The organism is Paraburkholderia sp. RL17-347-BIC-D (assembly GCF_046027915.1).
In the GTDB taxonomy this organism is placed as follows: domain Bacteria; phylum Pseudomonadota; class Gammaproteobacteria; order Burkholderiales; family Burkholderiaceae; genus Paraburkholderia.
The window spans coordinates 1-54,052 of sequence record NZ_JARESS010000051.1 but is presented as its reverse complement, the minus strand read 5'-3'; the positions used below and the strand labels follow the sequence as shown (position 1 = coordinate 54,052).

Annotated in this window: 62 protein-coding genes and 8 pseudogenes (1 of these 70 cut by a window edge); 21 read left to right on the top strand and 49 right to left on the bottom strand. The window is 61.3% G+C overall.

All coding sequences use genetic code 11. The features are described 5' to 3' along the window. Positions 1-439 carry the start of an FAD-dependent oxidoreductase gene (locus P0D96_RS39140; RefSeq protein WP_408292163.1) on the bottom strand. It extends 1,217 nt beyond the left edge of the window, so the window shows 439 of its 1,656 coding nt (coding positions 1-439); it begins with the start codon at positions 437-439; its stop codon lies beyond the left edge, outside the window. A 682-nt stretch (positions 440-1,121) separates the two neighbouring features. Here P0D96_RS39140 and P0D96_RS39135 point away from each other — a divergent pair. Further along, positions 1,122-1,616, top strand: coding sequence for a (2Fe-2S)-binding protein (locus P0D96_RS39135; RefSeq protein WP_408319166.1), 495 nt, complete (start codon positions 1,122-1,124; stop codon positions 1,614-1,616). Between the two features lie 15 nt (positions 1,617-1,631). Further along, a complete protein-coding gene (locus tag P0D96_RS39130; RefSeq protein ID WP_408319164.1) occupies positions 1,632-2,429 on the top strand; it encodes an FAD binding domain-containing protein in 798 nt (265 codons plus the stop codon). A 74-nt stretch (positions 2,430-2,503) separates the two neighbouring features. Here P0D96_RS39130 and P0D96_RS39125 read toward each other — a convergent pair whose 3' ends face one another. Together P0D96_RS39125 and P0D96_RS39120 are read right to left on the bottom strand one after the other, a co-directional pair. After that, positions 2,504-3,223: a dienelactone hydrolase family protein gene (locus P0D96_RS39125; protein WP_408319163.1), complete on the bottom strand. Its 720-nt coding sequence runs from the start codon at positions 3,221-3,223 to the stop codon at positions 2,504-2,506. A gap of 3 nt (positions 3,224-3,226) precedes the next feature. Next, positions 3,227-3,997: a class II aldolase/adducin family protein gene (locus P0D96_RS39120; protein ID WP_408292155.1), complete on the bottom strand. Its 771-nt coding sequence runs from the start codon at positions 3,995-3,997 to the stop codon at positions 3,227-3,229. Positions 3,998-4,313: 316 nt separating this feature from the next. Between P0D96_RS39120 and P0D96_RS39115 the strand changes: the two genes are divergently transcribed. Genes P0D96_RS39115 through P0D96_RS39100 form a run of 4 tightly spaced genes read left to right on the top strand, consistent with a single transcriptional unit; the run spans position 4,314 to position 10,390 of the window. Then, a complete protein-coding gene (locus P0D96_RS39115; RefSeq protein ID WP_408319161.1) occupies positions 4,314-5,690 on the top strand; it encodes an MFS transporter in 1,377 nt (458 codons plus the stop codon). Next, positions 5,687-8,062, top strand: a complete 2,376-nt coding sequence (locus P0D96_RS39110) for a xanthine dehydrogenase family protein molybdopterin-binding subunit (protein ID WP_408319159.1) — start codon at positions 5,687-5,689, stop codon at positions 8,060-8,062. The genes P0D96_RS39115 and P0D96_RS39110 overlap by 4 nt, the downstream gene beginning before the upstream one ends. Before the next feature lie 13 nt (positions 8,063-8,075). Then, a complete protein-coding gene (locus P0D96_RS39105) occupies positions 8,076-8,813 on the top strand; it encodes an enoyl-CoA hydratase/isomerase family protein (protein ID WP_408319157.1) in 738 nt (245 codons plus the stop codon). A 17-nt stretch (positions 8,814-8,830) separates the two neighbouring features. Further along, positions 8,831-10,390: a UbiD family decarboxylase domain-containing protein gene (locus P0D96_RS39100; RefSeq protein ID WP_408319155.1), complete on the top strand. Its 1,560-nt coding sequence runs from the start codon at positions 8,831-8,833 to the stop codon at positions 10,388-10,390. 16 nt (positions 10,391-10,406) lie between these two features. On the opposite strand, the pseudogene P0D96_RS39095 reads toward P0D96_RS39100, so the two are convergent. From P0D96_RS39095 to P0D96_RS38995, 21 genes and pseudogenes are all read right to left on the bottom strand, one after another. Then, positions 10,407-10,612: pseudogene (locus tag P0D96_RS39095) on the bottom strand (Tn3 family transposase); the annotation flags it as partial. Between the two features lie 244 nt (positions 10,613-10,856). Then, positions 10,857-11,300 (bottom strand): annotated as a pseudogene (locus P0D96_RS39090) (IS6 family transposase); the annotation flags it as partial. Between the two features lie 863 nt (positions 11,301-12,163). Then, a pseudogene (locus P0D96_RS39085) lies at positions 12,164-12,415 on the bottom strand (IS6 family transposase); the annotation flags it as partial. A gap of 286 nt (positions 12,416-12,701) precedes the next feature. Then, the gene (locus P0D96_RS39080; RefSeq protein WP_408319153.1) at positions 12,702-13,397 is read right to left on the bottom strand and encodes an NADPH-dependent F420 reductase; all 696 of its coding nucleotides are present in this window, start codon (positions 13,395-13,397) and stop codon (positions 12,702-12,704) included. A 480-nt stretch (positions 13,398-13,877) separates the two neighbouring features. Then, positions 13,878-14,600, bottom strand: a complete 723-nt coding sequence (locus tag P0D96_RS39075) for an IS6 family transposase (protein WP_408319151.1) — start codon at positions 14,598-14,600, stop codon at positions 13,878-13,880. A 629-nt stretch (positions 14,601-15,229) separates the two neighbouring features. After that, positions 15,230-15,648, bottom strand: a pseudogene (locus tag P0D96_RS39070) (alginate export family protein); the annotation flags it as partial. Positions 15,649-15,816: 168 nt separating this feature from the next. After that, positions 15,817-16,243 (bottom strand): annotated as a pseudogene (locus P0D96_RS39065) (Hsp20/alpha crystallin family protein). 56 nt (positions 16,244-16,299) lie between these two features. Further along, positions 16,300-17,340 (bottom strand): zinc-dependent alcohol dehydrogenase family protein, encoded by a 1,041-nt coding sequence (locus P0D96_RS39060; protein WP_408292488.1) that lies wholly within the window; start codon positions 17,338-17,340, stop codon positions 16,300-16,302. Between the two features lie 182 nt (positions 17,341-17,522). Beyond that, on the bottom strand, positions 17,523-17,981 hold the full coding sequence (locus P0D96_RS39055) for a universal stress protein (RefSeq protein ID WP_408292490.1): 459 nt from the start codon (positions 17,979-17,981) through the stop codon (positions 17,523-17,525). A 63-nt stretch (positions 17,982-18,044) separates the two neighbouring features. Beyond that, on the bottom strand, positions 18,045-18,380 hold the full coding sequence (locus P0D96_RS39050) for a hypothetical protein (RefSeq protein WP_408292492.1): 336 nt from the start codon (positions 18,378-18,380) through the stop codon (positions 18,045-18,047). A gap of 179 nt (positions 18,381-18,559) precedes the next feature. Beyond that, positions 18,560-19,405, bottom strand: coding sequence for a F0F1 ATP synthase subunit gamma (locus tag P0D96_RS39045; protein WP_408292494.1), 846 nt, complete (start codon positions 19,403-19,405; stop codon positions 18,560-18,562). After that, complete coding sequence (locus tag P0D96_RS39040) at positions 19,402-20,979, bottom strand: F0F1 ATP synthase subunit alpha (RefSeq protein ID WP_408292496.1); 1,578 nt, start codon at positions 20,977-20,979, stop codon at positions 19,402-19,404. The genes P0D96_RS39045 and P0D96_RS39040 overlap by 4 nt, the downstream gene beginning before the upstream one ends. Beyond that, a complete protein-coding gene (locus P0D96_RS39035; RefSeq protein ID WP_408319149.1) occupies positions 20,957-21,706 on the bottom strand; it encodes a F0F1 ATP synthase subunit delta in 750 nt (249 codons plus the stop codon). The genes P0D96_RS39040 and P0D96_RS39035 overlap by 23 nt, the downstream gene beginning before the upstream one ends. 9 nt (positions 21,707-21,715) lie before the next feature. Beyond that, on the bottom strand, positions 21,716-21,964 hold the full coding sequence (locus P0D96_RS39030; protein WP_054037454.1) for a F0F1 ATP synthase subunit C: 249 nt from the start codon (positions 21,962-21,964) through the stop codon (positions 21,716-21,718). Beyond that, a complete protein-coding gene (locus P0D96_RS39025) occupies positions 21,961-22,659 on the bottom strand; it encodes a F0F1 ATP synthase subunit A (protein ID WP_408319147.1) in 699 nt (232 codons plus the stop codon). The genes P0D96_RS39030 and P0D96_RS39025 overlap by 4 nt, the downstream gene beginning before the upstream one ends. Beyond that, positions 22,656-22,937, bottom strand: coding sequence for an N-ATPase subunit AtpR (locus P0D96_RS39020; RefSeq protein ID WP_408295683.1), 282 nt, complete (start codon positions 22,935-22,937; stop codon positions 22,656-22,658). Before P0D96_RS39020 ends, P0D96_RS39025 begins: the two co-directional genes overlap by 4 nt. Beyond that, positions 22,930-23,244, bottom strand: coding sequence for an AtpZ/AtpI family protein (locus P0D96_RS39015; RefSeq protein WP_408295680.1), 315 nt, complete (start codon positions 23,242-23,244; stop codon positions 22,930-22,932). Before P0D96_RS39015 ends, P0D96_RS39020 begins: the two co-directional genes overlap by 8 nt. Next, positions 23,241-23,699 carry a F0F1 ATP synthase subunit epsilon gene (locus P0D96_RS39010; RefSeq protein WP_408319145.1) on the bottom strand — a complete coding sequence of 153 codons (459 nt, stop codon included), beginning with the start codon at positions 23,697-23,699 and terminating at the stop codon, positions 23,241-23,243. Before P0D96_RS39010 ends, P0D96_RS39015 begins: the two co-directional genes overlap by 4 nt. Beyond that, on the bottom strand, positions 23,696-25,189 hold the full coding sequence (atpD, locus tag P0D96_RS39005) for a F0F1 ATP synthase subunit beta (protein ID WP_408319143.1): 1,494 nt from the start codon (positions 25,187-25,189) through the stop codon (positions 23,696-23,698). Before atpD ends, P0D96_RS39010 begins: the two co-directional genes overlap by 4 nt. 133 nt (positions 25,190-25,322) lie before the next feature. Then, the gene (locus tag P0D96_RS39000) at positions 25,323-25,760 is read right to left on the bottom strand and encodes a hypothetical protein (protein ID WP_408295671.1); all 438 of its coding nucleotides are present in this window, start codon (positions 25,758-25,760) and stop codon (positions 25,323-25,325) included. 22 nt (positions 25,761-25,782) lie between these two features. Beyond that, on the bottom strand, positions 25,783-26,295 hold the full coding sequence (locus P0D96_RS38995; protein ID WP_408319141.1) for a flavodoxin family protein: 513 nt from the start codon (positions 26,293-26,295) through the stop codon (positions 25,783-25,785). A 305-nt stretch (positions 26,296-26,600) separates the two neighbouring features. Here P0D96_RS38995 and P0D96_RS38990 point away from each other — a divergent pair, with 305 nt between their 5' ends. Both P0D96_RS38990 and P0D96_RS38985 read left to right on the top strand, forming a co-directional pair. Continuing rightward, on the top strand, positions 26,601-26,840 hold the full coding sequence (locus P0D96_RS38990; protein ID WP_408319139.1) for a hypothetical protein: 240 nt from the start codon (positions 26,601-26,603) through the stop codon (positions 26,838-26,840). A gap of 101 nt (positions 26,841-26,941) precedes the next feature. Continuing rightward, a pseudogene (locus P0D96_RS38985) lies at positions 26,942-27,316 on the top strand (universal stress protein); the annotation flags it as partial. Positions 27,317-27,406: 90 nt separating this feature from the next. Here P0D96_RS38985 and P0D96_RS38980 read toward each other — a convergent pair. Then, a complete protein-coding gene (locus P0D96_RS38980; protein WP_408319137.1) occupies positions 27,407-27,883 on the bottom strand; it encodes a universal stress protein in 477 nt (158 codons plus the stop codon). A 188-nt stretch (positions 27,884-28,071) separates the two neighbouring features. Next, on the bottom strand, positions 28,072-28,377 hold the full coding sequence (locus P0D96_RS38975; protein ID WP_408319135.1) for a hypothetical protein: 306 nt from the start codon (positions 28,375-28,377) through the stop codon (positions 28,072-28,074). 27 nt (positions 28,378-28,404) lie between these two features. Here P0D96_RS38975 and P0D96_RS38970 point away from each other — a divergent pair, with 27 nt between their 5' ends. Both P0D96_RS38970 and P0D96_RS38965 read left to right on the top strand, forming a co-directional pair. Then, complete coding sequence (locus P0D96_RS38970) at positions 28,405-29,187, top strand: helix-turn-helix domain-containing protein (RefSeq protein ID WP_408319133.1); 783 nt, start codon at positions 28,405-28,407, stop codon at positions 29,185-29,187. 92 nt (positions 29,188-29,279) lie between these two features. Then, positions 29,280-30,311, top strand: a complete 1,032-nt coding sequence (locus P0D96_RS38965; protein WP_408319131.1) for an Acg family FMN-binding oxidoreductase — start codon at positions 29,280-29,282, stop codon at positions 30,309-30,311. Between the two features lie 279 nt (positions 30,312-30,590). On the opposite strand, the gene P0D96_RS38960 is transcribed toward P0D96_RS38965, so the two are convergent. After that, on the bottom strand, positions 30,591-30,770 hold the full coding sequence (locus P0D96_RS38960; protein WP_408294512.1) for a DUF2964 family protein: 180 nt from the start codon (positions 30,768-30,770) through the stop codon (positions 30,591-30,593). Positions 30,771-31,123: 353 nt separating this feature from the next. Here P0D96_RS38960 and P0D96_RS38955 point away from each other — a divergent pair, with 353 nt between their 5' ends. After that, complete coding sequence (locus tag P0D96_RS38955; RefSeq protein ID WP_408319129.1) at positions 31,124-31,393, top strand: hypothetical protein; 270 nt, start codon at positions 31,124-31,126, stop codon at positions 31,391-31,393. Positions 31,394-31,398: 5 nt separating this feature from the next. Then, a complete protein-coding gene (locus P0D96_RS38950) occupies positions 31,399-32,067 on the top strand; it encodes a hypothetical protein (protein WP_408319175.1) in 669 nt (222 codons plus the stop codon). Positions 32,068-32,092: 25 nt separating this feature from the next. On the opposite strand, the gene P0D96_RS38945 is transcribed toward P0D96_RS38950, so the two are convergent. From P0D96_RS38945 to P0D96_RS38915, 7 genes are all read right to left on the bottom strand, one after another. Next, positions 32,093-32,368 carry a hypothetical protein gene (locus P0D96_RS38945; RefSeq protein WP_408294507.1) on the bottom strand — a complete coding sequence of 92 codons (276 nt, stop codon included), beginning with the start codon at positions 32,366-32,368 and terminating at the stop codon, positions 32,093-32,095. A 39-nt stretch (positions 32,369-32,407) separates the two neighbouring features. Then, positions 32,408-32,563 carry a hypothetical protein gene (locus tag P0D96_RS38940; RefSeq protein WP_408319127.1) on the bottom strand — a complete coding sequence of 52 codons (156 nt, stop codon included), beginning with the start codon at positions 32,561-32,563 and terminating at the stop codon, positions 32,408-32,410. A 41-nt stretch (positions 32,564-32,604) separates the two neighbouring features. Further along, a complete protein-coding gene (locus tag P0D96_RS38935) occupies positions 32,605-33,294 on the bottom strand; it encodes a CBS domain-containing protein (protein ID WP_408294501.1) in 690 nt (229 codons plus the stop codon). Positions 33,295-33,781: 487 nt separating this feature from the next. Then, positions 33,782-34,036 carry a UDP-glucose 4-epimerase gene (locus P0D96_RS38930; RefSeq protein WP_408294498.1) on the bottom strand — a complete coding sequence of 85 codons (255 nt, stop codon included), beginning with the start codon at positions 34,034-34,036 and terminating at the stop codon, positions 33,782-33,784. 57 nt (positions 34,037-34,093) lie between these two features. Beyond that, positions 34,094-34,744 (bottom strand): BON domain-containing protein, encoded by a 651-nt coding sequence (locus P0D96_RS38925; protein ID WP_408294495.1) that lies wholly within the window; start codon positions 34,742-34,744, stop codon positions 34,094-34,096. Between the two features lie 34 nt (positions 34,745-34,778). Next, entirely contained in the window at positions 34,779-35,135 is a 357-nt protein-coding gene (locus P0D96_RS38920) for an Hsp20/alpha crystallin family protein (protein WP_408319173.1), read from the bottom strand. 176 nt (positions 35,136-35,311) lie between these two features. Then, positions 35,312-35,464, bottom strand: coding sequence for a hypothetical protein (locus P0D96_RS38915; protein WP_408319125.1), 153 nt, complete (start codon positions 35,462-35,464; stop codon positions 35,312-35,314). Between the two features lie 295 nt (positions 35,465-35,759). On the opposite strand from P0D96_RS38915, the gene P0D96_RS38910 reads away from it, so the two are divergent. Next, positions 35,760-36,881 (top strand): PAS domain-containing sensor histidine kinase, encoded by a 1,122-nt coding sequence (locus P0D96_RS38910; RefSeq protein ID WP_408319123.1) that lies wholly within the window; start codon positions 35,760-35,762, stop codon positions 36,879-36,881. Here P0D96_RS38910 and P0D96_RS38905 read toward each other — a convergent pair. From P0D96_RS38905 to P0D96_RS38895, 3 genes and pseudogenes are all read right to left on the bottom strand, one after another. Further along, positions 36,844-37,686, bottom strand: coding sequence for a potassium channel family protein (locus P0D96_RS38905; protein ID WP_408319121.1), 843 nt, complete (start codon positions 37,684-37,686; stop codon positions 36,844-36,846). The genes P0D96_RS38910 and P0D96_RS38905 overlap by 38 nt on opposite strands. Before the next feature lie 430 nt (positions 37,687-38,116). Continuing rightward, a pseudogene (locus tag P0D96_RS38900) lies at positions 38,117-39,137 on the bottom strand (alcohol dehydrogenase catalytic domain-containing protein). Positions 39,138-39,232: 95 nt separating this feature from the next. Next, positions 39,233-39,508 carry a DUF1488 family protein gene (locus P0D96_RS38895; protein ID WP_408294477.1) on the bottom strand — a complete coding sequence of 92 codons (276 nt, stop codon included), beginning with the start codon at positions 39,506-39,508 and terminating at the stop codon, positions 39,233-39,235. A gap of 234 nt (positions 39,509-39,742) precedes the next feature. Here P0D96_RS38895 and P0D96_RS38890 point away from each other — a divergent pair, with 234 nt between their 5' ends. The 5 genes and pseudogenes from P0D96_RS38890 (at position 39,743) to P0D96_RS38870 (ending at position 43,252) form a co-directional block, all read left to right on the top strand. Then, positions 39,743-40,078, top strand: coding sequence for a c-type cytochrome (locus tag P0D96_RS38890; RefSeq protein ID WP_408294475.1), 336 nt, complete (start codon positions 39,743-39,745; stop codon positions 40,076-40,078). Between the two features lie 68 nt (positions 40,079-40,146). Then, positions 40,147-40,521, top strand: coding sequence for a DUF3564 domain-containing protein (locus P0D96_RS38885; RefSeq protein WP_408319119.1), 375 nt, complete (start codon positions 40,147-40,149; stop codon positions 40,519-40,521). Between the two features lie 37 nt (positions 40,522-40,558). Then, positions 40,559-41,035 (top strand): hypothetical protein, encoded by a 477-nt coding sequence (locus P0D96_RS38880; RefSeq protein ID WP_408294469.1) that lies wholly within the window; start codon positions 40,559-40,561, stop codon positions 41,033-41,035. 554 nt (positions 41,036-41,589) lie between these two features. Further along, positions 41,590-41,837 (top strand): annotated as a pseudogene (locus tag P0D96_RS38875) (transposase); the annotation flags it as partial. Positions 41,838-42,529: 692 nt separating this feature from the next. After that, positions 42,530-43,252 (top strand): IS6 family transposase, encoded by a 723-nt coding sequence (locus P0D96_RS38870; protein ID WP_408319117.1) that lies wholly within the window; start codon positions 42,530-42,532, stop codon positions 43,250-43,252. Positions 43,253-43,477: 225 nt separating this feature from the next. Here P0D96_RS38870 and P0D96_RS48775 read toward each other — a convergent pair whose 3' ends face one another. Beyond that, on the bottom strand, positions 43,478-43,663 hold the full coding sequence (locus P0D96_RS48775; protein ID WP_459252578.1) for a hypothetical protein: 186 nt from the start codon (positions 43,661-43,663) through the stop codon (positions 43,478-43,480). Positions 43,664-43,923: 260 nt separating this feature from the next. Between P0D96_RS48775 and P0D96_RS38860 the strand changes: the two genes are divergently transcribed. After that, complete coding sequence (locus tag P0D96_RS38860) at positions 43,924-44,109, top strand: hypothetical protein (RefSeq protein WP_408182695.1); 186 nt, start codon at positions 43,924-43,926, stop codon at positions 44,107-44,109. Between the two features lie 113 nt (positions 44,110-44,222). Here P0D96_RS38860 and P0D96_RS38855 read toward each other — a convergent pair whose 3' ends face one another. Together P0D96_RS38855 and P0D96_RS38850 are read right to left on the bottom strand one after the other, a co-directional pair. Then, positions 44,223-44,606, bottom strand: coding sequence for a response regulator (locus P0D96_RS38855; protein WP_408182697.1), 384 nt, complete (start codon positions 44,604-44,606; stop codon positions 44,223-44,225). A gap of 106 nt (positions 44,607-44,712) precedes the next feature. Further along, a complete protein-coding gene (locus P0D96_RS38850) occupies positions 44,713-45,375 on the bottom strand; it encodes a sensor histidine kinase (protein WP_408319114.1) in 663 nt (220 codons plus the stop codon). On the opposite strand from P0D96_RS38850, the gene P0D96_RS38845 reads away from it, so the two are divergent. After that, positions 45,370-45,615, top strand: a complete 246-nt coding sequence (locus P0D96_RS38845) for a hypothetical protein (protein WP_408319112.1) — start codon at positions 45,370-45,372, stop codon at positions 45,613-45,615. The genes P0D96_RS38850 and P0D96_RS38845 overlap by 6 nt on opposite strands. 244 nt (positions 45,616-45,859) lie before the next feature. Further along, the gene (locus P0D96_RS38840) at positions 45,860-46,078 is read left to right on the top strand and encodes a hypothetical protein (RefSeq protein WP_408319110.1); all 219 of its coding nucleotides are present in this window, start codon (positions 45,860-45,862) and stop codon (positions 46,076-46,078) included. Positions 46,079-46,734: 656 nt separating this feature from the next. Here the strand turns inward: P0D96_RS38840 and P0D96_RS38835 are convergent. The 9 genes from P0D96_RS38835 to P0D96_RS38795 form a co-directional block, all read right to left on the bottom strand. Further along, entirely contained in the window at positions 46,735-47,055 is a 321-nt protein-coding gene (locus P0D96_RS38835; protein ID WP_408182701.1) for a Rieske (2Fe-2S) protein, read from the bottom strand. A 1-nt stretch (position 47,056) separates the two neighbouring features. Beyond that, positions 47,057-47,425: an SUF system Fe-S cluster assembly protein gene (locus P0D96_RS38830; RefSeq protein WP_408294196.1), complete on the bottom strand. Its 369-nt coding sequence runs from the start codon at positions 47,423-47,425 to the stop codon at positions 47,057-47,059. 8 nt (positions 47,426-47,433) lie between these two features. Then, positions 47,434-47,889, bottom strand: coding sequence for a Fe-S cluster assembly sulfur transfer protein SufU (gene sufU / locus P0D96_RS38825; RefSeq protein ID WP_408294193.1), 456 nt, complete (start codon positions 47,887-47,889; stop codon positions 47,434-47,436). Beyond that, positions 47,886-49,139 (bottom strand): SufS family cysteine desulfurase, encoded by a 1,254-nt coding sequence (locus tag P0D96_RS38820; RefSeq protein ID WP_408319108.1) that lies wholly within the window; start codon positions 49,137-49,139, stop codon positions 47,886-47,888. Before P0D96_RS38820 ends, sufU begins: the two co-directional genes overlap by 4 nt. Next, on the bottom strand, positions 49,136-50,470 hold the full coding sequence (gene sufD / locus P0D96_RS38815; RefSeq protein WP_408319106.1) for a Fe-S cluster assembly protein SufD: 1,335 nt from the start codon (positions 50,468-50,470) through the stop codon (positions 49,136-49,138). Before sufD ends, P0D96_RS38820 begins: the two co-directional genes overlap by 4 nt. Continuing rightward, positions 50,467-51,258: a Fe-S cluster assembly ATPase SufC gene (gene sufC / locus P0D96_RS38810; RefSeq protein ID WP_408294184.1), complete on the bottom strand. Its 792-nt coding sequence runs from the start codon at positions 51,256-51,258 to the stop codon at positions 50,467-50,469. The genes sufD and sufC overlap by 4 nt, the downstream gene beginning before the upstream one ends. 43 nt (positions 51,259-51,301) lie before the next feature. Continuing rightward, positions 51,302-52,750: a Fe-S cluster assembly protein SufB gene (gene sufB, locus P0D96_RS38805; RefSeq protein WP_408319105.1), complete on the bottom strand. Its 1,449-nt coding sequence runs from the start codon at positions 52,748-52,750 to the stop codon at positions 51,302-51,304. Then, on the bottom strand, positions 52,747-53,253 hold the full coding sequence (locus P0D96_RS38800) for an SUF system Fe-S cluster assembly regulator (protein ID WP_408319171.1): 507 nt from the start codon (positions 53,251-53,253) through the stop codon (positions 52,747-52,749). Before P0D96_RS38800 ends, sufB begins: the two co-directional genes overlap by 4 nt. A gap of 194 nt (positions 53,254-53,447) precedes the next feature. Further along, positions 53,448-53,906, bottom strand: a complete 459-nt coding sequence (locus P0D96_RS38795) for a helix-turn-helix domain-containing protein (protein ID WP_408319169.1) — start codon at positions 53,904-53,906, stop codon at positions 53,448-53,450. Positions 53,907-54,052: the final 146 nt, after the last annotated feature.

Below are 54,052 nucleotides of genomic sequence, written 5' to 3'. Positions count from 1 at the left end.
AAACATATTCGTGCTGGTAGAGCAACCGTATGCCCGGCTGAGCCTCGGCGAAGTTCCGCAGGATCGGATCGAACATGTTCTGCGGGCAGCGCTCGCGTTTCTGCGGACTCTCGGGAGGCGGCAGCTCTGCCCGCATCGACGGCATCGCCTGGCGGCCCAGCTCGTAGCCATTGAGGGTCGTCAGATAGACGTTGTCCTGCGGATAGTCGCGATCGTAGGGGCTTGCCTCCACGTCGCCGACGATTCCCCAACGGCGGCAGAACTCCATCGTACGGATTCCGACGAGGTCCATCTTCGGCTGGAAGACCGAGCCGTCACCGCGATCGACGACGATGCATTGGCGGCCTCGCGAGCCGAGGTCGCCGGCCAGCGCCAGTCCGACCGGTCCGGCGCCAATCACCAAAATTTCGCATTCCAATAAGTCTGGTTTGGCTGTCATGTGTGTTTGATTTGTCATTGCGTCGGCTTCGCCTGTTGCCCGACTGGCGAATGCCGTTATCTGAGCCGGGGTTGTTTGCCTGCGCTAACCGCGTTTGCGGCCTGACAGGCGACGAACATCCTTCCTCTTAACTGGGCAATCGCACATACATTTCGCGATCCTTATCGTCACCGGTGATCCTCCTTAAAGATGGCGTGCATTAATTCATAAGCCGTGGTCGCGGCAGGGAGCAGCCGTGCCGCGTGCCGCTTTCAGCACGTAACGCCCCTTGTCGCCCCGGCTCATGACGTCGTTGATTTCGCTTACGTTTATTTGCTGTGCGAATATCTATTTGCAAATAGTCTATCGGTGACTCTTTACGCTGTCAACACGTCGCGGAGCGGTCTGGCAACGACCCATTATCTGGATGCAACGGAATTGGGATAGCGTCGCTCGCAATGCTCGCAATGCCGGACGCAGCGAGTCCGCGATGGCGACTCCACCTCCCATTGACAGTGCCGCCCCCTCGCCCGTACTATTTGCTATGCGTTTTGTTATCCGCTTTGCAAATTAACACGACGCGACAAGGCAACCTGAGACTTAACAGCGACGAACAATAGCGGCGGCCTTGGCGGAGCTTCAATCGTTCCGCTGCCAGTTGGGTTCTGGGTTATTCCAATGACGTCGCACTTCGGAGGAGCACATGCCTCGCATTACCCTAACGGTGAACGGACAGCCATCATCGGCTGAGGTCGAGGGCAGAACATTGCTGGTCGAGCTGCTGCGCGACAAGCTCGGTCTAACCGGCACGCATGTCGGATGCGATACCAGTCAATGTGGCTGCTGTGTCGTGCAGCTGGACGGCAAATCGATCAAGTCGTGCACGTTCCTGGCCGTTCAGGCCGATGGCGCCACGATTACGACCATCGAGGGGCTGAGCGCGCCGGACGGTACGCTGCATCCGATGCAGGAGATGTTTCGCAAGCACCACGCGTTGCAGTGTGGATTCTGTACGCCTGGCATGATGATGAGCGCGATCAACCTGGTGGAAACTCATCCGGATGGCCTCACGACGAAGCAGATCCGCCATGCGATGGAGGGCAATCTTTGCCGCTGTACCGGGTATCACAACATCGTCAGAGCGGTCGAGGCCGCGTGGCCGCTGATGCACGCTGACGCGGCGAAGGCCGCGAAATAGCCGGAGGCAGATGATATGTACGACTTCGAATATGTGAAGCCATCCGCGCTCGAAGAGGCGGTCAGAATTCTGTCGGAAGACGACGCGGCCAAGGCGATCGCCGGCGGCATGACCTTCATCCCCGTGCTGAAGCAGCGCTTCAGCCAACCCTCCGTCGTGGTGGATCTTAGCGGCCTTGGCCTGTCCTACATCCGCCGCGAAGATGACACGCTAGTAATCGGCGCGATGACGCCGCACGGCGTGGTGGCGGCCTCGCCGATCGTCCAGCAAGCCATTCCGGCCCTCGCTTATCTCGCCGGCCATATCGGCGATCGCCAGGTGCGATACCGCGGCACCATCAGCGGTTCTCTGGCCAACAACGATCCTTCTGCGTGCTACCCGTCCGCCGTGCTCGCGCTGGATGCCATTATCAAAACCGACCGGCGCGAGATTGCCGCCGACGATTATTTCCAGGGCATGTTCACCACCGCGCTCGAACCGGGCGAATTGATCACCGAGATCCGGTTACCGGTGGCGGAGTGCGCCGCGTATGTGAAATTCCCGAACCCGGCATCGCGCTACGCGACGGTCGGCGTATTCGTGGCGAAAATGGCGGCAGGTGTACGCGTTGCCGTGACCGGCGCCGGCCAGGATGGCGTCTTTCGCCATCGCGCCTTTGAGGAAGCGCTAGACAAATCGTTCAGCTCGTCATCCCTCGACGGGATCGAGACCCCGGTCGACATGATGAACAGCGACATTCACTCGGGCGCGGCCTATCGCGCGCATCTCGTTGGTGTGATTGCGAGACGCGCCGTCGATATCGCAAGCGCCTAAGGTGACTTCGTAGCGTCCTTGCGGTGGGCTTCACGAACGCCCTTAAGGGCCGCTCCGCGAGGCCGACCCACACGTCAGGATGCGCCCGTGAAACCCAGCGTTTTGCGCAGCATCGTCAGCGTTTCCGCGCCCGCCTCGACGGCAGCTTCCGGATGATGCCGGTCGGTTCGCGCCGGATTGAAGAAGCCATGCTTCGCCTCCGGATAGAGGCGCACATCCACCAGCGGGTTAGGCCTCGAAGCCGCTTCGATCCGGTCGACGAGCGTGATCGGTATTTGTGCGTCCTGCCCGCCGAAATGAAGCATGAGACGCGATTTAGCCGCCGCGATCTCGTCAACGTAATCGCTCAGTTGCACGCCGTAGAAGGAGACGCCGCCATCGATCTCGCCCCGCGCACCCAGCAGCGTTGCGAGCTTGCCGCCGATGCAGAAGCCGATGGCGCCGACCCGGTGCTGTTCGCCGGACCGCTGCTTCAACCTGGCGATCAGCCGGCCAATGTCGGCGAGACCCAGCTCAGTATCGAAATCGCGCATGATCTGTGCGGCCCGGCCGCGGTCCGGCTCGACATAGCCGAGCGAGATGCGCGGCTCGACGCGCCAGAACAGGTCTGGGATCAGCACCTCGAAACCTTCACGGGCAAGCATCCCGCCGACGTCGCGCATCGCCTCGTTCACGCCGAAAATTTCGTGCAGCACGATGACGGTCGGCGCCGCCGCCTCGCCCGCCGCCGCGATGCGGTAAGCCTGCATGCCGAAATCATCCGTGCCCGGCAGCGCAATCCATTCGCTCTGCACGATTTATTCTCCTTCCTTGTTTGCATCATGCTTGCCGCTGCAGCAGCTGCAGGTCGCCGCGCCGGCAAGCTTGACGCGATTGGTCCAGTATTCCCATGCCCGGGTATAGGCGGGAGAGTCGACGGGGGTCTTGAGGCGCACGGCGATTTCGCCCGGCGACAAAGGCTTTATCTCGCCGCCGAGGCTCAGTGCCGCCAGCATCACGCGAGCGTTGAGTGGAAGGTAGATAGCAGACTTCACCGCTTCGACCAGTGTGCGGCCGACGACAGTGAAGCCGTGCCCTCGCATCAGCGTGACGCTGTTATCGGCCAGCGTGCGCGCAAGGTCGTTCGCCTGCGCGATGCTTTCGACCAGAATGTTCGTGTCGCCGAAGTTGTCGCGGATGTCCCAGACTGGCACGTGCTCACCGATACCCGACGCGGTGTTGAGCACTGGCTGCAACGGCCGGGTGCTGATAGTGAAAGGCAGCACGTCGGCGGCGTGACTATGGATGACGGCATGCACGTCGGGCCGGGCCGCATAGACGCCCGCATGAATGAAGCGCTCGAGATACGGCTTCTTGCCGCCGGGCACGACCGGTTCGCCGTCGAAGCCGAATTCGAGAATGTCGTCGGCCTTGACGAATTCGGGGCTGCGCGAGCAGGAGAGCAGGAAGCGCTGAGGATTCTCCGGGTGCCGGATGCTGACATGACCGTAAGCATCCACGATGTTTTCATTGGCGAGAATGTGATTAGCCATCACCAGGTCCTGTATCGCCGCGTTCAGTACATTCATAGGTTGTCCTCTTAATTTGCATTGCAAATATAAAAACGCACAGCAAATAGTACGGTGAGGCCGGCTCCGCTGTCAACGGCATGCCGCCGGTGCTTACCTACAATCTGCATGACGCACATGCATGACCCGCAGCGTGACCCGCGAAACATTAGTTTCGCGTTGACAGTCTCAAGGCACGTCCTTAAAATTCACTATGCGCATCACATTTCGCTTAGCGAATTACAGATGTCAGGTCGACTGTGGCAGGTTTTAGCCGCAGCGGATTAACAAAGCCGATAAAACGCACGCATCTGAATGCAGCGTAAGGAGACACGGCATGGCTGACCCGATCAACGTCGTCGAGATCATTGACGGTCAAAAAATCAGCTGGTTGCAGATACGCGTCGCCCTGTTGGGCGCCATCACGTTGATGCTCGACGGCTTCGACAACCAGATGATTGGATATGTAGCGCCCGCCCTGAAGTCGGCGTGGCATCTCGGTGCCGGCGCGCTTGGTCCGGTATTCAGCGCCGGCGTATTCGGCGTCGGCCTCGGTAGCATCCTTATCGGTCCGTTCGGCGATCGCTACGGCCGGGTGAAGACCCTGCTGTTCACCGTGCTGTGCTTCGCCGTGTTCTCTCTTCTGCTGGCCCAGTCAACCACCATCTCCGAACTCGCGTTGCTGCGTTTCTGCATCGGCCTCATGCTCGGCGCGGTGATTCCGCTCGTGGTCGTGCTCTGCAATGAATACGCGCCGCTCAGGCATCGTGCCAAGATGGTCACCATCATGACTTGCGGCTATGCGGTCGGCGCCGCGTCGGGCGGATTCCTCTCCCTTCATATGGTGCCGCGTTTTGGCTGGAGCTCGGTTTTTTACGTGGGCGCGGCGCTGCCGCTGCTGCTTGGCCTTGCGCTACGGCTCTGGATGCCCGAATCGATCCGCTTCCTCACGCTGCGCAACGATACGGCGCGCGTCGCCGCCATCATGCGCAAGATCGCCCCCTCGCTGGCTTTCCCCGCCGACGCGCACTTTATGATGTTGACGACCGGCCGCGACACCGGAAAGAATGGCGCCTTCTCACATGTGCGGGAGCTGTTCACGGAAAACCGCACCCGTATCACGCTGTTGCTGTGGACTTGCCTGTTCATGAACCTGGTCGTACTGAATTTCATGAACAACTGGCTGCCGAGCCTGGTGGTCCAGACCGGCTTGCCAGTGCCGCAGGCGCTGCGCACGGCCACCATGCTGCAATTCGGCGGCTTCATCGGCATAGCGCTGATGGGGATTTTCGCCGACCGGTTCGGCTACTACAAAGTTCTGGCGACCGTCTTCGCGATGGGCTGCGCCGGGATCGCGCTGATCAGCCGGGCGGGCACGTCGCAAATCGGCCTGATGGTCACCATCTTTATCGGCGGCTTCGCCGTGATCGGGTCGCAGATGACGCTCGGCGCGCTGTCCGCGACGCTTTATCCCACCCGTATCCGCGCAACCGGGTCCAGCTGGGCGTTCGGTGTTGCCCGCCTGCTGTCGGTGATCGGTCCGTTCCTGGGCGGCCTGATGATCGCCAACCACTGGCCGCTCGCCACCATCTTCTATTGTGCGGCCCTGCCGATGCTGTTCGCGATGGCGGCCGTGCTGCTGATGATGCGCACCCCGCAGCCGCCGAGCACCCGGCAGGATGCGCGAATCCAGACGAGCCGAGGATTGTCGTGAACCAGTCTCAGCCACCCCATGACGGCATCGGCCAACCGGTACCGCGCCGCGAAGATCTGCGGCTGGTACAGGGTCAAGGTTGCTATAGCAACGACCTCAACCTGCCCGGCCAGGCCCATGCCTATTTCATTCGTTCTCCTCATGCCCATGCGCGGATTGAGTCGATCGACGCGTCAGCCGCGCTGGCGCTCGACGGGGTCATCGCCGTTCTGACCGGCAAGGATGTCGAGGCGGATGGATTGAAGTCGCTGCCGCACCGGCCGGTGCTGGGACACGAGGCGGACGTCAAACTCTCCAATACCGACGGCTCGGCGAAGTTCATTTCGCCCCATCTGCCGCTGCCGGCAGACCGGGCGCGCTTCGTCGGTGAGGCGGTGGCGATCGTTGTCGCCGAGACGGTGACGATCGCCAAAGATGCCGCCGAACTCGTCGCTATCGATTACGAGGCGCTGACCGCGGTGACCGCCACGCTGGCGGCCGCCGCGCCGGACGCGCCGCGCGTGTGGGATGAGCACGCCAATATCGCCCTCGATGCCCGGATCGGCGATACCGAGGCAACGGATGCCGCCTTCGCCCGCGCCGCCCATGTCACCTCGATCAAGACGTGGATTCAGCGGCTGACCGGCGTGCCCATGGAGCCGCGCGCCGCCCTCGGCAGCCACGATGCGCAGACGGGCCGCTATACGCTGTTCGCCGGCAGCGGCAACGTGGTCCGGCAGAAGCGGGAACTCGCCCACATTCTCGGTATCGAGGAATCGATGGTGCGCGTGGTCGCGCGCGACGTCGGGGGTAATTTCGGCACCCGCAATGCGTTCTACCCGGAGTTCGCCGTGCTAGCCTGGGCCTCGCGGCGCATCGGGCGACCGGTGCACTGGAACTGCGAGCGCCAGGAGGCGTTCCTGAGCGACTATCAGGGACGCGATCTTTATGTCGAGGCGGAGCTGGCGCTCGACGAGGATGGGCGGTTCCTCGCGATGCGCGGCTACAACCTGAGCAACGTCGGCGCCCACACGGTTTCCTTCGTACCGCTGACCAAAGGCATCGGCCTGATGAGCAGTGTCTACGACATACCGTGCGCCAGTTTTCGCGGGTGCGCGGTCAACAGCAACACGCCGTCGACCAACTCCTACCGCAGCGCCGGCCGCCCGGAGGCGATGTTCGTCATGGAACGGCTGATCGACATGGCCGCATGCGAGCACGGCTTCGATCGGGTCGAACTGCGCCGGCGCAATCTGATCCAGCCGGACCGCTTCCCGTACGCCAATCCGCTCGGCCTGACCTATGACAGCGGTGCGTATCCGCAGGTCATGGAGCGCGCGCTCGAACTTGGCAACTGGCACACGTTCCCGCAACGCCGGACCGAAGCGCGCCGGCGCGGCAAATATCGCGGCATCGGCGTGGCCAACTACGTCGAAATCACCTCCGGCATGCCGCGCGAACGCGCCGAAGTCACGGTGCTGCCGATCGGGCGTGTCGACGTGGTGATCGGCACGCTGTCGAGCGGCCAGGGTCACGAGACGAGCTTCGCCCAGTTGATCGTGGAATGGTTCAAGGTGCCCATCGGCCAGGTGCGCATCGTCACCGGCGACACCGACATCGTGCAGGGCGGCGGCGGCTCCCATTCCGGGCGCTCGATGCGTCTGGCCGGCATCGTGATCGGCAAGGCCAGCGAGGCGTTGCTCGGCCAGGCGACGCGCATCGCCGCCCATCTGCTGAAACTGGATAGTCCCGCCGCCGTGCGGTTCGAGAACGGCCGCTTCGGCGCGCCCGGCACCCCGGCTACTTTTGACATCTTCGAGATCGCCGCCGCGGCCGCCGACCCCGCCGCGCTGCTGCCCGACGATGTGCGCGGCCCGCTCGCCGCCGTATCCGACGAGACCGTGCAGGTTGCCGGCTACCCGTTCGGCAGCCATGTCTGCGAGGTCGAGGTGGATGCCGATACGGGCACGGTCGAGCTGATCGATTACATCGCTGTCGACGACGTGGGGCAGGCCATCAATCCATTGATCCTGCACGGCCAGGCCCACGGCGGCATCGCTCAGGGCATCGGCCAGGCGCTTCTGGAACGCTGCTACTACGAGGACGGCAGCGGCCAGTTGCTGTCGGGCTCCTTCATGGATTACGCGATTCCGCGCGCCTCCGACCTGCCCGACTTCATCACGGAGATCAGCGAAACGCCCTCGCCGACCAATCCGCTCGGCGTGCGCGCCGGCGGCGAAGGTGGCACGACGCCGGCGCTCGGGGTGGTCATCAACGCCCTCGTCGACGCGCTGGCCGAGTTTGGCGTGACGCATATCGACATGCCGGCGACACCCGAGCGGGTGTGGCAGGCGATTCAGGATGCGCGCCAGCGCGGCCATACCCCAGACTAACGAGAGCCTACCCATGAACGGCACCATCATTCGACAACTGCACGGGCGTTGCCTCGAACTGACCATCGACAACCCGGCGCACGACAACGCCGTCTCCGACGACATGGCCCGGGAGCTGGCCGATCTGCTCGATGCGGCGGCGGACGAGGCGGACCTCGTCGTGCTGCGCGGCGCCGGCGCGGATTTCTGCAGCGGCCGGATGTCGATGGGCAAGCGCAGCGGCACCCAACCGCAGGCGCTCGACCGGCGCCGCAAAACCGAGGTGATCTTTCGCTGCTACGACGCGTTCCGCGCCACGCCGGTGCCGGTGATCGGCGTGGTCCGCGGCCGCGCGCACGGTTTCGGCTGCGCGATCGCGGCGCTGTGCGACATCACGCTGGCGGCCAGCACGGCGAGCTTCCAGATTCCCGAAATGGCCCACAACATCCTGCCAACCATGGTGATGTCGGCATTGATCGATCGCATGCCGGCGAAGGAACTGGCCTATCTGGTCTATTCGACCCGGGAGATCGACGCCGCCGCCGCGCTGGCCTATGGCCTAGTCAGCGAGGTGGTGCCCGACGCCGGGCTCGATGCGGCGTTCGAGGCGCTCAGGAGCGCGATGCTGAACATGCCGCGGCCAGCGCTATGCGGCATCAAGGAATATCTGCGCTCGGCGCCGGACATGAGCATCCGTGGCGCGGTGGACTTCGCCCAGAACCTGCACGCGACCGTCAACTCTTCAAACGAAATGCTCAAGCAGAAAGACTAACGAAACCAGGACGAACCATGAGTAACAACGACACCCCCTTCGACTTCGACAAATTCCGCCTGCGTCGCTTCGTCGAGAAGCTGATCGATGCCGGTGAAGTCGCGATCCATGAAGATCCCGTTTCGCTCGCCGATCTGAGCGCGCGGATCGACGAAACGCCGAAGGCGTCGCTCTTCAGGCGGGTCGGGCAGGAGAAGTTCGAAATGATCGCCGCCGTTTCGGGCAGCCGCAAACGGCTGGCGATGGCGTTCGGCGTCGAGGAAAGCGAGCTCATTGCCGAATACACGCGGCGCATGGCCAATCCGCAGACGGTCGTCGAGGTGTCGTCGGAACAGGCGCCGGTGCACCAGATCGTCCAGACCGGCGACGACATCGACCTCATGAAGCTGCCGTTTCACCTTCAGCACGAATATGACGGCGCGCCGTACATCTCATCGGGCATCGACTACAGCGTCGACCCCGTCACCGGCCGGACCAACGTCGGCTGCCGGCGCCTGATGTTCCGCAGCAGGAACACCATGCGCGCCAATCTCTCCCAGCCGTCCGATCTGAAGCGCGTGTACCTCGCCTGCGTGGAACGCGGCGAAAAGCTGCCGGCCAGCTTCGCGATCGGCTCGCATCCGTTGGATTATCTGGCGGCCGGCCAACGAATTCCGGTCGACGAATTCGGCCTCGTCGGCACGCTGCGCGGCGAGCCGGTGCCAATGGTTCGCGGCCTGACCAACGGCGTGCTGGCGCCGGCGGACGCGGAAATGATCGTCGAGGGCTATTTCGACGAGCTGGGGTATAGCGAGAAAGAAGGCCCCTACGGCGAGTTCTACGGCTACTACGGGCCCGTGCACATGGACCCGGTGTTCCACGTCACGGCGATTACGATGCGCAACGACGTGCTGCACCAGACCGTGCGCCACAGCGGCCGTCATCTCAGCTGGACCGAATCGGCGAATCTGGGCGGCCTCAATTCGGAACTCCAGATGTGGCGTGTGCTGCGCGCGGCGAATATCGAGCCGACCGCGATCTGCGCCGTGCCGGGCACCAATGGACGCCAAAGCGCGCGCGTTGCGCTCAAGCGCGGCACGCCCGGTCAGGCGCGGCTGGCTATCTCCGCGCTCGCCGCCATTCCCCGGCTCAAATACATCTACGTGACCGATGACGACGTCGACGTGTTCTCGAACGAGCAGGTTGAATGGGCGATGTCGACGCGCTTTCGCAGCGACCGGGACATCGTCGTGCTGGAGGGCTTCGCCCCCTTCTACATGGACCCCACGACCGGCGACCACGGCAACATCGCCAAGGTGGGTTTCGATTTGACCGCCCCCTACGGCCGGCCCGAGACAATCGAGAGCCGGCGCGCCTTGGCACCTCGCTTCGCCGCTTCCTCGGCGGAGCGGCGTTTCGGCAGCGTTCGCGAGGCGCTGGCAGCCGGTCCGTTATTCTTCATGGAACTGATCGTGGCGCTCGGCAGCACGGACGGCCGCGAAATTGCGCTCGAACTCGAGGCACTGAATCAGGCAGGCGTCTTGTGCCGTCTGCGCGATGGCGAATGGGCGCTGCAAGAGAGTGCCGATAAAAAGTAGCCGCAACGCTGGACGGCCGCCCGATATAGACACCGCCATCGTATACCGGCTGTCCGCGTGCGGCTGAACCGAAGCGTGGGAGCGCCTGCACCGCCGTGCATTGGCCGGTCTGCACCGAGGCGGCAACGCGGACAACTCGTCCCAGATGCTCTCGATCAGATCCATCCGGCCGTCGCGATCGGTGACGGCAACCAGTTCCGCAGGGACGCAACTGGTTGCGGGTTTCGATCAGGCTGCTTCGCGCAACAGCGGCGATTCATTGCGATTGCCCGGGGCCGACACGAACGGCGCGATCACGTTGCAGTTGCGGTCACACAGGGCAACGACCTTGCAGCCCTTGACCTTCTTGTGGCCGCTGAAGCCGAAGTTGTTGCCTCCCTTCTTCGCGGCGCTCGTAGTACCATCGCCATGGGATCTGTCGCGATAAGGCGGAAGAGCGAATCATCGTTAGGATATTGAGGATTACTTATGCTGCCAGCGAGTAGAATTGCTCAGCGCGACTGCGCTCGGTGCAATTGTCTTTCATTTGACCCTTGGCGATCATATGCGCAAGCTCGATGCCGCTTAACAGGATGCGAGCGCAGCGAAAATTCTTGAAGCCCAGCATCGGACGCGTTCGCCTCTTGATAGCCCGATGGTCCTGCTCAACGATGTTATTCAAATACTTGTTCTGTCGAATCTTGATCGGGGTGTCCCATTCGGCGTTCAGCGCGTCTAGCGCGGCAAGGTTCGCGCCGCTCTTATCGATGGTCACCGTCTCGGGTTCGCCGTTTTGGTCGATCGACTTTTCAAAGTAGCGCTGCGCCGTGACCTGGTCGCGATGGCCACACAGCAGGAAATCGACTGTGTTGCCCTGCTTGTCGACCGCACGATACAAATACTTCCACTGCCCTCGGACCTTGAGTAGAGTAAGAGACAGGGCGTAGTCGAACTATTTCCCTGCCTCTCCTCTCCGAACCGGACGTGCGCCTCTCAGCGCATCCGGCTCTCCATCCAGGTGTCGCTAAAAGCGAAGACAATCTACCGCAGGAGCCAGCGAACTGCTGTTGGTCTCCATGTAGTATGTCGTCAGTCTGCTTCGCATTTCACTGATTATCAAAGGTCTTCACCTCACTGTGGTCAGTTAATCTGCCTGGCAAACCACCTGGACTGCCCCCCTTCGCCATGTGGCCGGCTTTCCCGGCCTCGGACTACTACGGAGGCTCCGCCAGCTTGCACATCATCGGGGGCACACTCCCTTGGCATCTGTGCAAACCTTCCCCAGTTCACATGCTGGACTCAATCGCACGGGCGAGGTTGCCTGTCGCAGTCTTTATCCTTGCTTGCCGCAAGTCGTCGCAGATATCACGGTCTAGCTGCGCGCTCTCCGTAATGCCCTGCGGTCGGCATACATCTCCGGCCAGCATTCGCGGCATCCGTCCGTACACGTGACCGACGCCGATCCGCGTCCTGCCTGTTAAGCGGTGTAGAAGGCAGGGGTGACGATTCAACCCACAGATGCGATTAAACAGGTTCGTGTCCCTCAACCGTCCCATGCTCAGCCTGGAGGCTCATCTTGGCGTAACCGCTTCGCCGCAAACCCCGTTTCCCACGGACTTCGTCACCTTGCCAGTGTCGGCAAGTCACCGCCGCTTCGGCTCACTCCCTCTCGCAGCAGAGGAAGGGCATGCCCCGGTACTGCGACATCAACTCCACCGGGACCTGCATTCCAGACATGCTCAAGCAGCTTCACCCCCGTACGGGCGGGCTACGCTGGCTGGGCGTACCGTACGTCTCGTCGACTCGCCACGACTGACCGGCTGCCGTGGCAAAGCGGTTCCAGCATTTGACGAACTCCGGCGTGAAGCGCTTAACCCAGCGCATGATCGTCGTATGCGCGAGCGACAGCCCGCGCTCGGACATCATCTCGACCAGGTCGCGGAAGCTGAGCTTGTAGCGAAGGTACCAGCGCACGCACAAAACGATGACCTCGCGATCGAAATGCAGACCGTCGAACAGCTTGTCGATGCTTTGCCACTTGCCCATGCCTCGCCACCCACTCGTTAAACCGCGAGCTTAAACCGTCCGCACTTCCATTTGCAACAGTACCCTCTGGAGCAGAGCAACGGGCGTTAATGGCCGAGGTCGCAAGTGCTGATCTGGCTGGGCTCCGCGGTCGTCGGCCTGCAGCGATTTCCGCACTCGACCCATAGCCGCTATTGCGACCGTGTTGGCCAAAGGTCCGCCCTCGAGCGCACAACGTACCTCTCGTACTGACCGCGTCTTTCCAGCACGCGGCAACGGACTTCTACAGGTCCGTCGTCGCGTGGCTTCATGCAGGCTGATCGAAACTGCCGGGGCTCTTGTCCGAGGCCGTCCACTGCGAAGTACGAGTTCGCTCCGCCTTCCGCAAGCCGACCTTCAGGCCTTCCGTGTCGAAGTCTTTCGTATAGACTGGCGTGCCGGGCTGGTGACGCCAGGAGTCGTCGATACCGCCATTATCGAGGGCATCGAAACCCACTTCGTTGACGAGTTGCATCACTGCCGCCTTGGCGTCGGCGCTATCGCCCGAGACTGGCAGCGCAATCCGCCCCGGCGTGCCTTCCGGCTTGCCGAGATTGCGCAAATGATCCGCGTAGATGTTGTTGAACACCTTGATTACCGGCTGGCCGATCTGCTGCGCGACCCACGCGCTTTCCATCATCCCCGACTCGATCCCGTCGATGCGGCCATCGCGCTCGCGTGGATAATAATTGCCAGTATCGATTACAACCGTGGTTTCCGGCACGTCGTCGAACAGGCCCGCAGGCAGATCGAGCACCTTCTTTTCGGGAATCGTGACCACGATCACCGCTGCACCACGGACCACATCCGCGAGTTCGGCTGGTTTCGCGCCAGTTTCGCGTGCGACATCGGCGAGCGTATCCGGCCCGCGCGAGTTGCCGATAAGCACCTCGTGCCCATGTTCGACCCAGCGCAGCGCCAGTACCCTCCCTATATTCCCCGCGCCAATGATGCCAATTTTCATACACCCTCCTTTTCTTTCAGTTGACTACAGCGGGACGCGCGCAACGGCCATGCCCGTGCGTGTTGACCATCCCCGCGGACTCGCCATAGCCTAGCATCATCCGGGCTGAGATACTGGGCCGTCCCGTCCCGCAGGACGGGCGGCCTGGCCAAACAGCGCATCGCGGATCCAGCCTTCCAGCGGCCTGTCCATGCGCAGCTTGTAATCGCCAAAACGCTTCAGATTGTGGGTTGGATACGGACTCAGGAACTCCAGGTCTCCGGGCCTCGGGCGAATCGAATGACTCTGGTCGACCCGCTGCCGTCATTCGACTCGCCGCTATTCCTATGACCGCTCTCGAATGCGGATTCAACCGGTGGATGCAACGGCTTGCTGAAATCGTTCAGCTGGTGTGTCGAAGTCTAGTGTTTTTCGGGGACGTTCGTTGGCTCTGTCGCGATAAGGACGGAGGGACGAGCGCAGTGTACCGGGCGCGATCGTTTATGAGGCGAGGGAATAGAATTGCTGTGCGGCGGACGCGCAGTTCCCTTTGGCGCATTTCATTTGCCCCTTGCGGATCATATGCATCACCTCAATGCCGCCCAGAATGATGCGTGCACAACGAAAATCCTTGAAACCGAGCATGGGTCGGGTTCGGCGTTTGATGGCCAGGTGGTCCTGCTCGATGCGATTGTTCAGATACTTGACCTGACGGACGCGGATAGGTGTTTCGCGTGCGGCGTTGATCGCCTGGACGGCGGCCAGATTTGCACCGCTCTTATCCATGTTGACCGTCTGCGGGGCGCCGTTCTGGCCAATCGCTTTCTCGAAGAAGCGGCGCGCTGCAGGCTTGTCGCGACGGGCGCGCAGCAGGAAGTCGATGGTGTTGCCGGCCTTGTCCACGGCGCGGTAGAGATACTTCCACTGACCCCTGATCTTGAGGTAGGTCTCGTCCATCCGCCAGCTTTTGCCGACCGGCCTTTTGTGTTTGCGAAACATTTTCTCGAGCAATGGCACCAGCTTGATCACCCAGCGGTGCACGGTCGAATGATCGACTGAAATACCGCGCTCACCCATCATTTCCTCGAGATCACGCAGACTCAGCGAGTAGGCCACGTACCATCTCACGCAGACCAATATCACTTCGAGCGGATAGTGAAGTCGCTTCAGAACTTTGGCTATGCCCGAGGTCAGTGCCTTTCGCGGAGTGTGCGTCTTCTTCATCGTGCCATTCTGGGAATTTCGTCTGCTCCGGATTTTACCCCTTCGGCTTATCGCGACAGAGCCCAAAAAGCTGGAGGCGATCACGTTGCGTAAAGCGCGCCGCAGCGCGCACAACGATACGGTGAGCCCACAAGATTCGCGTTGAGGATGTAGGGTGTCTCCTGCCCGCAATGCTGGCATTTCGTCTCAAGCTTCTGTCGGTGAACGGGACACCGGTTTTCACTGAACAACACGGATGGCGGCAGACTGCGACTGCCAACACCGACTGCGAAATTTGGGTGCGGACATGGACACAATGCCATCGCCCCGCTCCTCTACAGACTTCGCTTTTTGACCTTTTTGCGGGTAGCGGTTTTGCACATGACAGTTAGTTGCATTCGTGAAATTGGGAAAGACGGGGAACGGTGAGCTGTCCCGGGAGGCCCTCGCTGGCTGATGCCCATTTGCATGACTCGATGAAAGTGGCGAATGAGGACGGAAAGATACCGTCGCGCAGTGGCAGAATTCCTCCACCGTGCGGCACCCGCAGTGAGTTCCGTCCGGATTCGCCGCAATAAACGTGCTACCGCCGATGCGAGACAACGGTCGATGCAACAAGTGCTCTGTGTCCAGCCGTAGCGGCTACCCGGTCACCATCCAAACTTCGCTTCGATGCCCACATAATCCGCATTGCGCGCGCGCCGAGCGCACGGATCGAGTCACCGACTTCGAAATGCACCGCTTCCAGCGCGAGCGCAACGTTCCGGCTGACGGGCCAGTCGGCGCGAATCTGCGCATACATCCCCGTCCAGCGCGTTCCCTTCCCCGCCGTGCCGGGCACCACGGCCATCCCTTGACCTTAGATCGCATCAGCTGCCGGCGCGCGCCACTGGAAACCGAGCGCCGTCACTAACGTGACCTTTGGCGATACCTTGAACGTGATCGACGGCTTCACGTGAATCACGTTGCTATAGCCCGTGTATCCCGCCAGCGTGAAGTAGTAGCCGTTCGGAAACAGCGGATTGAAGGTCTCGACGCGTCCATCACCCGGATGCCGGTCGCTCGCGGCCTCCCCTTCAGATACGACGCTCACGGCTTCTGGATCGTCGCACTAATTGCGATGCTTCTGACAAGTCTTGCCGCATGGCTCATCTTCCATCCACGGCGCGATTAAAAAGTGCCGATAATACTGGACCCGCCGGGGCGCGTAACGCCACACGCCCCGGCGCGACGGCAATCAATTGATCTGCAGGCGCTTGCTCTCCGAGGTCGCTTTTTTGGGAAGCGTCAACGAGAGTATGCCGTCCTTGTACTCGGCCGCAGCGGTCGCTTCGTTGATCTCCGTCGCGAGCGAGAACGAGCGGCTGACGGAGCCCGAGTAACGCTCACGTCGAACGACGCGTTCTCCTTCTTTCAGTTCCTGCTTGCGCTCGACCTTGGCGCTTATCGAGACGAGATTGCCGTCGATCTTCACGTCGATATCGTTCTTCTCAACGCCTGGTAGTTCGGCTTTCACCGTGTACGCTGTGTCGCTTTCCGTCACATCCACCTTGATGTCGGCGAGCGGCGCATCGCCGCCCGGCGCGCCGCGGGCGGAATAGCCCCTGGAACAGTTCCGACATGGGTTCGAGTGGAAACGGGTCAAATCGAGTCAAGTTGCTCATCGTGTTACTCCTGGAATCGTCCATGAACGTCATGGATACTGGGTTTCGTAAAATGCCTAAGACACCTCGATAATGACTTTGAGCGCGTGCGTTTCAACCGCACGGCCAAAGGTGTCATAGGCATTAGCCACGTCCTCGAGCTGGAAGTGGTGAGTAATGAGTTGCGCTGGATCGATGCGCTTCGCGCGAACAGTCTTGAGCAACATCGGCGTGCTGACGGTGTCGACCAGACCCGTCGTGATCGAGATGTTGCGGTCCCAAAGTTTTTCCAGGTGCAGATCGGCCTTGACGCCATGCACGCCGATATTCGCGATGACGCCGCCGGGCGCGATGAGCGCCTCGCACAATTCGAACGTCGCGGGTACCCCTACGGCCTCGATCGCGCAATCGACGCCCGTCTGGTCCGTCAGTTGCATCACGGCGGCCACCGGATCGGCACTGCCGATGTCGATACAGGCCGTGGCGCCGAAGCGGCTAGCGACTTCGAGACGGTTGCGGTCGCGGTCGATCATGACGATCTGCGCTGGCGAATAGAACTGTGCGGTCAGGAGCGCGGCGAGACCGATCGGGCCAGCACCGACAATCGCCACTGTGCTGCCCGGCTGCACCTTGCCGTTCAGCACGCCGCATTCGAAGCCGGTGGGCAGGATGTCCGAGAGCATGACGAGCGCTTCCTCATCAGCACCGGCCGGAATCGGGTACAGACTGGTCTCGGCGTGCGGAATGCGCACGTACTCGGCCTGCGTTCCGTCGATCTTGTTACCCAGAATCCAGCCGCCTGTCGTGCAGTGCGAGTAGATCCCGCGCCGGCAGTAGTCGCATTTGCCGCACGAAGAAATGCACGAAATCAGCACCCTATCGCCTTGCTTGAACGCGGAGACGGCCGCGCCGACCTCCTGGACTATGCCAACGCCCTCATGTCCGAGAATGCGCCCAGGCTCGCAAGTTGGCACGTCTCCTTTCAGAATGTGCAGATCGGTGCCGCAAATCGTGGTGCGCGTCATCTTGACGATCGCATCGCCGGGTGCGGCGAGCTTGGGAATCGGCCGTTCATCGAGCGATTTCTTGCCGGGACCGTGATACACGAGCGCTTTCATGGAATGCCTCCGTTGGACGAAACAGAACTGCTGTACGACTGACTGTAGGCCGGCTGACGTAGTCTCGCTTGACATGTATCAAGCGGAAGTCAGCGTCGGCAGCACGCCTGGAAAAATGGCCTCGTCAGTGCCCACGGATCGCGCCAGCGCTTACGCTGATGGGAACCTTCCCTGCTTCCCGCTCAGGCGTCGACCGCAGGCTCCCGAACAAGCAGCACGGGGCACGGCGAATGGCGCACGAAACGCTCGGCGACGCTGCCGAGCACCATGCGCCGCATGCCACGCCGGCCGTGCGTGCCCATCACGACGAGATCCACGCCGTGCGCGTCGACATAACGCGCGATACAACTGGCGATGTCCTCGGCGATGCCCAGCGTCTCGATAATCTCGGAATGCCCGGACACGTTGAACTCGTTCATCCTAGCGACAGCGTCGTTAAGCAGGCTTCGCCCAACCTGGCGCTCCGCGTCAGTCAGCAGATGGGGGTCGCAGGCGCCCGCGTACGTGAACGCGCCAGACTGGTCGATAACGTAGACGGCGGTCAGTTTGGCGCGCGCCAGTTTGGCCATGCGGATCGCCTCGGTGAGCGCACGGTTGGACGCTTCGCTGCCGTCCACGGCTATTAGAATGTTTGCGTACATGTTTCCTCCTCAGTGTGCATTGCGAAAGACAAGGCGGGCTGCCCGACTTCGGTATCGAGCGGGTCAGGGCCGCGTACGAGCCGGAGTCCCATTGAGCTTCTGTTCGGCGAAATCGAATGCAGCCTTGATCGCCGCATTGGCGCTGGTGTTGAGGCAATGTCTGACCGGGACCAGTTCGCCATCGCGCATGATCAGGTCGAGCCGGGCGTCGAACAGCGGTGTGGGCGCTTCACCGGCATAGGCGCCGTTCCGGTAGCCATCCGCCGTCACGTGGATGGATTCAACCGCGAGGTGGCAGCCCGCAATGGACTTGCCGAAACGTTCCAGACGAATCAATTGCGACGCCGCCTCGGCTTCGATCTGCGACGTGCCCGCGAAACCGAGATAGACGATTTGCATGCCAACTCCCATTTGCCTTCTCCCTGGCGTAACACCTTGTCGCGCAACTTGCTGCGAAATCGTCTGCCGCGGCCGCATCGCTGGCATCGCGATATGAAAACACTGCCCGGACGTTTAGATCATCGGCGCGAACAGCTTGAGCTAATTGACTTGCGTCAAGACATCAACTACGCGTCCGCTCAAACGGCAGTCTCGGCACTCGCCGCTAATTCCACGATGTCAGCCGTGATTTCGTCCTGGCGGACCTGCCGGTACCGTTGCGTCAGTTCATCGAGCGTGTCCCTCACGTTGGCGCGCGCAGCCATCATCGCGCGCACGCGCGCTTCGTTTTCGGCGGCGAACGAGAGCATCAGCGCCTCGCACAGCTCCACATAGACATAGGCTTCGACCAACCCGGCGAGCAGCCGCTCGGCCGGCAACGTGAGCAACGGCGGCTGGCTGCGCCGCACCGCCTGGAAACGCGAAAAATCAAACGGAATCAGGCGATGCTCGACGATCTCGCCATGCGCCGCGATGCCGGGCACCGCGTGAATGACCGACACCTTCGTAGCCGTCTGAGGCTCGAGACGTTGATAGAGCGCATCGGTGATACGGTTGGCCAGTGTGGCCACGTCGTCGGCATGGGACGCGGCCGGCGAACTCCATGCAAACGTGAGGTGACGTTCATTGGCGGCGATCTGGCCACGCGTTCCCACGAGCAGAACTTCGCTGTGCGCCGACGCAAGTCGGAACAGCGTGTGGTCGAGGATCTCTTCATTGAACGCGCCAACGAACCCCTGCTCCGCGCAGAGCACGATGAAGATCTGCGCGCCGTGATCCGGTGCACGCTCAGGCACTCCGCCGCCGTGAGCGAGTACGGCGCCAATCGCGGCGCCCACTGTCGACGCCGAAGAACGGATGCCGGGCAGCCGCTTCTGGGCTTCCCGCGAGCGAGCCGCGGCAATCCCACGCATAGCGCCGATGACGGCGTCGAGCTGGCGGGCGGTGACGCTGCGTGATTCGATTTCGGAGAGTTGGCCGCTCATGTCGGATTCCCGGTTCCGGAGGGCCCACCGGCGACCGGTGGCGTCATCTGTTGAACGAGCTCGCGAACCGTGACGACCAGTACAGCCTGGAGTGCTGCGTCAAACGGTGCGGACGATGAACGCGCGCGAGCCTGCGCCAGTTCCGATTGCACGCGCGGGCCCTGCAGTCGCGCGGCTAGTTGCGTTCGCACTTCAGCGATGATCGTGGCAGGCGCGGCGTCGAACACGCCTGCCGCGAGTGCCGTAAGCAGCGCGATCTCGTCGAGCGTGCGCAAGGCGCTGAAACGCGGCTGGGCAATCAGTGCGCGGATACGTTCGCCACGAGCGATCTTGCCGGCGACACGCGCGTCGGTCAGACCGCCAAAGCGGCTGAACATCTCGAGCTCGAGAAACTGCGCGTAATCGAGCCGCAGACGCCCCGATACGTCCCGCAGCGCCGGGTGCTGCGCCTTGCCGCCGACCCGGCTCACACTCAAGCCCACGTCGACGGCCGGGCGCTGGTTCGCCGCGAATAGCGCGGCATTCAGCACGATCTGCCCATCGGTAATGGAAATCAGGTTGGTCGGGATATAAGCGGACAGGTTGCCCATATCCGTTTCCGCGATCGGCAGCGCCGTCAGGGAGCCGCCGCCGAGTTTGGCCGACAGCCTGGCCGCCCGTTCGAGCAGGCGGGCGTGTACGTAAAAGATGTCGCCGGGATAGGCCTCGCGTCCCGGCGGTTCGCGCGTCAGCAGCGCCAGTTCGCGGTGGGTGGCGGCATGTTTGGTGAGGTCGTCGATAACGACCAGCGCGTGTTGTCCGCGGTCGCGAAAGTACTCGGCTATGGTGAAGCCCGCGAACGGCGCGATCCACTGCAACCCGGGCGCGGACGATGCGCCGGCGACCACGAAGATGCAGCGTTCGGGCGCGCCGTATTGGCGCACGGATTCGATCACTCGCTGCACGGCGGTCGTACGCTGGCCGATGGCGATGTACACGCAGATCATGTCCGACTGCTTCTGATTGACGATGGTATCGATGGCCAGCGCGGTTTTCCCGGTGGCGCGATCGCCGATAATCAGTTCCCGCTGGCCGCGGCCGATCGCGAACAACGCGTCGACGAGCAGCACGCCGGTTTCGACTGGCTCGCTGACCAGGTCGCGTTCGATGATCGCAGGCGCGGGCCGCTCAGCCGGCATGCGTCGCGCGGCCACGACCGGCTCGTCACGGTCGAGCGGCCGTCCGAGCGGGTCAATCACGCGGCCCAGCAGCCCCTCGCCAACCGGCACTTCAAGCACAGCGCCGGTACGGGTCACGCGAGTCCCTGCTTCGACTGCGCTGCCGTCGTCCAGCAGCACGACGCTGATTAGGTCCGTGTCCAACGTGTGCGCGAAGCCCGTCGCGCCGCTTTCGAAATGCAGCAGTTCGTTGAGGGCCGCATCAGGCAGCCCGGAGACAAAGGCGATGCCGTCCCCGAACCGTTCGACGCGCCCGAGCGTCTGCGCATGGGGCGCCACCGCCGTGCGGGTCAGCGTAGTGCGCTGTTCCGTCAGCCAGGGATCGTCGGCCATGTCAGCCGGGCGCATGGTCGCCATCCAGCAACGCCGTTCTGATTCGCGCGAGATCGGCCCCGAGACTGTTGCACACCACCGCATGGTCGGCCCGCAGTTCCAGCCCGGCAATGAGGAGAGGATCGACCTCGATCTGTAGCGACACAGGTCGCTCCAGGCTGGCCGCGAGCACCTCGCGGCAACGCTCCTGCCCCGGCTGCGTCAGTGCGCGCGGCGCGAAGACCTTGAGCGCGGTGCCGTTCGCACCGAGCTGTGCGCGAACCGCTTCGGGCAGCTGCACAATGCCTTCGGCGAGACCCTCGATGAATCCGCTCACGCGCGCACTTTCGGGCAGCCTGGCGAGCAACTTCGCCGCGATATCGACGGCCAGCTGCGTAGCCCGCCGCGCCACCAGTTTGTCCTGCTCGACGCGCGCCGCCCCGGCCTGGGCGATGCTTGTCGAGCGCACCTTGTCCGCCTCGCTTTGCGCGGCGCACAGTAGTGCCGCTTTCTGCGCCTCCGCCTCCACCGCGATTGCCTTCAAGGCGTCGCCGCGCGCGGCGGTGAGCTGCTGCGTTTCGCGAGCCGCGGTGTCGCGTTCCAGAACCGCCGCCCGCTTTGCCGCTTCGGCATCCGCTATCAGTGACTGAGCCGCCTTCTGACGCTCGGCGATGATCCTCGCTACCGGACGGAACAGGAAACGCGCCAGCAGCCAGATGAGGACCAGGGCATTGATCGTCTGCAGCGCGAGCGTCGACCAGTCGATTCGCATGACCGGCGCCTACTTGACGAACGGATTGGCGAACAGCAGCAACAAGGCGATGACGAGGCAATAGATCGCCATCGTCTCGATCATGGCCAGCCCGACGAACAGGGTGCGCGAAACGGTGCCAGCCGAATCCGGCTGCCGCGCGATCGCGTCCATTGCGGCCGCGACGGCGCGGCCTTCGGCCAGTGCCGGCCCGATCGCGCCGAACGACACAGCAAGCGCGGCGGCGGCGATGCTGACGACTTCAATGAGGTTATTCATGAGGTGTTGCCCTGTTCGACGCCGACGGGATCATGGGTATCGCTGATCGCTGCACCGATGAACACCATCGACAGCACCGCGAAAATGTAGGCTTGTACGGCGCCGGTGAGCAGATCCAGCGCCATCAAAGGAATCGGGACGAGCAGGCCCGCGAGGGAAAGGATGATGCCGATCACGAACACGCCGCTCATCACATTCCCGAACAGGCGCACTACGAGGGAAAACGTTCGCGTGATCTGCTCGACGACGTTCAACGGAATCATCACCCAACTCGGCTCGGCGAAGGCCGCAAAATAGCCCGCGGTGCCGCGCGTGCGTATGCCGTAGAAGATTGTGGCGCCCAGTACGATCAGCGCGAGCGCGGCGTCCGTTTCGAGGTGCGCGGTGGGTGGCGTCACGCCCGGCACCAGTGCGGACCAGTTGGCGATCAGCACGAACAGGAACAGCGTGCCGATCAACGCGCGATACCTGGCGGGACTCGTCTGCATGGTGTCGCGGATCTGCTGATCTATAGTGTCGACCAGCAGTTCCAGCACCGTTTGCGTCTTGCCAGGCGTGAGCGAGAGGTTGCGGCACAGCAAGGCGGACAACGCGGTCATCAACGTCATCAGTGCCCAGGTTGTAAGTACCGGCCCGGTGATGGAGAATACACCGACCTGCAGGAGCGGCGCGGTTGCCAGTGGTGAAGCGGTCATGGCCGGCCTCCGTGACGACGCATTGCGATTGCGCGCGCGAGCAGAATGCCTGCCATGCCCGTCAGCAGCGCCAGTGCGCCGAAATGCGCGAGCGTCAGCAGCAACGCACCTGTGAGCGCGAAACGGGCAAGCTGAAGCGCCAGCGCGGCTGCCGCGCGGCCTTCGGCAAACAGCGGGCCGTTCCAGCGCAGCGACATGAAATGCCATGCGCCCGCTAACGTGCCGACCGCGAGTCCAAGCGCGGCCTGCGCGACGATCGACGACGGTGCGCTATTCATGGTGCCCTCCTTGCTGCCGGTGCATCCATTTCCAAGCCGACCAGAAGCCGACTACGGCGCCGAGCATCAGAAGCGGTGCCGAAAAGAACACCCGCGTGCCGAAGGTTCGGTCCAGCCAGTGTCCGAGCGCGAGTCCCATCAGCGTCGGCAGGACGATCGCCCAACCGAGGATGCCAATCTGTCCGAGCCTGCTGCCGAGCGATGGCTCGGGTTCCGCCCGGCCGCGCGAATCACGCTCGGCGGCCTCGCGCGCTGCGCCGGCCATCCTGTCGTGCGGGTCGTGCTCATCGGTAGGGTGCGGGTTCATCGCAGATGCGCTCCCATGCCGGATCCATCGGCACCATCGATGCCCGGGCGCGGGCGCAGATAGCTCAGCATCTGACGCACTGCGCGCGCATGCAATCGCAATTGCTCGACACGGGCGCGGCGTGCCGCGTCGTCTTCATCGGCATGACGGCTGCGCACGCCGGCTTCCAGACTGTCCAGCGAATCACCGGGAATCGCCTCGCGGCAGGCGATCGACACCTGAACGCCGCCCGATACCAACAGCACGCCGCCGTCCACTGCGCAGTAATGGGTGACGCCGTCCGCACAGGTCCAGCGCACCACCGACGGCGTCAGCAGCGTCACGAGGTCGGCATGTCCGGCGCGGATGCCGAACGAGCCGCTTTCGTCCTGCGCGCGCAGGGAAACGATCTCGACGGCGTCGAACCACAGCGTCGAAGGCGTCGCGACGGTCAGTGTCAAAGGCGCGCGGCTCATGGCACCTGCTCCACGGCACGCGCGCTGGCGTCCGGTGCGACGGCGTCCTGTGCGGCGGCCGCCGCTTCCTTGCGGCGACCCTCGTCGAGTATGCCGATCATGTAGAGCGAGCTTTCCTGCCACGTATCGCACTCGCCGGCGAGGATCGCCTTGCAGCCGGCAATCGTGTCGGCGATCGCCACGGAACGGCCCGCTTCACCCGTGAAGGCTTCGGTGACAGCGAAAGGCTGGGTCAGAAAACGCTGCAGGCGCCGCGCACGCCCTACGAGCACGCGGTCGTCGGCGCCCAGTTCCTCGATACCAAGCAAGGAGATGACGTCCTGCAACTCGCGGTAGTGCTCTATGATCCGGCGCACCTCGATCGCAACCGCCGCGTGTTCCTCACCGACTACGAGCGGGTCGAGCAGGATCGATGAAGATGCGATCGGATCGATGGCGGGGTACATCCCCTCCCCGGCCATCGCGCGGGACAGCACGACCATGCTGTCGATGTGCGCTGCGATCGCGGTCACCGCCGGGTCGGTGAAATCGTCGGCGGGCACGTAGACGGCCTCGATTGCAGTGACCGACACGTCGCCAACCGAAACAATACGTTCCTGCAGACTCGCGACTTCGCTCGCCAGCGTAGGCTGATAACCGACTCTTGAAGGCATGCGCCCCAGCAGGCCCGACACCTCGGCACCCGCCTGCACGAAGCGAAACACGTTATCCATCAGCAGCAGCACATTCTGGCGGCGTTCGTCGCGGAAATACTCGGCGATCGTCAACGCCGTAAACGGTACACGCCAGCGTGCGCCGGGTGGTTCATTCATCTGGCCATATACCAGCACCGTGCGCGCCAGGACGCCAGACGTGCGCATGTCGAGCAACATCTCGTGCCCCTCGCGCGAGCGTTCTCCGACCCCGGCGAACACCGAAATGCCCTGATAGCGCTCGACCATTGCATGGATCAACTCCATGACCAGCACCGTCTTGCCGACGCCCGCTCCGCCGAACATTGCCGCCTTGCCACCCTGGGCGAGCGGCGCGAGCAGATCGATCACCTTGATGCCGGTGGAGAATAGCGTCGTCGAGCCCGTCTGCGCGGCGAGCGGCGGCGCAGCGCGATGAATCGGACGGCGCTCTATAAGCGCGGGAAGTGCGGGACCGTCGTCACGAGTCGCGCCCGTCACGTCGAGGAGCCTCCCGAGCACCGCCTCGCCGACCGGCGCCGCAATGGGACCGCCACAGGCTTGCACGCGCGCGCCACGCCGCAATCCCGCCGTCGCTTGCAACGCTAGCGCGCGCACCGTGGTTTCGCTCAGGTGTGTCTGCACTTCGGCGAGCACCGGCGCGAGATCGTCCGACAGGATGAGTAGTGCGTCTTCGATGGGAGGAAGCGGACCATCCGCAAACCTGACGTCGACGACCGCGCCCCGCACTGCGACGACGCAGCCGTCGTTTGCAGTCGACTGTCCTGCTGATGGATCTGCTTCTGGATGAGTCGACATAGGGATCCCGTAGCAGGTTCGAACAGTCGCAAGGTAACGCCGCGATCGGCCCGGAAAAATGACCTTTGTCAAACGTATCGCAGTTGATAACTTGCGATCCGCAGGCAGGAGGCTGGGCCGTCCTTGCCCATCGTCACGACGCGCCGACGAATGCGCGGAAATTCATTTCCACCGCACGGATCTGCTCGGCGCAACTTCTGTACAGCCAGCCCGGGTTGCCATCTGCCCGATACATACCCCGGCACAAACCCTTGAGGCTGATCGTCGAGGCTCCTCTTTCGTCGGTCGTCCGCGTCGCCCACACATAGACGGCGCCAAACATGTGTGGCTCGGCCGTTTCGATCACCGTTTCGTCGGCGTGGCGAATCGGCGTCACCGAGCGCAGTGCAACATACGTCCTGGTCAGGGTCCAAAGACGATCGCAATCTGCGCGCGTGGAACATTCCACCGACGCATGGGCGCGCGCTTCGTCGAGCTGAATTTCCGTATCGCGAAGCGCGGCAACGCGTGCCTCGGTGGTGCACGCCGCGAGTCCGGCGATCAGAAGGGCGAGGATCAATCTATTTTCCATGTCCGCTCATTCCCCCGACGAATCAACACGCCCATTCGAGATTTCGCGATTTGGCGATGTGCCGCTTGAGGTCACTGACAAACACGGCAAGGGCAGCGTGCACACCGTGAAGCGCCTCGCTCGCAATGACCTTGCATTCGGCGGCGGCTGGCTTGCCCACAATCTGCTGCATCTCACGCAGCGCTTTGTCAGCGCCCCGCCCGCCGAAGCTGCAAAAGAACGCCACCTGCGGCAACCGCGCTCGATTCTCCATGAGGTAAGAACGCAACGGGGCCGACACCGAACCCGCCCACACTGGCGAGCCGATGACAACGAGATCGTACGCCGAGACATCCCGCCCCGCCGGTACGATTTCAACGTGCCGCTTGCGGATCGCATCGACTAGCGAGCGCAGATAGCCGCCGGGTCCTTCGCGATTGCTGCAGTCGCAGATCTCCTCGAGATCGGCGTCCAGCATCCCTGCAAGTGCCGACGCAAGCGAACGCGTGGTGTCGGTGCGCGAGTAATACACGACAAGAACGTTAGCTTCGGACATTTTGATCTCCGTACCACGTGCCGTTATGCGTTCACATGCGGGATCCGCAGTACCTGTCCCGAGCATAGGCGTGGCTAGGAGAGTTCTCATGATCCATGTCAAGCATCGAACTCGACCGTCATTATTGCTCCATTGGCGTGTAGGGAATGCCTGACATGAGCGTAGGACGCCCTACGCGCAGCTCAGCGTCACCTGATTTCTATCCACCGTGCCCTGACCAATACTAACTTTCAGGACAGCAGCAATCGAAAGCCCTGCGACGCTCGCGATAAACGTGCCGAGGTTGACCTGTAAGGAGACCAGCCATGCCGAACGATACTTTATCCGTCCATGCCACTGCGCAGGCCGGACAAGCGCAGGACACACGCGATACCGCCAGCGAACTCGACGAAATTCTCGCGCTGGCCCGCGACTCCGGAATGCTGATCACGCTGGACGGGCAAATCGGGCGCGAGAAATACCAAAGCATCGCGGGCTCACTGCACGCCTTCAAACGCTTCGCTGAGGCGCTCTGCAACAACTTCGGTCAACGCGCGGCAACGTGACCAGCATGCGGCCTATTCACCAAAAGAGGTGAGGCATGAAGCTGACTTTTCTAGGCGCGGCAGAAACTGTCAGCGGCTCGAGGTATCTGCTGGAGGGAGCCGGCCTTCGGGTGCTGATCGCCTGGGACGGCAGCCGCGAAAGCGCCCGCGCCCTCACCGACGCGATGCAGGTTATCAAACATGCGAAGTTCGTCACCGTAGTGACCGTGGAAGCAGGGCCGACACACAGCGAACCTGCCGGCATCGACTTCGCCGCGTGGCTGGAACGGCACAACATTCAAGCGGGATTTGCGACCGCCCCCTGCGTGTCCGGCGTCTCCGCAGGTTCACTGCTACTGAATATGCTTACCGACCGCCATATCGACCTCGTGGTGATGGGCGCGTACGGCCATGCGCGCGTACAGGAACGACTTTTCGGCGGTGTGACACGAAGCATGCTTCAGTCGATGACGGTACCGGTGCTGATGTCGCATTGATCCGACGCCCGGGGACTCATGGGAGCACAGGGGTACGCGGAAAGAGCCCCTCGCGCAGTTTTGAAGCGCCTGCTTGCTGGGCGCTTCCCCTTAAAGGCTTGATGGGATCTCGTCGATCGCAAACTCGCGCCGAACCATGAGAACCGGTACTTTGGTACGGCGCAAGAGCGCTTCGGCCACGCTGCCCAGCAACAGGCGCCCGATTCCATGCCGGCCATGCGTGCCCATCACCACCAGATCGGCCTCGCACTCTTCGGCGGCACGGCAAAGCACACCGGCAATGTCCTCGCCATACGCATCGATGGTGCGCGTGAGGCCGCGCACCTTGCGCTGCTCGAACATCGCGCGCGCGTCTTCCAGCGTAGCCCTGGCAGCTTCCGCGTCGGCCGTCGTGCATGGCTGCGCATCGATAAGCCCGGTGCCGACATCGACCAGCCGCGCGGCATGTTCCGCTACGAACACCGCGGTCACGATCGCCTGCGCCGCTTCAGCGATTTTCAGTGCTTCTTCGAGCGCGAGCTGGGCCGCCTGACTGCCGTCGATTGCAACGAGAATCCGTTTGTACATGACTTTCTCCAAGAATTCGCCTCGCTGCAAATGGCTGCGGTCAGCAGGCGTTTCGTGCTTCAGTCTGCAGTTGCGCACCAAAACGCGCTTGACGAAGATCAAGCGCCGCAACCTGCCTCAACGTGATTGCAAGTCGACCGCGTTCCTCGCAACCTCCAGAACAAATGCTCAGTGAAATTGCCGATACGTTATGTGTCAGTAGCAAGACGGTGAGTACCTTTCAATTCCTGGATGCGCCAAAAAATCTCGCGTAGGAAATCCCCTACACGGCTTCGTGCTCGCCTACCTGAAGTTCGTTCCCCGCCGATATCAATTTGAGACAGCGCGACCGATACTTCAATCATGCATTCCAGCCACTCATCTTTGGCGACGGATGGCGGCACGCCCGGCCGCAGACTTGCCTCCCAAGCGTCGCGCGGTAGTTCTTCGACAAGACGAACGAATTTGATCTTGCCTGCAATACGATCAAACGCATTGCCCACGAGCTTTCGCACATGTCCTCTATTAGACAGGAACACACCATGTCCGACGTCGCTGAATACCCAGAAATCATGCCGATCGCGCGCGTCCCGCTGCATGTACTGAAGAATTCAGCGCCTGCAACGTCAGCCAGAGCCCGCACGGTTACCAACTGTTCCGCCTGTACGATGCACGCGCTCTGTATGCCGCAAGGCCTGACGCAGGCAGAAACAGACAGGATGGAAGCGCTGATTAGCACTTCGCGCACCATCAGAAGTGGAGAGTCACTTTATCGCGCCAACGACTCGTTCCAGAGCATCTACGCAGTGCGTGCCGGTTCATTCAAAACCATCGTCATGCATCGCGACGGGCGCGAACAGGTCACCGGCTTTAGTCTCGCTGGCGACGTGCTTGGCCTCGACGGTGTGTGCTCGGGAAGGCATAGTTGCGACGCCCTCGCCATTGAAGACAGCAAGGTCTGCATCATTGCCTTTCATCTGCTCGAAGCGATGTGCCGCGATGTGAAGACGATCCAGCAGCATGTGCATCGCCTGATGGGCGGCGAGATCGTCCGCGAGGCGACGCTCATGATGCTGCTCGGCACGATGTCCGCTGACCAGCGAGTCGCCGCATTTCTGCTGAATCTGTCGGGCAAGCTCAAGTCACGCGGCTACTCGCCGGCGGAATTTCATCTGCGGATGACGCGCGAGGAGATCGGCAGCTACCTCGGAATGAAACTCGAAACAGTCAGCCGGATGTTTTCCAGATTCCAGAAAGACGGGCTGGTGGATACGCACGGTAAGCAGATCAGGATTCTCGACATGGAAGGCCTCGCCCGTGTCTAGTTTGTGCCGCGGCTGAGATCGCGGGACGCGACAAGACTGCGCAAGATGGATTGACGAGACAGCACATCGAACACGCGCGAAGGAGACCCTGAATGAACGCAATTTCCCAACCAACGGCATGGTCCGTCGACCCCCGGCAGCTCGATGAGCATGCGAGTATCGAAGAAAAACTGCGCTTTGCGCTTCGCTATGCGGTGCTGGCGCCGTCCAACCACAATACGCAGCCTTGGCATTTCATCGTCGATGGCGACTGTTTGACGGTCTGTGCCGACCGCACGCGAGCGTTGCCCGTCGTCGATCCATTCGACCGCGAACTGATCATCAGCTGTGGCGCGGCACTGTTCAATCTGCGGGTTGCATTGAGCCGCTTCGGGCTGGCTTATGCGATCACGCCGTTTCCCGCGCCGGCCGACGTAGACGTGTTGGCGCATTTGCGCATTGTTCCCGAGGGCCACTGCGACAACAGCCTCATCCCGCTCTTCGACGCGATCCAGCAGCGCGTCACGACTCGCGACACCTTCGTCGACGAACCGGCGCCACCCGAATTCCAACGACGGCTCCTCGAGGCTGGGGCGGCGGAAGGCTGCGACATCGTCTGCGTCGAAAGCGCAGCTGGGCGCGAAGATCTCGCCGCGCTAATCGGGGAAGCCGATCAGACGCAATTCAAGGATCCGCGATTTCGCAGGGAGCTCGCCAGTTGGGTCCATCCTGGGCGCAACCAGGATGGCATGCCGGCGTTGTCGGCCGGCATGCGCGGCTTGCTCGATCTCGCGGTGCCGCTCGTCAGCTCGGTGATTCGCACGTTCGACCTAGGCGGTGGCGTGGCCGCGGCGCATCACGCACTGGCCATCGGCTCGCCGTTACTGTTGTGCATCACTACCGGAACCGACGACGCCCCCGCGTGGTTCACTGCCGGCCAGGCGCTCGAGCGGGTGCTGTTGACCGCCGCCGCCGCCGGCATGACGGCCTCCTATCTGAATCAGCCTATCGAATCGACGCCGCTGCGCGAGCGGCTGCGCGCCGTTCTCAATCTGGACGGCATGCCGCAACTGCTGATACGCGTCGGCCGCGGCGCACAGGCGCCCCATTCGCCACGGCGTCCGCTCGCCGACGTGATGTCGTAGCGCGTATACCCGCAGACCGCCAATCGCAGCTTTTGTCCCCGGCAAAAGGCATATGGCCGCTGCGCTCATGATCGGCTTGCCGCCGTTTTCGTGCAGGCTGCGCGCAGCCCGCTCGAGCGGATATCGTTGCGCAATGAACGCGCCACTTGCGTCGTCTTCGCATAACGTCCGCCAATTCACCAAAAGGCACTTTTCATAGTGGATTTTCACGCAGGGCGGCAAAAGCGCGGGCACTGACGTGGGGACGCCCCCCTTACCCGCGAGGAGCAAAGTGTCGTCTCAAGTCGTGGGCATCAGCAGAACAACGAAACTGGCGACGCCTAGAATCAGTGCCAACGCGCCATAGTCGATAAAAGCTTGACTGTCGAACAACAGGCCGCGGATAGTCGCTCCCATCCCTGCCAATGCCGTGAAAACGGCCGCCGCTGCCAGAATGATTCTGGGTTCTGCCCGGCCCATGATTCCTCCCCTGCCTCGATGCGCGTGATTCCCTACAGGTACGACATGCACGAGCCGTCAATGATCAGTTCACGATCGACGCAACGCAGGTATTGCGATTGATTTGCATCAAGCGCCGGCCCCTCTTCCCTCCCGCCCTTCCCGTCACTGATGTCGCGGCGATTGATCCCGGTCAACTCCTGCGGACACACAGCGCGCTTAATGGTTGGTGACGGTGTCGTTAGACCGTCGAGGACAGCCAGTTCGAAGACTGGCTGCATCCAATTGACAGGCCATTGCCCGCTACGAGGCTGGAACCGAAACTCGTCTCGCGTACCGACAGACACCCACCCATACCTCCTGGAGGTAACAGTATGAAACGAAGTATCCTGGTCCTATCAATCGCGCTGGCGACGCTCGGCACGACACCGGCGTGGGCTCAAAACGCGTCCGCGGCCGCCGCGCAAACCACGGAAAGCACCGACAGCATCGTCCAGATGAGGAGTGAGATCCGCGCCGCGAATTCCACATACAACGCAAGAGTGAAGGCAGCAAACAAAGTCCGCGATCAGGCGGTTGCCAAAGCGCGCGCTGAGCGCGACAAGGCCATCGATGCTGCGCGCTCGGGAAGCAGCACTAGTTGAGCGGCGTGTGGCCGGCTGTTGTAGTGTTTGTATGCAGCATCCGGCTGCTGTCCACGCAGCCCCAATCTCTTAACCGCAACGGAGTTCGTGTGGACAAGCGGATACAGCATATTTTGAATCAGATCAGCGCGCTCGAGTCGGAACTTCAGACCGAGTTGCATCAAAGGGAGACAAAGCTCTTTTATCGAATCACGGGCAAACGCGTTGAATTCGATGAAGCCGTTGGCAAGATTCACCGCGAGTCGAAAGCGGGCATCGTTCACTGGATTCTCGATAGCCGACCGCAAAATTCTTTCGCGGCACCGTTCGTCTACGTGCTCATTGTGCCCTTGGTGTTTCTCGAACTTTGCATCTCGATTTACCAGGCCCTCTGCTTTCCAATCTACCGCGTCGCTAAGGTCAAACGTGTCGACTACATCGTATTGGATCGCTCGCAACTCGGCCTTAACTTTATGGAGAAGTTTCACTTCGCGTACTGCGAATATGCGAATGGCCTCTTCGCATACGGTACAGAGATTGCCTCCCGCACGGAGCAGTACTGGTGCCCCATCAAGCACGCCCACAAAGTGCTCGGCACCCATGCAAGATACGAACGTTTCCTGGCCTATGGTGATGCGGAACAATATCAGGCGCGTCTGAAGCAGTTTCGCGAAGCGTTGCGCCAGCAGGAGTAATTGCGCGCTTATCTGTCGTCGATGTTTAAACCGCGCACAGGTGTCGCACCCGGTCGAATGGTGTCGGGCCATTCAGCCGTCGCAGTTGTGGTGTCGGCCAGCACGTCGCACAGCACGAGCGACTGGGTGGCCAGGCTGCCGAGCAGTTTGTCCGCGACATGCGCCGTGGCCGAACCACGCCAGCCGGTTGCGGCGGTGTGGAATCTCGCTGGAAATCAGACATAATCTCGAAGAACTGCTGGCTGTACGACAGCGCCTGGGCGAATCCCGCTGGCGCGAGCAAGGTCGACAGGCACAGCATCTCCGGCAGATTGCCCGCGACGCATGTGCGCGCAAGGCCCTACAGTGTCTCAACGAGGCCAAATAGGATTGCCTGAAGATTTGCCGCGGTCAGCCGTTCAAAAGCGTCGCAGCAAAGACTGGTGATGCCGAACAGTTGGTCGAAGGCACTGCGTTGCATACCGAGCCGTTCCGCGGGAATGGTCTGAGCCATCATGCCTCCAAGGCTTACGGCCGGCCTGTGCCGGCCGAAGTTTGCTAGATGCCCGGCATCACGGGATACGGCTCGGTGTGATCGGCCACGCGCTTGACACCAGGTATGTTTTGCGCGGCCACGCGAACCGCTTCGACGGTCTCCAGCGAATGGAATACGCCCCACAGATGCACGACGCCGTCGGCGACGACAATATTGCGCCCGGCGAAGCTCCATTTACGCCCCGCGAGTTCGCCCATTAACATCGCGCGAATCTCACCGTCAGAGAGCGACACATCCGACGCCGACTCCTCCGGCACGCTAGCGAGTGCCTGCACGACATTGGCGCGGCTCACGATACCCACGAGCCGTCCCGCTTCCGTGACGGGCACGCGTTTGATGCGCCGCGTCTCAAGAATGCTGGCCACTTCGCGAAGCGGCGTGTCGGGCTGAACGGACACCACCGCAGTGGTCATCACGTCGCGCACCTTTGCCGCATGGGTCTTGATGTAATCCCGTGCTTCGTGGCTCGCTGACCAGAAATCGAGCCAGGAGGCCCGTGGGCGCTCGTCGGTACCAATTTCGGTGCGGCGGAGCAAATCGCCTTCGCTGATCATGCCCGCGATCTGCCCGTCTGGATTGAGCACCGGCGCGCCGCTAATGCCGTTGCCGACAAAAATTCTGGCGACCTCTTGCACGGTCATCTCGGGTGTGACCGATATGACGTTACTGGTCATGACATCGGATACGCGCATGGTAAGCCCCCTGAACGGTTAGGATCCTTCAGTGTGTGGGGACGGCCCGTACCGGCCGTCTGTATCCGGCCATCGGCAAGCCCTCACGTGGTTTGAGATTAGGCCCGCCTGACATACCATCATTTGACATGGATCATATCGAAGGCCGTTGTGTGCGCCTGTCGATCCGCCCGCTGTAACAATGCCTCGCCGCCTGATTCAGTTCAGATCACCCGGCACCAGCCTTCTTGTCGAACAGGCGGCATACAGTTTGGTTTGTCCATGGAGCAAAACGATCAAGCTTTCAACGATGCGCAACTAGCCGCAACGGTTCCGAGCGCAGTTGCAGCGGTCCACGCCGAAATTCACTCGGACGAAAGCCATTCCAACGCCGTGAATTTCGACTCGGAGTTCGAGCGGGATGTGGGATTCGACAGTCTTGCTCGCGCAGACCTCTCTTTGCCCGGATCGAGCAAGCACTGCATGTGCGCGTGCCGCTCAAAGCGGTTCAACGGTTCTGACACCCGCTGATCGACAAAGTGTTGGACATCTTGAGCCGAAGCCACTCCATACCTTCGCGCAAGCCCGCCAGAACGGCTTCGCGCTCGGTCGGAAAAATACCGCTGTGCTTGAACTCGTGTTTGAAGATTCCATCTGATGTGTGATGGCTGAGTTGGATAGAGCAATCAAAGCCGCCCGCTGCGGGATGTGTGGTTGCGGCGACTGACCAGTCGCCGTCGCCCACGTTAGCTGAAAGCGTCATCAGTTGCTCCCTGTTGATGCGTCGTCGAAGTGAAGCACGCGGGGCAGGCAAGCATCTCTACACCACCGTCAGATTGTCGACGACCGCGCGCACGCCCGGTGCCGACCACGCCGCCCCGCGCGCGGCCGAGCGCTCAGCCATCGAGTCAACCATGCCGGTGAGCGTGACCTTTCCCTCGTGCACCTTCACGCCGATGTGTTTCGCCTCGCGTTCGGCGTGGCGTTGCAGCGCCTTGCCGATCTGTTCGCCGATATCCTGCGCGGCCGCGTCGCCGCCTATCTGAATGAGGTTCGAGACACCTGTCACGCCACGCATCTGTGAAATCGTGCGCGTGGCGACGTGACTCTGGTAGGCCCAATCGACTTCGCCGCTCAATGTCACCCAGCCCTTTTCGACCTGCACCTTGACCGCTTCCTCGCTCAACCCCACAGTCCAGTGCATGATCGCGCGAACGGCGTTGGCAACTTCCTCGTCAGTCCTCACGTCCGAATGCAACAGACGAACGTCCAATTCCACAACGACGGCCTTCACCCCGGCCACACGCTGTGCGGCTTTTTCCGCCGCGAGCTTCTCGGCATAGCTTGTCAGATGGCCCGATAGCGTCACGACGCGATCACGCACTTCGACGCCGATGTCCGTGGCGTTGACCGCCGGATCCCAGGTCAGTTCGTCTTCGACCTGCCGTTTCAATTCCATGTCCGACTTCATTGCGTGCTCCTCAGTTGCAAATAGCTATTCGGCGTCAGTTGATCTGCAAGCGCTTGCGTTCGGATGGCGCTCTCTTCGGCAGCGTCAGAGAAAGCACGCCGTCCCTGTACTCGTCCGCGACCGCCCTCTCATCGATTTCGCTTGCTAATGAAAACGCACGGCTGACGCTGCCCGTATCACGGCCCCGGCGAATCACATGCTCGCCGTCTTTCATTTCCTGATTCTGTTCGACTTTCATGCTGCTGATCGAAACTAGGTTGCCCTCGAACTTCACGTCGATGTCTTTGCTTTCAGCGCCCGGCATTCCCGCCTTCACGGTGTATGCGCTACCGCTTTCAGTTAGTCGGCCTCCGGCCCTGCTCCACACGGAACCGGGTCGAGGCCGGTGCATTCCGGCGGCGCTTCGTTGGCGGGCAATCACTGGTCTCCGCACTCGCATCGAGCATCCCATATGACTGACTTTAGGCTCGTCTGAGCGACACCGATTGACATGCATCAAGCGACACGCACCGCAGGCCAACGCACCTGAAAGCATGATTTCGGTCAAGCCGGAACAGGGGGCCGCGTCTATTCTGAAGCCAGGCTCGCACGTCGGATGCGCTGCATCTCGAACTCGTAGGCCTGCCGGCGCGCTTCCTGGCTGAAACTGGGCATTTGCAGCGCGAAGGCTAGATTCGCGCGGTACAGATCGAACCGTGTAACGGAATTGCCAGCCATCATGGATCTCCCGAGGTGGTGAAGCGGTCCGTGCGTGCAAAACGCGGGCGCGGCAGCGGTGCGTCCAATGTAGGCGCGGCTGTCAGAAGTCGGTTGACCTGAATCAATCGCAAGGCGGCTTGCCGCGACAGCGAGTGCAGTGTGCTCCGCCGGGCCGTTTTCGCGGTGCGCTTACAGCGGCGAAAACGCCCTGACGATAGGCGGCAGCAGCGGCATTATTCGGCGTAGACTTAGTTTGTTCCTGCTTTATCTGAATTGAACCGATCGATCGCATCTCACACCTTTGTCGGAGATACCGGTGGTTTTCAACTGGAACGATCCAAAGCGCAGTGCCGGATCGGCGAACGATTCCGACGTGCCGCTGGAGGACCGCTATCCGTTGCTGATAGACGCGGTGCAGGATTATGCAATCTTCATGCTCGATCCTACGGGACGCGTGGCAAGCTGGAACAGCGGCGCGCGCAAAATCAAAGGCTATGTGGCCGACGAAATCATCGGCCGACATTTCTCGATCTTCTATATGCCTGAAGACGTCGCCGCCGACAAGCCGGGCCGCGAACTGGTTCTCGCGACCGCGCAAGGCCGCGCGGAGGACCAGGGGTGGCGCGTGCGGCGCGACGGCTCACGATTCTGGGCAGACGTCACGATCACGGCCGTCCACGATACGTCCGGCGCCCTGCTGGGCTTTGCCAAGGTCACCCGGGATATGACGGAGCGCATGCGGCTCGCCGAACTCGAGCACGCCAGCGAATTGTCTGCACATATGCAGGTCGCCCGCGAAGATGAGCAAAGACGCATTGCACGTGAGTTGCACGACGATCTCGGCCAGCAACTCATTGCGCTCAAGATGGGCATCATTGCGCTCAGTCAGCGCCTCGCCGCAAATGGGACCGATCCATCCGGATCCGCCGCCGCGATCGCCTTGCAAGGTCAGATCGACAGCATGATCGCATCGCTTCGCCGCATTGCCGCGAATTTGCGGCCGCCCATGCTGGACGATCTCGGTCTCGCGGCGGCACTCGAATGGCTGGTGGACGATTTCACGCAGCGGTTTCACATGTCCGTCAAGTTCCATACCGATATCGACGACGCGACCGTCGCGCCGTTTGCGGCCAGCGCGCTATACCGCATCGTGCAGGAAGCGCTGACGAATGTGGCCCGGCATGCGCAGGCAAGCGAGGTGCTAATCGAGGCATCGAGCGATGCTGACACCTGCACGATTCATATCGAAGACAATGGCCGCGGTACGGTCGTGGCTGACGCTGGCAAGCGCGGTTCATTTGGACTGCTCGGCATGCGGGAGCGGGTGCGCCAACTGCACGGCACCCTGAAGATCGATAGCGCGCCCGACAAGGGATTCAGGATCGCCGTGCAGATACCGATCAATGCGATTCGTCCGGATGAGAGCCCGCCAGTTTGACCATCTCGAGCGGAACGCTGGCAGTACGCGCTTCGCCGCCCAGCGTCTGCACGTCTTTTCGCAGCGCGGCGATCTCACCGCGTAGCGCCTTGATGTCACGATGCATCTCGCGCCTCAAGATCCGCTCTTCCTGTTCGACGAACACCGCGGCGATGCTGGCGAAAACCAGCGACAGGAGTCCGTAGCCGAGCAACACGACGAAGGCGGCGAAAACGCGCGATGCAGGCGTGGTCGGCGCCAGGTCGCCAAAGCCGACTGTCGCGCTGCTTTCGAAAGCGAGCCAGATGCCTTCGGCGTATGTATGTACGCTCGGTTCGAGCCAGTAAAATCCGGCGCCTGCGAACACGAGCAGCAATGCGGCCGTTAGCAGCAGCAGCCACAGGCGGCCAGGCGAGAAATAACTTCTCAACGACACCACGATGCGCACCGCCACGAGCCCCACGAACAAGATGCGCAACACCCATTCGACCGACGACCACGGCGCGATTCCTCCCACCACACTCGCCGCTGCCGCCACAGCAATCAGAACGTCGTAACCATTGCGTCTGAGGAACCGCTGCGGTTTGTGGCTCAGACAGGCCATACGGGTCAGGACCGCCGCGAATCCAGCAGACATGCAGGCGTAGAGCGCGCGCCCGCCCAGCTGAAACCCGGATGCAGTCGCCAGTTCGAAATAGAACGCGGGAATGGCGAGCACGGTGAAAGCGAATAGAACCCACTGCATCCACCGCCATGCCCGCACGGCGCGCGCATTGTCGTGCGGGTCGACGCCGGCAAGACCCGCAACACGCAAACTCTCCTTCATGTCGACACCGCCCTCAGCAGCGCAAAAGCTGTCGCCCGCCCGCTTTCCATTTCCGCTTGGTCATTTTTCATTCAACGGCATGACGTACCGTTGCCCTCAAACTCGCCTGTTCTTAAAAGTACGGGTATGACGAAGTAGATGATTTGACCTGGATCATCGACCGTCATGCGAGCAGCATTCTGCTCGCCGTGGTGACAGTTGACCGATGAAAGAAGAATTCATCATCGTCCCCGCGGTGCTGTTGCGATTGATTTCCATCAAGGCTGCCGCGCTTCGTCTCGCTCGCGAGACTCCTGCCATGAACGCGTGCGGCGCTCCGCTCCCCCCTTGATATGCATCAAGAGGCGCCGCCCGCCACTCGGTCATAGTCGCCCTGCACCCACGCTGATTCGCCGCGAACCGCAAACGACGGAGCGCAGGCGCCGGCGCCTCATGGCCAACAAGAGCCCGCCCTCATCGGTAAAGCGTTTCGCGCTTCACCGTCTTCATGACTCATGTGAGGAGTATGTCTACCATCGATACCGCTCCACCCAACGCCGCCGCATTGCAGATTCCGCTCGCACGGCATGCCAGCATCGACGGCATGGAGGCTGATCGCGCCCTCGTTGCCGAGGCTGGCCAGGATCACGAAGCGTTCTGGGCGTCGCTCGCCCCACAGAAACGCATACGGGAACGACGGAATGTCGCTCATGTGAATCCCGCCGCAGACCACCACGCCCTCCTTCGCGACCGCTTGCAATGCTTGCGGAATGAGCGCACCGACCGGTGCGAAAAGCAACGCCGCATCGAGCTTGTCGGGCGGCGCCTCGTCACTGCTGCCCGTCTAAGCCGCGCCGAGACGCAGTGCGAGTTGCTGGGCTGCGTGATCGCCGGAGCGCGTGAACGCATACGTGCGTTGCTGATGACGCGCAACCTGCGCGACGATATTGCGCCGCGGCGCCAAAACCGTAGATGCCGATCCGCTGCGCGCTGCCCGCCATGCTCAGGGTGCGATAGCCGATGAGACCGGCGCATAGCAGCGGCGCCGCCTCGATGTCCGTGTACTGCCCCGGCAGATGAAAGCAGTAGCGGCTGTCGGCGATGGTGCGCTCAGCGTAACCGCCGTCGATCGTATAGCCTGTGAAGCCGGATTCGTCGCACAGATTTTCCCGCGCCGACAGGCAGTAGCGGCAATGCCCGCAGGTGTGGCCGACCCACGGCACCCCCATCCAATCGCCAACGGCGAACCCTGTCACGCCCGCGCCGAGCCTGGCTACCGTGCCGACGATTTCGTGGCCTGGAATGACCGGCTGTTTGGGATGCTCGAGTTCGTGGTCCACCAGATGAAGATCGGTGCGACACACGCCGCACGCGTGAATATCGATCAGGATCTGGCCGGGACCGGCGGCGGGATCGGGCACCTCCTGCTCCCGCAGCGATGCTGCGCTACCGTCGAATACCATCGCACGCATAAGATGCTCCTCGAACTTGCTCCAGCGGCCCACTACAGGGCTTTTGCTGGCGTGGAGCATTTAAAGAAGCGTTGCGCTCCGCCGCCCCGCCGAATTCACCCGCAAAAGCGGAAGTAGCCGCTGTGCATCAGAACCGGTTTGGCGCCGATCTCGTTAAGCAGTCGCCTGGCTGCGTGTTCGATCGGATGCCGGTTCGAGTTAAATGCGGCGATCAGATCGTCTTCGCGCAGCGACGCGGCGCCGAAATGATCTTCGAGGGCTTCGGCGGTGATCGCGCACTGGACGCGAGCACCGTCCACTTCGGCCGGGAACGCGACGACGAGGTCGCGCGCGCAATACTCCGGATGTTCCTCGGGAAAATGAATCTTCATGACCATCACCAGGTTCGTTGCGCAGGATCTGACGCTGGAACGGCGTGTCTGCACGCCCACGCACGTGCAACACTTTCTTGGCCGCCCATTCTGTGCGACACCCGTCTGTCGCCAGCATAGGAGTTAAGCGCGATACATCAAATTCACGGCTTGCGTCCTGGTTGACCGAGGTCAACGGCACGCAAGTCACCGCCTCTACACTGACCTCATTCCCCTTGCAAAGGAGCGCGTGCCATGAACGCCCTATCCCGAAGTTGTCTGGTGACATGTGCAGTATTCGTGCTGACTGGCTCTGCTGCGCACGCCGAAACGGAGCCGACCGCGCTTGTCGATCAGCAACACTGCATGTTCTGCCACACGCGCGATGCACCATTCCTCGCGCCGTCGTTCCAGCAGATCGCCGAGCACTATCGCAACGTGCCGAATGCGCAGTTCATGCTCGAGCACAAGCTGCGGCTCGGCGGCAAGGCGCATTGGGGCGATATGGCAATGCCGCTGCCAGCCGATCGCGGCGGCCCGTTGTCGGCGGAGGATGCGCATACGCTGGTGCAATGGGTATTGAGTCAATGAGATTGCCTTCGCGGGGACGACCCGCAATCCGGCTTCATTCAAAGTAAGCGTTCGTTTCGGAGATTCACATGCGCCTCACTATTCATCTCGACACGTTCGATCGTGTCCATCCGATGGCATTTGCAATCCTGTGGCTGGACAAGGACACGCGGCGATGGTCGCGCGAAGGACACCTCGGTCTCGATCTGCCCGAATGGGGCGTACTGCATGTGGATTGCGGCAACACGCTTGTGTGCGGGTCGGAAGGTTCGGCGCCCGTTTGCGTGCTCGAAGGGCTCGATCTGAACGACTCCGACGGGCCGTTCGAGGGCGAAACCGGACGTGCACAATGGTGCGCGGAAAGCGGCCGCGACCTAATGTCCGGCCACTGGCACGTCCAATGTATCGACACCGATCAGATAGAACCGGAGCACGGTCTCTTTGCCGCCGGCAACGACGTGTGAAGTGCAGACGTCACCGGCACCTGGAGGAGCCAACGCCATGGGACTCACAACCGATCTGCACGGCGTCCGTCACGCGTACGGGCTCTGTTTCGTGCGTGCGCCGTGGGCTTATTTCACGCGTTTGCCCCTTGACCAGCAATGGGGCGACGGGTGGGAGCGTGCACCCTTCGAGAGGCATGCGGGCCTGCCCTACGAAGACACCGCGCAACAGATTCTGACCGTCGCTTTCGACGGGCCGTTGCTGCCGCCCGACGCCGGATACGACGGCCGCGCACGCAGCGTGAACGAGATCAATCGAGGCGACGCACCATGGCTGCGCACGCAGAATTTCATCAGCAACGCGCCGATCAGGATCGCCGCGGGCGTGTCGCTCGAGAAATTCGTGGAACTGGTCGAACTGGCGGGCGGACATGTATTTGCCCCGCTTGGCTGGGGGGCACTGCGTCTGGAGCCGATCGTACCAACCGAGTCTTCAAGCGCTGTAACGTGCCAGCGCCTGATCGATGCTCCATGACCGGCATCACACAAAGTTGCGCGCTTACATATCGCCGCCGTTCGCCGTAGTAAGCAACTGTACAAAACATGCGGTGTTGCCAGCCAGGGCAGCGATGCGGTAGCAAAGCAACTGTCGCATTCTGGAACTGCGCCTGAAGCATTCTCTGCGGACCGCTCCTGATGACGTTGCAACCTTCGATTCGCGAAAATCTCATGCGAAGAACCTCGACCTGCTGCTTGTAGTTCAGTTCAATAGGCAACGATCATGGCAGGAATAGATTCAGGTCCGCCGGGCAGCCGCTCTCAGGAGAAAATATCCCGGATCTCTGAGATTGAGCCACCTACACCCCGAAGTCGGCATCTCAAACGCTACGAGCTGATACTCCAAGAGTGCATCCAGATCGACGGGGTTAGGTCGTCCCGATCCGGCGTCTCCCTGCAGAAGTATTAAGGACACGAACTCATGCGGACTGAGCATTTTCGTATCCTCAGCGATGCCCTGCGGCGAATAGTCACCAACCCGATAATCGCGTTTTTGAACAAGTGCGCGGCAATCCTCCCCCTTCAGGGGGCCGCATCCAGCGCATCCACGCGAGCGTCGCGAACGCGCGTCACGATTTCCTGCACAAAACATCGAACACGATCAGCAGGAATCACGCGACGATCGCCGTCGTAGACTTACAAGTGCGCAACATGAGCAAGTCGGCGAGCCATACGGCCAACGCGCCGGGTCGCTATGTCCGGGCAAAGTCGGGACTTAAAAAGGCCATCCTCGATGAGGGTGGTTCGAGTTTTGCCGCCAGTTGAAGTACAAAACCGCGCACCTTGTGACGGCGATCACTAAATCGTGTTCCGCTTGCGTCACTCATGTGGACACGATAAGTGATTACGATACGCCGTCGACGCGCATTTTGTCGCAGGTGCTGGATTCCACGTGGATATCAATGGGCAGGTGGCGAGCGAGGCGCTCGTCACGAAGGAAGACAGTGTTGTATTGTGCAGGTGGGAGACAAGCTTCGCGAGCTCGCACTGATCAAGTCTTACAGCGATAAGTTTTGCTGCCAGGGCGACTTTGCTTTCCGCTGCGACTGGGTTTGGGAAAGTCCCCTCAAGTCAGCATGTGTCGACCGATCGTGAAGTTCATTAACTCCGCTGGCTGCTCGGCGGCGCCATCGTAACGGGAACGGATATCTGGACAACGCATCTTAACGGCAGAATCAGTTTACAAAGATAAGCACTCGACCAATCTGCGTTACTCGCGCTGGCATCGAGATGCGTAGGCGCGAGCCATTTTTCAACAAGAGATCGCAAGGTAATGCGGCTGGTGTTCATGGCATGCTCCCGAAATCGGTTCGAACTGCGACGGAAGACTGTTTTACAGGTCCGTGAAACTATTATTGGATGGGCGCAGGTGAAGTTAAATCAGAGCCGCCTGAGAGTAACGTAGCCAAAAGGCTGTGTCGCAACAAGGCTCTGCGGTAAAATTCGCCGTTCGATACTGACGGCGAATCCGATGGCCAGGAAGAAGAAAACGGCGCGCAAGACACTTCCCGCAGACATTGGTAAGGTGCTCAAACGCGTGCACTATCCGCTGGATGTGATCATGCTGTGTGTGCGGTGGTACGTGGCGTATTCGCTGAGCCTGCGCAAGCTCGAGGAAATGATGACCGAGCGGGGTATCGCGGTTGACCATTCCACGGTGCATCGCTGGGTGATCAAGCTCGTGCCGCTGTTTGAAAAGGCATTTCGCCGTCGCAAGCGCCCGGTGGGCAGGAGCTGGCGCGTAGATGAGACCTACGTCAAGGTCAAGGGACAATGGAAATTTCTATACCGCGCCGTCGACAAGGCGGGCAACGCAGTCGATTTCCTGCTGCGCGCCCATCGCGACAAAGCCGCAGCGCATCGCTACTTAAAGAAAGCGATTGATCAGAACGGCGAGCCCGAAACGATCACGGTGGACAAGAGCGGCGCCAATCTGGCCGCCCTCGAAGCGCTCAACGCCGGGCGACCAACACCGATCAAAATCCGGCAAAACAAATACCTGAACAACATCGTCGAGCAGGACCACCGCGCTATCAAACGGATCATCAGACCGATGATGGGCTTCAAGGATTTTCGCTGCGCGCGCATCATCCTGTCCGGCATCGAGATTGCGCACATGATTCGTAAAGGGCAGATGCATGATGATGGCGTCGCTGCGACTGATGCCGATCAATTCTATTCTCTTGCGATGTAGGCAGTCCTCTTCATTGCGGTCATTTGCTCAGCTTACCTTCCTTTAACGCGACACTACCGGGCCGGGACCGGGAGATTTGGGGACGGGCTGCCGGCGAGATTGACCGCGAGGATCAGCATCAGGAATGAGGCGTCGCAAGCCAAAGCTGTTCGGATTGTGCCGGTGACTCACACTTCAGAGGAGCGACTGATTCTGTGGGCGTCGGAAGGCGCATTCGGAACGCGCTTAGCGAGTGACGAAAGACTTCGGCATCAACTCGCCGGGCATTGCGCTCGCCCTCGATTTGCTCGACCAGATCGACACATCGCAGGCGAGAATCGCGCGCTCGTAGCGCGACAACGTCATCAACGAGAAAACGCATTCGATTCCCCCCGGCGAGGTGACGCCCATCGCGACGACAGTCGTCGCCATTGTTGATGTTCATCAATTCTGGGAGGGGATGAAAGTTGGGTGGGCGCGAGTGTCAGGACGGGACGAGTTCTGGTGATCTGAAGTGCGAAAACCGGTTGACAAAACATCGTTCCAATTGACCATTGAACGGGGGGACGTCGGTCATTCGCGCGGTACAGTGGCCAGCAAGTCATCAGGAAACTTGAGCATCCCCAAAGCACAGTGCACTTCACAACAAAAAATCGGCCAGAATAAGCTCGCTACATCTGCGAGGGAAGGCGATGAAGTCGATCAAATTGCGTGTGCCGCGAGAAGAGGCAGCCGATCTTCCCGACGACCTGGCGGCCTGGGCGAGATTCACCGGCGTTGATCCCGGGATAGCTGTAATCAGCGAACCGGTTACTACGACAGATGCAAGTTCGCCCATCCTGTACGCGGTCTACATCAGCGAGAGCTTCTTCGAGTAGTTCCCTGAATGGCGAATGTACGTAGACCAATAAGCCCGGGGAAACCCGGCAAAGTGACTTTGAACGGCTCAGTTTGTTAAGGCTTGTTCGACGAATTACACAGGATTCGCTGCTCAGCATGGAGCAAGCCCATGGTTGATGGCAGCCAGGATGATCGGCAGCAGAACCGGCTTCACGAAATAGTGATCAAATCCGGCGCGCATCGACTCAGCCCGCTCAAATGGCAACGATAGGCCACTTACCGCGACAAGCAGCGGCGCAGGTATCGCCTGAACACGTCGGATCGCTATCGCCACCGCGCGGCCGTCGAGATGCGGCATTTCGATGTCGAGCAACACTGCGGCCGGATACCATATGCAGTATTCGGCGAGCGCGTCAGCACCGTTCCTGGCGGTCCGGATTTCAAAACCCCGATCACAAAAAAACAGTGCATACCCCGCCAACATATCTGCATCGTCGTCAGCGATAAGCAGGCGTGCGCCCACAGCGATGGACATTGGCTTCCCCTGGTTGCTTTCTTATGAGCAATTTAAGGTCCCGGATACGGGTCAGTTCGCCGGTTTGTCGCGATTCACATAGGGCGAACCGTCAGAACCATACTCATCATGCCGTTAACGCATATCGCGGCAGAGTAATGGTGAAGACGCAGCCGGTGCCCGGCATATCGCGGACGCTAAGAATTCCGTTGTTGGCCTCAACATTACGCCTCGCGATTGAAAGACCTAGCCCCAGTCCGGTTCTATCCTCGCCGTTCTGGGTGAACGACAGAAACATCCTTTCCGCATCACCGGGTGGGAGACCACCGCAATGATCCTTCACATCGATCAGGATGCGATCCGACAGCGCGTAGGCGTCCAACGTTACTTCGGTGTGGTGGTGAGTGAACTTAAGGGCATTTTGCAGCAGGTTTCCGACCGCCGAATAAAGCTGGTCACGATCCCCGCTGAAGGCAAGCCGCGAATCCACAGCAGAAACCGTCAGTGCGCATCCACGAGTCTGGGCCACAAGGTCAGCGGCATATTTCACCTCAGCGATGAAGTCCGCAACGGAAAACATCCTTGATTGCAAGGAAATTCCAGCTTCCGTACGAACCTCGTCCAGCGAGTGATCGATAAGATCGCGCAAGCCGTTCAGGCTCCGCTCCAAAACCGACCCCGTAGCCCCGGACAGGTTTAAATTTCCGGTCTTGGCTGCGGTAAACGCAAGCGTCGCGGTTTGAAGAAAATTACGCAGTTCATGTGCGAAAAAACCCAGTCGCTCATGCATCTGGACGGCTTGCCTGTCCGCGACGGCGAAATCGCGCTGATAGCTGAATTCCGTGACCGCGTCGGCGACGGCATTGTCCAGGCAGCGCTTCAGGCGGCGGGAAACGAAGCGATTTTCGCTTTCTGGTCGAAGGGATTTGGGGCAATGTGGGACGCAGGTAGCGCATTGCACGAGCAGACCAAGGCTGCGGTGAAGGAGACTGTGGACGTCATCGACAAAGCCCGCAAGCCGGTAGCCTAGGCTTAAAACGCCAGGCGCCTCTCATGTGCGGAGAGGACCGCAGTCATTGTCCTGTCCGCAGATGGTCCACTCGACAGGAAATCCGGGAAATTGCAACCCGAGCGGGAATAGCTGACCTGCGTATCAAGCGAAGAAACTGGAATGCAGGCACACATACCAGATGCGTCTGCCGCAGAAAGCCGGCACAGACATGTCGGTGCCACAGATTTTTGACGGGACACCCCACTATTGATCTAAGGCGCGCATGGAAGCTGAAGTCTACAAAGGGTACGCCATCTGGGGGCACGCCATCCGCGAGCATGGAAATATCTTGCGGCCGGCGCGATATGCCGGCAACGGGACAATCACAAAAGGCTCAAAATTCGTCGAAGCCTCAGGTGTTCTTGGAAGCTTTAAGACCGACGAGGATGCCCAGGTCGCTGGACTTGCGTGGGCGCACGCGTGGATAGAACGCCACGGGTAGTCAGAACCAAGTCGGCGAAAGCCCCGATGCTTCGCAAGTTTCCGTATACGGGTCTCCGTGGCGCATGGTGCTTCATTCCCCTGTGACGTATCCGTACGAAGACCTGCACTCTTGCGGGCGTCTCGCGCAAAAAGAGTCTCATCCAACTGATGGCTTTATTTGTTGATGTCTCATGCCGCTATTCGCAGGGAAACTCTAGACTGCGGTGAACACATTGACCAGTTCCACGTTGGGTTGCGTGCAGTGCGATAACGGTATAGCGGGCATCCGCTCAAGAACTGCGGAAGCCCGCCAAGTACTCACAAAAGTGCCCTCCAGTACGACGTTTTTCATCCGTGCACCGAGACGGGTCGTCGTCCGATGATCGCGACAATGGCTTTCGGTATCTACGCATACTGGTGTTTTAGCCTAACGCATGCTGCGTCGCCCGGCAGCCGCATTAGCCGAATTAATGCACAACTTGAACGCGCTAGCAAAATTGATGGACATCCAGCTGTTCGCCCGTTGATGAAACACATCGTTTGGCAGTGACGGCACTCTGGCCTGCCAGCCTTACTGGGCGCGGGCCGCAGCGCTTCCTTCGCTAGCAAATGCTGTGAACATGGCTAGCAGAATTAGCGAACATCAACAGGAGTCGTCCATCACATCAGAGCCCCTCAATCCCACCGCACGTCACGCACCTGAACGATGCCCGCCTCGATCCGCACCGGAAACACAACCACATCCTCATAAGCCGGCGGCGCCAACACCTTCCCCGTCCTGATGCAAAACCGCGCACCGTGGCGCGGACAGATAACCACGTCGCCTTCCACCAGACCGCCTGTCAGGATGCCGCCGTCGTGCGGGCAGATATCCTCGATTGCATAGCAAGTGCCGTCGACATTGAACACGGCAACCTGCGCGCCATCGACCTCGACGCTGCGAACACCGCCGACCGGGAAATCCTCAATCGCGGCGACATCGACCCAGTCAGACATATCAAAGCATCCCCAATTGCAGGCGTGCCGCGTCCGACATTCGCTCTCTCGACCACGGCGGATCCCACACCAGCTCGACGTGCACGTCGTTCACACCGCTCACCGAGAACACCGCATCCTCCACCGTCGCCGGAAAGGTCTGTGCGACCGGGCAGCCGGGTGCGGTCAAAGTCATGCGGACCTCGACACGGCCTTCGGCTTCGTCCACGTCGAGACCGTAGACAAGCCCCAGGTCGTAGATGTTGACCGGAATCTCCGGGTCGAACACGGTGCGCAGCGCGTCGATCACGCGTTCTTCAAGACGTTCTGTTGTTGCCCCACTGCCAGGTTGTGCGGCCTCGGCGCGCTTCAGCCAGTCGAATGTACTCATCGTCTGCCTCACTCTGTCGAAACGGGGCGGTCCTCGTCGTGCAGCGCCGCATGCAGCGTGTGCCATGCAAGCGTCGCACACTTTACGCGCTCGGGAAATTCGCGTACACCGGACAGCACCGTCAGCTTGCCCAACTCCGGCGCGACTGCCGCCTGCCCCGCAGCCGGCGTTGTCACCATGTCGTGAAAGCGTCCAAACAGCGCTTCGGCCTCTGCTTCCGTTTTGCCCTTCAGCGCCTCGGTCATCAGCGACGCGGACGCCGTCGCAATCGCACAGCCCGCGCCTTCGAAACTCGCCTCCTTGACGAGGCCATCCTCGATTCGCAGATACAGCGTGATGCGGTCGCCGCACAACGGGTTATAACCCTCGGCCTTGTGATTGGCGTCGGCCAGCCCATGACAGTTACGCGGCCGCCGGTAGTGGTCGAAGATGACTTCCTGATACAGATCGCGCAGATCGCTCATGAACCGAATATCTCCTTGACCCTGCCAAGCCCTTCGATCAGGGCGTCGATATCTTCGCGCGTGCTGTAGAGGGCAAGCGACGCGCGCACTGTCGCCGGTACGCCGAACCGCTGCATCACCGGCATCGCGCAGTGGTGACCCGCACGCACCGCGACGCCGTGATGATCGAGAATTGTGCCGACATCATGCGCATGCACGTCGTCGAGCACGAATGACAGGATGCTCGCCTTGTCGCGTGCGGTACCGATGAGACGCAAGGCCGGTATCGCCTGCAATGCGTCCGTTGCATAAGCGAGCAGGCCGGCCTCGTGCGCGGCGATCACTTCCATGCCGATGCTGTCAACATAGTCAAGCGCCGCGCCCAGCGCAATCGCGCCGGCAATGTTCGGCGTGCCTGCCTCGAACTTCCACGGAATCGCGTTGTATTCCGTTTTCTCGAACGTCACCGAACGGATCATGTCGCCGCCGCCCTGCCACGGCGGCATCGCTTCAAGCAGTGCGGCCTTGGCATACAGCACGCCGATGCCTGTCGGCCCGTACACCTTATGCCCCGAAAACGCGTAGAAATCACAATCGAGCGCGCGGACGTCGACCGGCAGATGCGAGATCGCCTGTGCGCCATCCAGCAGCACCGGCGCGCCCTTCGCGTGCGCCGCTGCAACGATCAGCTCTACCGGATTGATGCTGCCGAGCGCGTTAGCCAGATGCGTAATCGCGACCAGCCGCGTATGGTCGTTCAACAAGCGCTCGTACGCGCCGGCATCAAGTGCGCCCGTATCGTCAATCGGCACGACTTTCAGCACCGCCCCAGTTTGCTCGCAGACCATCTGCCACGGCACGATATTCGAATGGTGCTCCATCGCACTGATCAGGATTTCGTCGCCAGGCTTGAGCTGCGGGCGCGCAAAGCTCTGGGCGACGAGATTGATCGCTTCGGTCGTGCCACGTACGAACACGATCTCGTCCGGACGCTGCGCGTTGATGAAGCGTGCGATCTTCGCGCGTGCTGCTTCGAACGCTTCGGTCGCGCGCTGCGACAGCAGATGCACGCCGCGGTGCACGTTGGCGTTGCTATGCCGGTAGTAAGCGTTTTCCGCGTAGATGACCGAGGCCGGCTTTTGCGTAGTCGCGCCATTGTCGAGATAGACCAATGGCCGGCCATGTACACGCTCGCCCAGAATCGGAAAATCGGCCCGCCAGTGCTCGACATTGCGCGGATCTGGCGCCTGCATCTGTCCAATCGGCTTCATAGCAACTCCCTGATGCGCTCGCCTTCCGGAGTGCGCGCGAGCAGCAGATTTTCAAGCCGACCGCGGAGCGATTCGATGCGCACACGTTCGACAATGTCGCGTGCAAATGCGTAGGTCAGGAGCGCTCGCGCCATGCGTTCCTCGACGCCGCGCGCACGCAGATAGAACAACTGGTTCTCGTCCAGTTGACCGACCGTCGCGCCGTGTGTGCATTTCACATCGTCGGCGTAGATCTCGAGTTGTGGCTTCGTGTCGATTTCCGCGTCGCGCGACAGCAGCAGGTTGTAATTCGCCTGATGCGTGTCCGTTTGCTGCGCATCGCGATGCACGATGACGCGCCCGTTGAACACGCCGCGCGCGGCGCCGTCGAGCACGCCACGGTAGTATTCGCGACTCGAGCCATGTGGCCCTCCGTGATCGATGCGCGTGTGGTGATCGACGTGCTGCCGGCCACCAACGAAATAGAGACCGTTCAATGTGGCTTGCGCGTTCGCGGCGTTCAGGCCCGTGTCAATGCCCGTGCGCGACAACGCGCCGCCGAACGCGAACGCATGCGAGGTAAAACAGCTGGCGCGTTGCTGCGCAGCAGCGACCGACGCGATATGAAACGCCTTCGTGCCTTCCTGCTGCAACCGGTAGTGCTGCACATCTGCCTGTTCGCCTGCGACGATGCGGGTAACCGCATTGGTCCAGTACTCGTCATCGCCAAACCCTACAAAGTGCTCGACGATCACGCAGCCTGAGCGTGCTCCCGCAAGCACGACATTGAACGGCTGCACCGCAAGTCCCTCTTCGTCGGTCAGGAACAGCATGTGCAGCGGTTGATCGATGACCTCGCCAGGCGGTAGCACGACGGCAAATCCATCCCTCATAAACGCCGTGTTGAGCGCGGTAAAGCCGTCGGCATACGTCTGCGAAGCGATCGCAGCCTGCAGTCGTTGCGGTATTTCTCTCAACGCCCGCGTGAGCGAGCCGACAAACACATCATGCGGCAAACCAATCAGTTTCGACAGCCGCGGCACATGGTGACCGTTAACGAATACCAGTCGATGGCCAGCCGGGTCCAGCACGAGTCCATCGACGATGCGTCGCACGTCGCTATCATCGGTGCGGCCGGTGCGTTGCGGCGCGAAATGCCAAGGACGCTTGCCAATCGCCGACACGTTCGTGTACTTCCAGTCCTCGTGCCGCGTGGTCGGAAGGCCCAGCGTGTCGAACTGTTCGAAGGCGCTTCGGCGCGCGGCACGCAGCCACGGCAACTCGGCGCCGGGCAACGTCTTCGCGAGTCGTTCAAAAGCCTGATGGAAATGGTCGAGAGATTCGTTTTTCATGGATGTCCCGCACTCACTGCACTGGCTGCACCGGCTGATTGCACGGCCTCATCCTCGATCCAGCCATAGCCCTTGCGTTCCAGCTCCAGGGCCAGTTCACGCGGCCCTGACTTTACGATCCGGCCGTTCGCCAGCACATGTACGCGATCCGGCACGACGTAATCCAGCAAGCGCTGATAGTGCGTGACCAGCACAATCGCCCGTTCGGGGCTGCGCATGCTGTTGACGCCCTGCGCGACGATCTGCAGCGCATCGATATCGAGTCCGGAATCCGTTTCGTCGAGAATGGCGAGCCGGGGCTCCAGCACCGCCATCTGCAGGATCTCGTTGCGCTTCTTTTCTCCGCCGGAAAAACCTTCGTTGACTGCTCGGTACAGCAGGGTCTCGTCCATCTGCATCAACGTCATTTTTTCCTTGACCAGTTGCAGAAATTCCATCGCGTCGAGTTCCGGCTCGCCACGATGCCGGCGCTGCGCGTTCAACGCCGCCTTCAGCAGATAAACGTTGCTCACACCGGGTATCTCAACGGGATACTGAAACGCGAGAAACAGGCCTGCGTGCGCGCGCTCTTCGGGCGCGAGCACCAGCAGATCGCGGCCGAGATACGAGACCGTGCCGCCGGTGACGACAACGTCCTCACGCCCAGCCAGTACGTGGGCAAGCGTGCTCTTGCCCGAACCATTCGGGCCCATGATCGCGTGCACCTCGCCGGCCTTCACGCTCAGATCGATGCCGCGCAGAATTTTCTTGCCGTCGACTTCGACTTGCAGATTGCTGATTTCAAGCATGGTTCGAATCCCTCGCGAATCGCCGTGGGCCAGGTGCTAACGGTTAGCCCACACTGCCTTCCAGGCTGACGCCGAGCAGCTTCTGCGCCTCGACGGCGAACTCCATCGGCAGCTCCTTGAAGACTTCCTTGCAGAAACCGTTCACAATCATCGACACCGCATCCTCCGCAGACAGCCCGCGCTGCCGGCAATAGAACAACTGGTCTTCGCCGATGCGTGATGTCGACGCTTCGTGCTCGACCTTCGCGGTCGGGTTCTTGACCTCGATATAGGGGAACGTGTGTGCGCTGCAACGGTCGCCGAGCAACAGCGAATCGCACTGTGTGTAATTGCGCGCACCCTCGGCCGCACGGCCGACCTTCACGAGGCCGCGATACGCATTCTTTCCGCAACCCGCTGAAATGCCTTTCGACAGAATCGTGCTACGCGTATTGCGGCCGAGGTGAACCATCTTCGTCCCGGTATCGGCCTGTTGATAGTGGTTGGTCAGCGCCACCGAATAGAATTCACCGACCGAGTTATCGCCCTGCAGGATCACGCTCGGGTACTTCCACGTGATCGCCGAACCGGTTTCCACCTGAGTCCACGAAATCTTCGAATTCGCCTCGCGGCAATCGCCACGCTTGGTCACGAAGTTGTAGATGCCGCCCTTGCCTGACGCATCGCCCGGATACCAGTTCTGCACCGTCGAATAGCGGATCTGGGCCCCTTCCAGTGCAATCAGCTCGACCACCGCGGCATGCAGTTGATTTTCGTCGCGCATCGGTGCGGTGCAGCCTTCCAGATAGCTCACATACGCGCCTCTGTCCGCGACGATCAGCGTACGCTCGAACTGCCCGGTGTTCTGCGCGTTGATGCGGAAGTACGTCGATAGCTCCATCGGGCATCGCACGCCCGGCGGGATATAGCAGAACGAGCCGTCGCTGAACACGGCGGAATTCAGCGCGGCGAAGAAATTGTCGGTGTGCGGCACCACGGAGCCCAGATACTTCTGCACCAGTTCGGCATGATGCTGCACGGCGTCCGAGAACGAACAGAACACAATGCCGAGTTCCGCGAGCTTTTCGCGGAACGTCGTGGCTACCGAGACGCTGTCGAACACCGCATCCACCGCGACGCCTGCCAGGAGTTCGCGTTCTTCCAGCGGTACACCCAGCTTTTCATAAGTACGCAACAGTTCCGGATCGACTTCATCGAGACTCTTCGGACGATTTTTCTGTGCCGTCGGCGCGGAATAATAGACGATGCCCTGGTAGTCGATCGGCGGATGCCGGATTGTCGCCCAACGTGGCTCGGTCATCGTGAGCCAGTGCCGATAGGCCACGAGACGCCATTCGAGCATGAATGCCGGCTCGTCTTTCTTTGCGGAAATGAGCCGGATCACGTCCTCGCTTAACCCGCTCGGCAACGCGTCGGCCGCCAGGTCGGTCACGAAACCATGCGGGTACTCGCGACTGATCAGTTCGTCGAAACCGGTTGTAGATGCGCTCATGCATGGCCTCCGTCGGTCGTTTTGCGCGACAGTTGCGTCGCACCCGCGCGGCGGCTGGGAATGCTGCGCGCCCGGATCGCGCTGATATCAACCGCGCGCAAGGTCGGACCTGCCATGTCCGCCAGCGTGACCTGCTGTAACGCCTCGCAGATCACGCGATTGACCTTCTGCCAGTTGGCCCGCACCGCGCACGCCGCCTCCTGGACGCACAAGCCAGGCAACGTGCTGCATTCGGTCACCCCGATCGGCCCGTCGACCGCGGCGATCACCTCCGCCAGCGTGATCCGCTCGGGCGGCCGCGGCAGCAGGTAACCACCTTTCGTGCCGCGCAGCGACTCCACCATATCGCCCCGCGTCAGGATTTTCAGCACCTTTGACACCGTAGGTATCGCGACTCCGGTCGCCGCCGCAATGCTGCTTGCGCTGTGGACTGCATCCGGATCGCGCGCCATCGCGGTCATGATCACTGTGCCGTAGTCGGCAAGTTTGCTCATGCGCAACATCCGAATATCTCCCGTTTTAATCAGGACCTGTTTAGTACTGATTAGACCGAAATGGAATCGGCTCGGTTGCAGTGAAACCATCCTGCGTGGGGCCTGGCCGCGTCGCCAACCGCTTCCCGTGTCCCGGGAAACATTTCGATACACGACACGTACCTTGATTTCATTCTAGACCTGTCTGCAACACATTGTCAGGGCTATAAAAATATCAAAAGCCCAAACGAGCCTGGCAAACCGGGGGCGTCCATGGCAGAGCCCTCATACAGACATCCGACAAGCTCACCCGCAACGCTCACACGATCAGACTCCGCAACCTGCGGGAGCGGCTTGCGCAGCCGAAAACCCATCTGTCTGAACGGTCTCTGGCACTGCCGAACGCCCAGCTTGATCCCGTAGCGCTTGCGCAAATGTTCGGACAGGACTGGTCCATCCCACAGGCCCGCTTCAAATTCGAAGTCGCGCGGTGTCCTGCGCAGATCCGCCTCAATGCGATGCCATTGCGATTCGTCCAACGCACGCGGACGTCCGGGCCGTTCGCCTTCTGGCAATCCGTCGAAACCGCCCTGCTCGAAGCGTCGGACCCATCGCTGAACTCTCGTGGCGGCCTGACCCAACAAGTGGCCCACTTCGGTGCACGTGTACCCGTTGCTGACCAGCGGCGTGTTTAGAAGGTAGCCAGATCAATGGTGACGATCCCGTGGTTTTAGTGGACGACAGAGCGCCGCGCGGAGGTCGTGGTGGCGGTGCCCGAACCTGTCTTGTCAGGTTGCTACTAAAGGTATTGGCCTATTGGGCGCCGCAA

What these genes read in the sequence shown, in the direction of transcription:
- P0D96_RS38830 (WP_408294196.1), bottom strand. Translation starts at nt 47,425, where the DNA reads ATGAGTACATTCGACTGGCTGAAGCGCGCCGAGGCCGCACAACCTGGC.
- P0D96_RS38980 (WP_408319137.1), bottom strand. Translation starts at nt 27,883, where the DNA reads ATGTACAAACGGATTCTCGTTGCAATCGACGGCAGTCAGGCGGCCCAG.
- P0D96_RS39035 (WP_408319149.1), bottom strand. Translation starts at nt 21,706, where the DNA reads ATGCGAATCGACTGGTCGACGCTCGCGCTGCAGACGATCAATGCCCTG.
- P0D96_RS38850 (WP_408319114.1), bottom strand. Translation starts at nt 45,375, where the DNA reads ATGCATGAGCGACTGGGTTTTTTCGCACATGAACTGCGTAATTTTCTT.
- P0D96_RS39050 (WP_408292492.1), bottom strand. Translation starts at nt 18,380, where the DNA reads ATGCAAATCGTCTATCTCGGTTTCGCGGGCACGTCGCAGATCGAAGCC.
- P0D96_RS38955 (WP_408319129.1), top strand. Translation starts at nt 31,124, where the DNA reads ATGAAACGAAGTATCCTGGTCCTATCAATCGCGCTGGCGACGCTCGGC.
- P0D96_RS39115 (WP_408319161.1), top strand. Translation starts at nt 4,314, where the DNA reads ATGGCTGACCCGATCAACGTCGTCGAGATCATTGACGGTCAAAAAATC.
- P0D96_RS39020 (WP_408295683.1), bottom strand. Translation starts at nt 22,937, where the DNA reads ATGAATAGCGCACCGTCGTCGATCGTCGCGCAGGCCGCGCTTGGACTC.
- sufC (WP_408294184.1), bottom strand. Translation starts at nt 51,258, where the DNA reads ATGCTTGAAATCAGCAATCTGCAAGTCGAAGTCGACGGCAAGAAAATT.
- P0D96_RS38820 (WP_408319108.1), bottom strand. Translation starts at nt 49,139, where the DNA reads ATGAAGCCGATTGGACAGATGCAGGCGCCAGATCCGCGCAATGTCGAG.
- P0D96_RS38995 (WP_408319141.1), bottom strand. Translation starts at nt 26,295, where the DNA reads ATGTCCGAAGCTAACGTTCTTGTCGTGTATTACTCGCGCACCGACACC.
- P0D96_RS38905 (WP_408319121.1), bottom strand. Translation starts at nt 37,686, where the DNA reads ATGAAGGAGAGTTTGCGTGTTGCGGGTCTTGCCGGCGTCGACCCGCAC.
- P0D96_RS39010 (WP_408319145.1), bottom strand. Translation starts at nt 23,699, where the DNA reads ATGAGCCGCGCGCCTTTGACACTGACCGTCGCGACGCCTTCGACGCTG.
- P0D96_RS39060 (WP_408292488.1), bottom strand. Translation starts at nt 17,340, where the DNA reads ATGAAAGCGCTCGTGTATCACGGTCCCGGCAAGAAATCGCTCGATGAA.
- P0D96_RS39080 (WP_408319153.1), bottom strand. Translation starts at nt 13,397, where the DNA reads ATGAAAATTGGCATCATTGGCGCGGGGAATATAGGGAGGGTACTGGCG.
- P0D96_RS39040 (WP_408292496.1), bottom strand. Translation starts at nt 20,979, where the DNA reads ATGGCGACCATGCGCCCGGCTGACATGGCCGACGATCCCTGGCTGACG.
- P0D96_RS39045 (WP_408292494.1), bottom strand. Translation starts at nt 19,405, where the DNA reads ATGAGCGGCCAACTCTCCGAAATCGAATCACGCAGCGTCACCGCCCGC.
- P0D96_RS39135 (WP_408319166.1), top strand. Translation starts at nt 1,122, where the DNA reads ATGCCTCGCATTACCCTAACGGTGAACGGACAGCCATCATCGGCTGAG.
- P0D96_RS39100 (WP_408319155.1), top strand. Translation starts at nt 8,831, where the DNA reads ATGAGTAACAACGACACCCCCTTCGACTTCGACAAATTCCGCCTGCGT.
- P0D96_RS38935 (WP_408294501.1), bottom strand. Translation starts at nt 33,294, where the DNA reads ATGCGCGTATCCGATGTCATGACCAGTAACGTCATATCGGTCACACCC.
- P0D96_RS38800 (WP_408319171.1), bottom strand. Translation starts at nt 53,253, where the DNA reads ATGTTGCGCATGAGCAAACTTGCCGACTACGGCACAGTGATCATGACC.
- P0D96_RS38835 (WP_408182701.1), bottom strand. Translation starts at nt 47,055, where the DNA reads ATGTCTGACTGGGTCGATGTCGCCGCGATTGAGGATTTCCCGGTCGGC.
- sufD (WP_408319106.1), bottom strand. Translation starts at nt 50,470, where the DNA reads ATGAAAAACGAATCTCTCGACCATTTCCATCAGGCTTTTGAACGACTC.
- P0D96_RS38930 (WP_408294498.1), bottom strand. Translation starts at nt 34,036, where the DNA reads ATGACGCTTTCAGCTAACGTGGGCGACGGCGACTGGTCAGTCGCCGCA.
- P0D96_RS38960 (WP_408294512.1), bottom strand. Translation starts at nt 30,770, where the DNA reads ATGGGCCGGGCAGAACCCAGAATCATTCTGGCAGCGGCGGCCGTTTTC.
- P0D96_RS39025 (WP_408319147.1), bottom strand. Translation starts at nt 22,659, where the DNA reads ATGACCGCTTCACCACTGGCAACCGCGCCGCTCCTGCAGGTCGGTGTA.
- P0D96_RS38840 (WP_408319110.1), top strand. Translation starts at nt 45,860, where the DNA reads ATGGAAGCTGAAGTCTACAAAGGGTACGCCATCTGGGGGCACGCCATC.
- P0D96_RS38925 (WP_408294495.1), bottom strand. Translation starts at nt 34,744, where the DNA reads ATGAAGTCGGACATGGAATTGAAACGGCAGGTCGAAGACGAACTGACC.
- P0D96_RS38915 (WP_408319125.1), bottom strand. Translation starts at nt 35,464, where the DNA reads ATGATGGCTGGCAATTCCGTTACACGGTTCGATCTGTACCGCGCGAAT.
- P0D96_RS38990 (WP_408319139.1), top strand. Translation starts at nt 26,601, where the DNA reads ATGCCGAACGATACTTTATCCGTCCATGCCACTGCGCAGGCCGGACAA.
- P0D96_RS38860 (WP_408182695.1), top strand. Translation starts at nt 43,924, where the DNA reads ATGAAGTCGATCAAATTGCGTGTGCCGCGAGAAGAGGCAGCCGATCTT.
- P0D96_RS38895 (WP_408294477.1), bottom strand. Translation starts at nt 39,508, where the DNA reads ATGAAGATTCATTTTCCCGAGGAACATCCGGAGTATTGCGCGCGCGAC.
- P0D96_RS38920 (WP_408319173.1), bottom strand. Translation starts at nt 35,135, where the DNA reads ATGCACCGGCCTCGACCCGGTTCCGTGTGGAGCAGGGCCGGAGGCCGA.
- P0D96_RS39130 (WP_408319164.1), top strand. Translation starts at nt 1,632, where the DNA reads ATGTACGACTTCGAATATGTGAAGCCATCCGCGCTCGAAGAGGCGGTC.
- P0D96_RS39000 (WP_408295671.1), bottom strand. Translation starts at nt 25,760, where the DNA reads ATGGAAAATAGATTGATCCTCGCCCTTCTGATCGCCGGACTCGCGGCG.
- P0D96_RS38945 (WP_408294507.1), bottom strand. Translation starts at nt 32,368, where the DNA reads ATGCTGTGCCTGTCGACCTTGCTCGCGCCAGCGGGATTCGCCCAGGCG.
- atpD (WP_408319143.1), bottom strand. Translation starts at nt 25,189, where the DNA reads ATGTCGACTCATCCAGAAGCAGATCCATCAGCAGGACAGTCGACTGCA.
- P0D96_RS39055 (WP_408292490.1), bottom strand. Translation starts at nt 17,981, where the DNA reads ATGTACGCAAACATTCTAATAGCCGTGGACGGCAGCGAAGCGTCCAAC.
- P0D96_RS38940 (WP_408319127.1), bottom strand. Translation starts at nt 32,563, where the DNA reads ATGATGGCTCAGACCATTCCCGCGGAACGGCTCGGTATGCAACGCAGT.
- P0D96_RS39120 (WP_408292155.1), bottom strand. Translation starts at nt 3,997, where the DNA reads ATGAATGTACTGAACGCGGCGATACAGGACCTGGTGATGGCTAATCAC.
- P0D96_RS38965 (WP_408319131.1), top strand. Translation starts at nt 29,280, where the DNA reads ATGAACGCAATTTCCCAACCAACGGCATGGTCCGTCGACCCCCGGCAG.
- P0D96_RS38845 (WP_408319112.1), top strand. Translation starts at nt 45,370, where the DNA reads ATGCATCTGGACGGCTTGCCTGTCCGCGACGGCGAAATCGCGCTGATA.
- P0D96_RS38885 (WP_408319119.1), top strand. Translation starts at nt 40,147, where the DNA reads ATGCGCCTCACTATTCATCTCGACACGTTCGATCGTGTCCATCCGATG.
- sufB (WP_408319105.1), bottom strand. Translation starts at nt 52,750, where the DNA reads ATGAGCGCATCTACAACCGGTTTCGACGAACTGATCAGTCGCGAGTAC.
- P0D96_RS38880 (WP_408294469.1), top strand. Translation starts at nt 40,559, where the DNA reads ATGGGACTCACAACCGATCTGCACGGCGTCCGTCACGCGTACGGGCTC.
- P0D96_RS38970 (WP_408319133.1), top strand. Translation starts at nt 28,405, where the DNA reads ATGTCCGACGTCGCTGAATACCCAGAAATCATGCCGATCGCGCGCGTC.
- P0D96_RS39030 (WP_054037454.1), bottom strand. Translation starts at nt 21,964, where the DNA reads ATGAATAACCTCATTGAAGTCGTCAGCATCGCCGCCGCCGCGCTTGCT.
- P0D96_RS38870 (WP_408319117.1), top strand. Translation starts at nt 42,530, where the DNA reads ATGGCCAGGAAGAAGAAAACGGCGCGCAAGACACTTCCCGCAGACATT.
- P0D96_RS39105 (WP_408319157.1), top strand. Translation starts at nt 8,076, where the DNA reads ATGAACGGCACCATCATTCGACAACTGCACGGGCGTTGCCTCGAACTG.
- P0D96_RS48775 (WP_459252578.1), bottom strand. Translation starts at nt 43,663, where the DNA reads ATGGCGACGACTGTCGTCGCGATGGGCGTCACCTCGCCGGGGGGAATC.
- P0D96_RS39015 (WP_408295680.1), bottom strand. Translation starts at nt 23,244, where the DNA reads ATGAACCCGCACCCTACCGATGAGCACGACCCGCACGACAGGATGGCC.
- sufU (WP_408294193.1), bottom strand. Translation starts at nt 47,889, where the DNA reads ATGAGCGATCTGCGCGATCTGTATCAGGAAGTCATCTTCGACCACTAC.
- P0D96_RS39075 (WP_408319151.1), bottom strand. Translation starts at nt 14,600, where the DNA reads ATGAAGAAGACGCACACTCCGCGAAAGGCACTGACCTCGGGCATAGCC.
- P0D96_RS38855 (WP_408182697.1), bottom strand. Translation starts at nt 44,606, where the DNA reads ATGTCCATCGCTGTGGGCGCACGCCTGCTTATCGCTGACGACGATGCA.
- P0D96_RS38890 (WP_408294475.1), top strand. Translation starts at nt 39,743, where the DNA reads ATGAACGCCCTATCCCGAAGTTGTCTGGTGACATGTGCAGTATTCGTG.